Origin of the sequence: Pseudoxanthomonas sp. CCNWLY206-1 (assembly GCF_039710385.1) — a bacterium.
GTDB lineage: Bacteria > Pseudomonadota > Gammaproteobacteria > Xanthomonadales > Xanthomonadaceae > Pseudoxanthomonas_A.
The window spans coordinates 169,834-227,504 of record NZ_JBDKXI010000008.1 but is presented as its reverse complement, the minus strand read 5'-3'; the positions used below and the strand labels follow the sequence as shown (position 1 = coordinate 227,504).

The 57,671-nt window shown below is 62.5% G+C and carries 46 protein-coding genes and 2 pseudogenes; 30 read left to right on the top strand and 18 right to left on the bottom strand.

The genetic code is table 11. The features are described 5' to 3' along the window. Positions 1 to 195: 195 nt before the first annotated feature. The 5 genes from AADW18_RS17680 to AADW18_RS17660 all read right to left on the bottom strand — a co-directional run bounded on the left by AADW18_RS17680 (position 196) and on the right by AADW18_RS17660 (position 11,198). Positions 196 to 2,844, bottom strand: coding sequence for an EAL domain-containing protein (locus AADW18_RS17680; protein ID WP_337344716.1), 2,649 nt, complete (start codon positions 2,842 to 2,844; stop codon positions 196 to 198). A 260-nt stretch (positions 2,845 to 3,104) separates the two neighbouring features. Beyond that, positions 3,105 to 5,318, bottom strand: a complete 2,214-nt coding sequence (locus AADW18_RS17675) for an EAL domain-containing protein (protein ID WP_337344715.1) — start codon at positions 5,316 to 5,318, stop codon at positions 3,105 to 3,107. A 641-nt stretch (positions 5,319 to 5,959) separates the two neighbouring features. After that, entirely contained in the window at positions 5,960 to 7,486 is a 1,527-nt protein-coding gene (locus AADW18_RS17670; RefSeq protein ID WP_337344714.1) for a CehA/McbA family metallohydrolase, read from the bottom strand. Between the two features lie 5 nt (positions 7,487 to 7,491). Continuing rightward, positions 7,492 to 8,652: a Ca2+-dependent phosphoinositide-specific phospholipase C gene (locus AADW18_RS17665; protein ID WP_337344713.1), complete on the bottom strand. Its 1,161-nt coding sequence runs from the start codon at positions 8,650 to 8,652 to the stop codon at positions 7,492 to 7,494. 17 nt (positions 8,653 to 8,669) lie between these two features. Next, positions 8,670 to 11,198 carry a TonB-dependent receptor gene (locus AADW18_RS17660; protein WP_337344712.1) on the bottom strand — a complete coding sequence of 843 codons (2,529 nt, stop codon included), beginning with the start codon at positions 11,196 to 11,198 and terminating at the stop codon, positions 8,670 to 8,672. Between the two features lie 345 nt (positions 11,199 to 11,543). Between AADW18_RS17660 and AADW18_RS17655 the strand changes: the two genes are divergently transcribed. From AADW18_RS17655 to hemC, 4 genes are all read left to right on the top strand, one after another. Further along, a complete protein-coding gene (locus AADW18_RS17655) occupies positions 11,544 to 12,515 on the top strand; it encodes a TonB family protein (RefSeq protein ID WP_337344711.1) in 972 nt (323 codons plus the stop codon). Positions 12,516 to 12,604: 89 nt separating this feature from the next. Next, on the top strand, positions 12,605 to 13,288 hold the full coding sequence (locus AADW18_RS17650; RefSeq protein WP_337344710.1) for a carboxylesterase: 684 nt from the start codon (positions 12,605 to 12,607) through the stop codon (positions 13,286 to 13,288). A 369-nt stretch (positions 13,289 to 13,657) separates the two neighbouring features. Continuing rightward, a complete protein-coding gene (locus AADW18_RS17645; protein ID WP_337344709.1) occupies positions 13,658 to 14,392 on the top strand; it encodes a LytTR family DNA-binding domain-containing protein in 735 nt (244 codons plus the stop codon). 209 nt (positions 14,393 to 14,601) lie between these two features. After that, positions 14,602 to 15,516, top strand: a complete 915-nt coding sequence (hemC, locus tag AADW18_RS17640) for a hydroxymethylbilane synthase (RefSeq protein ID WP_337344708.1) — start codon at positions 14,602 to 14,604, stop codon at positions 15,514 to 15,516. 220 nt (positions 15,517 to 15,736) lie between these two features. On the opposite strand, the gene AADW18_RS17635 is transcribed toward hemC, so the two are convergent. Next, complete coding sequence (locus AADW18_RS17635) at positions 15,737 to 16,627, bottom strand: DUF481 domain-containing protein (RefSeq protein WP_337344707.1); 891 nt, start codon at positions 16,625 to 16,627, stop codon at positions 15,737 to 15,739. A 287-nt stretch (positions 16,628 to 16,914) separates the two neighbouring features. Next, on the bottom strand, positions 16,915 to 17,574 hold the full coding sequence (locus AADW18_RS17630) for a hypothetical protein (RefSeq protein ID WP_337344706.1): 660 nt from the start codon (positions 17,572 to 17,574) through the stop codon (positions 16,915 to 16,917). Positions 17,575 to 17,942: 368 nt separating this feature from the next. On the opposite strand from AADW18_RS17630, the gene AADW18_RS17625 reads away from it, so the two are divergent. Further along, positions 17,943 to 18,911, top strand: a complete 969-nt coding sequence (locus tag AADW18_RS17625; protein ID WP_337344705.1) for a YafY family protein — start codon at positions 17,943 to 17,945, stop codon at positions 18,909 to 18,911. Positions 18,912 to 19,072: 161 nt separating this feature from the next. On the opposite strand, the gene AADW18_RS17620 is transcribed toward AADW18_RS17625, so the two are convergent. After that, positions 19,073 to 19,648, bottom strand: coding sequence for a lipocalin family protein (locus tag AADW18_RS17620; RefSeq protein WP_337344704.1), 576 nt, complete (start codon positions 19,646 to 19,648; stop codon positions 19,073 to 19,075). Positions 19,649 to 19,840: 192 nt separating this feature from the next. Between AADW18_RS17620 and AADW18_RS17615 the strand changes: the two genes are divergently transcribed. From AADW18_RS17615 to hslU, 10 genes are all read left to right on the top strand, one after another. Continuing rightward, positions 19,841 to 20,176, top strand: a complete 336-nt coding sequence (locus tag AADW18_RS17615; protein WP_337344703.1) for a hypothetical protein — start codon at positions 19,841 to 19,843, stop codon at positions 20,174 to 20,176. Positions 20,177 to 20,253: 77 nt separating this feature from the next. After that, positions 20,254 to 22,362, top strand: coding sequence for a prolyl oligopeptidase family serine peptidase (locus AADW18_RS17610; RefSeq protein ID WP_337344702.1), 2,109 nt, complete (start codon positions 20,254 to 20,256; stop codon positions 22,360 to 22,362). A 115-nt stretch (positions 22,363 to 22,477) separates the two neighbouring features. Beyond that, positions 22,478 to 24,628: a S9 family peptidase gene (locus AADW18_RS17605; protein ID WP_337344701.1), complete on the top strand. Its 2,151-nt coding sequence runs from the start codon at positions 22,478 to 22,480 to the stop codon at positions 24,626 to 24,628. Between the two features lie 277 nt (positions 24,629 to 24,905). Then, positions 24,906 to 25,379, top strand: coding sequence for a YbaN family protein (locus tag AADW18_RS17600; RefSeq protein ID WP_337344700.1), 474 nt, complete (start codon positions 24,906 to 24,908; stop codon positions 25,377 to 25,379). Positions 25,380 to 25,572: 193 nt separating this feature from the next. Beyond that, positions 25,573 to 25,818 (top strand): lipoprotein, encoded by a 246-nt coding sequence (locus AADW18_RS17595; protein ID WP_337344699.1) that lies wholly within the window; start codon positions 25,573 to 25,575, stop codon positions 25,816 to 25,818. A 27-nt stretch (positions 25,819 to 25,845) separates the two neighbouring features. Beyond that, entirely contained in the window at positions 25,846 to 26,676 is an 831-nt protein-coding gene (gene dapF, locus AADW18_RS17590) for a diaminopimelate epimerase (RefSeq protein ID WP_337344698.1), read from the top strand. After that, positions 26,664 to 27,362, top strand: a complete 699-nt coding sequence (locus AADW18_RS17585) for a DUF484 family protein (RefSeq protein WP_337344697.1) — start codon at positions 26,664 to 26,666, stop codon at positions 27,360 to 27,362. Before dapF ends, AADW18_RS17585 begins: the two co-directional genes overlap by 13 nt. An 89-nt stretch (positions 27,363 to 27,451) precedes the next feature. Beyond that, the gene (gene xerC, locus AADW18_RS17580; protein ID WP_337344696.1) at positions 27,452 to 28,360 is read left to right on the top strand and encodes a tyrosine recombinase XerC; all 909 of its coding nucleotides are present in this window, start codon (positions 27,452 to 27,454) and stop codon (positions 28,358 to 28,360) included. Positions 28,361 to 28,783: 423 nt separating this feature from the next. Then, positions 28,784 to 29,335, top strand: a complete 552-nt coding sequence (gene hslV / locus AADW18_RS17575; RefSeq protein ID WP_337344695.1) for an ATP-dependent protease subunit HslV — start codon at positions 28,784 to 28,786, stop codon at positions 29,333 to 29,335. Between the two features lie 114 nt (positions 29,336 to 29,449). Then, positions 29,450 to 30,820, top strand: coding sequence for an ATP-dependent protease ATPase subunit HslU (gene hslU / locus AADW18_RS17570; RefSeq protein ID WP_337344694.1), 1,371 nt, complete (start codon positions 29,450 to 29,452; stop codon positions 30,818 to 30,820). A 453-nt stretch (positions 30,821 to 31,273) separates the two neighbouring features. On the opposite strand, the gene AADW18_RS17565 is transcribed toward hslU, so the two are convergent. From AADW18_RS17565 to AADW18_RS17540, 6 genes are all read right to left on the bottom strand, one after another. After that, a complete protein-coding gene (locus tag AADW18_RS17565; protein ID WP_337344759.1) occupies positions 31,274 to 31,801 on the bottom strand; it encodes a mechanosensitive ion channel family protein in 528 nt (175 codons plus the stop codon). Positions 31,802 to 31,971: 170 nt separating this feature from the next. Continuing rightward, positions 31,972 to 32,706, bottom strand: coding sequence for a ferritin-like domain-containing protein (locus tag AADW18_RS17560; protein WP_337344693.1), 735 nt, complete (start codon positions 32,704 to 32,706; stop codon positions 31,972 to 31,974). Between the two features lie 88 nt (positions 32,707 to 32,794). After that, entirely contained in the window at positions 32,795 to 33,955 is a 1,161-nt protein-coding gene (locus tag AADW18_RS17555) for a hypothetical protein (protein WP_337344692.1), read from the bottom strand. Positions 33,956 to 34,285: 330 nt separating this feature from the next. After that, complete coding sequence (locus AADW18_RS17550; protein WP_337344691.1) at positions 34,286 to 35,338, bottom strand: hypothetical protein; 1,053 nt, start codon at positions 35,336 to 35,338, stop codon at positions 34,286 to 34,288. A gap of 41 nt (positions 35,339 to 35,379) precedes the next feature. Next, positions 35,380 to 36,090, bottom strand: coding sequence for an AraC family transcriptional regulator (locus tag AADW18_RS17545; protein ID WP_337344690.1), 711 nt, complete (start codon positions 36,088 to 36,090; stop codon positions 35,380 to 35,382). 61 nt (positions 36,091 to 36,151) lie between these two features. Further along, positions 36,152 to 36,607 (bottom strand): nucleoside deaminase, encoded by a 456-nt coding sequence (locus tag AADW18_RS17540; protein ID WP_337344689.1) that lies wholly within the window; start codon positions 36,605 to 36,607, stop codon positions 36,152 to 36,154. Positions 36,608 to 36,772: 165 nt separating this feature from the next. Here AADW18_RS17540 and ubiE point away from each other — a divergent pair, with 165 nt between their 5' ends. The 4 genes from ubiE (at position 36,773) to AADW18_RS17520 (ending at position 41,371) form a co-directional block, all read left to right on the top strand. After that, on the top strand, positions 36,773 to 37,534 hold the full coding sequence (gene ubiE, locus AADW18_RS17535) for a bifunctional demethylmenaquinone methyltransferase/2-methoxy-6-polyprenyl-1,4-benzoquinol methylase UbiE (protein WP_337344688.1): 762 nt from the start codon (positions 36,773 to 36,775) through the stop codon (positions 37,532 to 37,534). 190 nt (positions 37,535 to 37,724) lie between these two features. Continuing rightward, positions 37,725 to 39,647 (top strand): M1 family metallopeptidase, encoded by a 1,923-nt coding sequence (locus AADW18_RS17530; protein WP_337344687.1) that lies wholly within the window; start codon positions 37,725 to 37,727, stop codon positions 39,645 to 39,647. 3 nt (positions 39,648 to 39,650) lie between these two features. After that, positions 39,651 to 40,628 (top strand): alpha/beta hydrolase, encoded by a 978-nt coding sequence (locus AADW18_RS17525; RefSeq protein WP_342961449.1) that lies wholly within the window; start codon positions 39,651 to 39,653, stop codon positions 40,626 to 40,628. Continuing rightward, positions 40,625 to 41,371: a hypothetical protein gene (locus AADW18_RS17520; protein WP_337344685.1), complete on the top strand. Its 747-nt coding sequence runs from the start codon at positions 40,625 to 40,627 to the stop codon at positions 41,369 to 41,371. Before AADW18_RS17525 ends, AADW18_RS17520 begins: the two co-directional genes overlap by 4 nt. Positions 41,372 to 41,479: 108 nt before the next feature. Here the strand turns inward: AADW18_RS17520 and AADW18_RS17515 are convergent, their stop codons facing one another. Next, positions 41,480 to 41,776 carry a hypothetical protein gene (locus AADW18_RS17515; RefSeq protein ID WP_337344684.1) on the bottom strand — a complete coding sequence of 99 codons (297 nt, stop codon included), beginning with the start codon at positions 41,774 to 41,776 and terminating at the stop codon, positions 41,480 to 41,482. 321 nt (positions 41,777 to 42,097) lie between these two features. Between AADW18_RS17515 and AADW18_RS17510 the strand changes: the two genes are divergently transcribed. After that, entirely contained in the window at positions 42,098 to 42,565 is a 468-nt protein-coding gene (locus AADW18_RS17510; RefSeq protein WP_337344683.1) for a YbaK/EbsC family protein, read from the top strand. Between the two features lie 163 nt (positions 42,566 to 42,728). Here AADW18_RS17510 and AADW18_RS17505 read toward each other — a convergent pair whose 3' ends face one another. Further along, positions 42,729 to 43,661, bottom strand: coding sequence for a carbohydrate kinase family protein (locus AADW18_RS17505; protein WP_337344682.1), 933 nt, complete (start codon positions 43,659 to 43,661; stop codon positions 42,729 to 42,731). Positions 43,662 to 44,075: 414 nt separating this feature from the next. Between AADW18_RS17505 and AADW18_RS17500 the strand changes: the two genes are divergently transcribed. From AADW18_RS17500 to AADW18_RS17465, 8 genes and pseudogenes are all read left to right on the top strand, one after another. Continuing rightward, positions 44,076 to 45,122 (top strand): rod shape-determining protein, encoded by a 1,047-nt coding sequence (locus AADW18_RS17500; protein WP_337344681.1) that lies wholly within the window; start codon positions 44,076 to 44,078, stop codon positions 45,120 to 45,122. A gap of 166 nt (positions 45,123 to 45,288) precedes the next feature. Further along, a pseudogene (gene mreC / locus AADW18_RS17495) lies at positions 45,289 to 46,122 on the top strand (rod shape-determining protein MreC); the annotation flags it as partial. A gap of 224 nt (positions 46,123 to 46,346) precedes the next feature. Further along, positions 46,347 to 46,832: a rod shape-determining protein MreD gene (gene mreD, locus AADW18_RS17490; RefSeq protein WP_337344680.1), complete on the top strand. Its 486-nt coding sequence runs from the start codon at positions 46,347 to 46,349 to the stop codon at positions 46,830 to 46,832. 18 nt (positions 46,833 to 46,850) lie between these two features. After that, a pseudogene (mrdA, locus tag AADW18_RS17485) lies at positions 46,851 to 48,689 on the top strand (penicillin-binding protein 2); the annotation flags it as partial. 344 nt (positions 48,690 to 49,033) lie between these two features. Next, positions 49,034 to 50,152 (top strand): rod shape-determining protein RodA, encoded by a 1,119-nt coding sequence (gene rodA, locus AADW18_RS17480; RefSeq protein ID WP_337344679.1) that lies wholly within the window; start codon positions 49,034 to 49,036, stop codon positions 50,150 to 50,152. Between the two features lie 244 nt (positions 50,153 to 50,396). Then, positions 50,397 to 51,557 carry a lytic murein transglycosylase B gene (mltB, locus tag AADW18_RS17475; RefSeq protein ID WP_337344678.1) on the top strand — a complete coding sequence of 387 codons (1,161 nt, stop codon included), beginning with the start codon at positions 50,397 to 50,399 and terminating at the stop codon, positions 51,555 to 51,557. Continuing rightward, positions 51,554 to 52,819: a septal ring lytic transglycosylase RlpA family protein gene (locus AADW18_RS17470; RefSeq protein ID WP_337344677.1), complete on the top strand. Its 1,266-nt coding sequence runs from the start codon at positions 51,554 to 51,556 to the stop codon at positions 52,817 to 52,819. Before mltB ends, AADW18_RS17470 begins: the two co-directional genes overlap by 4 nt. Before the next feature lie 117 nt (positions 52,820 to 52,936). Then, on the top strand, positions 52,937 to 54,136 hold the full coding sequence (locus AADW18_RS17465; RefSeq protein WP_337344676.1) for a D-alanyl-D-alanine carboxypeptidase family protein: 1,200 nt from the start codon (positions 52,937 to 52,939) through the stop codon (positions 54,134 to 54,136). 139 nt (positions 54,137 to 54,275) lie between these two features. Here the strand turns inward: AADW18_RS17465 and AADW18_RS17460 are convergent, their stop codons facing one another. Both AADW18_RS17460 and AADW18_RS17455 read right to left on the bottom strand, forming a co-directional pair. Continuing rightward, positions 54,276 to 55,145: an EamA/RhaT family transporter gene (locus AADW18_RS17460; protein ID WP_337344675.1), complete on the bottom strand. Its 870-nt coding sequence runs from the start codon at positions 55,143 to 55,145 to the stop codon at positions 54,276 to 54,278. 415 nt (positions 55,146 to 55,560) lie between these two features. After that, complete coding sequence (locus AADW18_RS17455) at positions 55,561 to 56,481, bottom strand: CsgG/HfaB family protein (RefSeq protein WP_337344758.1); 921 nt, start codon at positions 56,479 to 56,481, stop codon at positions 55,561 to 55,563. Between the two features lie 150 nt (positions 56,482 to 56,631). On the opposite strand from AADW18_RS17455, the gene AADW18_RS17450 reads away from it, so the two are divergent. Together AADW18_RS17450 and lipB are read left to right on the top strand one after the other, a co-directional pair. Continuing rightward, positions 56,632 to 56,910 carry a DUF493 family protein gene (locus AADW18_RS17450; protein WP_337344674.1) on the top strand — a complete coding sequence of 93 codons (279 nt, stop codon included), beginning with the start codon at positions 56,632 to 56,634 and terminating at the stop codon, positions 56,908 to 56,910. After that, positions 56,907 to 57,563 (top strand): lipoyl(octanoyl) transferase LipB, encoded by a 657-nt coding sequence (gene lipB / locus AADW18_RS17445; RefSeq protein WP_337344757.1) that lies wholly within the window; start codon positions 56,907 to 56,909, stop codon positions 57,561 to 57,563. Before AADW18_RS17450 ends, lipB begins: the two co-directional genes overlap by 4 nt. Positions 57,564 to 57,671: the final 108 nt, after the last annotated feature.

Genomic DNA, 57,671 nt, shown 5'->3' with positions numbered 1-57,671 from the left:
GAAGGGGCGCGCTGCCCGGGGCGTGCTTGACCAGCCATTCGGCTGTTGAAGAGCACCTCTTTTGGTTACTTGTTCTTTGCACGAGCAAAGAAAAGTGACGCCCGCGGCAGCGCGCAGATCATAAGATCCGATAAGCGATCCGCGTCAGCGCTAAAAGAGACAAAGAAACCAAAAGAGAAGTAACAACGCAGGCCATCAACCCTCCCGCTGAAAACTCACCCGCTCCGGTCGATGCAACGCAAACCCCTGCCCAAAATCCACACCCAACGTCCCCAACGTCCGCGACAGCGCCTCACTGCTGACCCATTCCGCGACTACCTTCAGCCCACGCTGATGACCAATCTGCGCAATCGCGTTGACGATGGTGCGGCTCATCGAATCCGATTCCAGATCGCGGATAAAGCTGCCGTCGATCTTGATGATGTCCACCGGCAAGTTCTTCAAATAACCGAACGAGGACATGCCGGCACCGAAATCGTCCAGCGCGATAAGGCAGCCCGCGTTGCGCAGGCGTTCGATGACATTCACTACCTTGAGCAGATTGCGCACGGCCACCGTCTCGGTGATTTCGAAACAGAGCTTCTGCGGCGGCACCGCGTAACGGCTGATCAGCTCAAGGATGAAATCGGCCAGGCCATTGTCTTCGATGCTGGCGCCGGACAGATTGATGGCGCAGATGCCTAGCTGTTCGCCCGAGGGATGCAGATCGTTGAAGTGCGCCAGCGCGGTCTGGATTACCCAGCGGTCCACGGCGGGCATCAGGCTGTAGCGTTCGGCCGCGGGCAGGAACGTGCCCGGCAGTATCAGGCCGCCTTGTTCATCGCGAAGGCGCAGCAGCAACTCGATGCGCGAAGTGTCGCTCTCGCCCCCCAGCGGCACGATCTCCTGGTAATCCAGCAGCAGGCGGTCTTCTTCCACTTCCCAGCGCAGACGATTGGCCCATTCCATTTCGCTCTGCCGCCGGGTGGTCTCATTGTCCTGGCGATAGACATGGACGCGGTTGCGGCCGTTTTCCTTGGCCTGGTAGCACGCGGTGTCGGCCCAGGCCAGCAAGTCCTTGAGCGTGGGCTCGCCGTGGTCCACCACCACCACGCCGATGCTGGCGCTGATGGTGTAGGTGCGGCCTTCCCAAACGAACATCAGGCCTTCGATGCACTCGCGCAAGCGCTCAGCCAGCACGCGCGCGCCTTCGGCATCGACGCGGAAGGCGATCAGTCCGAACTCGTCGCCGCCCAAGCGGGCAAGTACGTCGCCGGTACGCAGTTGCTGGCGCATCGCGAGTGCCAATTGCGCCAGCAGCTGGTCACCCGCCATATGGCCAGAGATATCGTTGATCAGCTTGAACTGGTCCAGGTCGATGTAGAGCAGGGCGCACGACTCGCCGCCAACGCGGCGTTCGGCCAGGGCATTTTCCAACCGCCGTTCGAACTCGCGTCGGTTGACCAGTTCGGTCAGCGCGTCATGGCTGGCTTGATAGCTGAGCATCTCGGTCAGCTGGCGCTGTTCCGAAATGTCGGTAGCGACCATCAGCAGATGATCACGGCCTTCCATTTCCACCCGAGCGATCGAGGTGTTGGCCCAGAATTGTCCGCCGGCGGGTGTGATGAGCACCGCTTCGACATTGCTCCAATCGCTGCCTACCAAGTCCAGGCCGCTGGCGCGAAGACGCAGCGCCGGGTCGGCAAACAGTGACGACAGGGTGGCGCCTGGGCTGTCCGTTTCTCCCAATCGCAACCTTGCCGCCTGATTGGCGTAAAGAATGCGTCCCTCATTGGCGTCGGCCAGCAGCACCAATGCGGGCAACAGTTCGTTGAGTGTGCGGAACCGGTTTTCGACCTCCCGATAGCGCATGGTCAGTTTCTGTCCCAGCGCCACCGCGCGGTGGCGCGTGGTGGCCAACGACCACAACAACAGCGACAACAATGCGCTGATAACAGCGCCGGTGAAGACGATGACCGACAGGCGGCTGTTCTGCACGGGTATCAAGCGTGGGCGTAGCTCGATCGACCAGCGCCGGCCGCCGAAGTCCAACGTACGCGGGTATAGCGCGGCATTGTTCGGAACCGGCTTGCGTGAATCGAAGAACGGTGGGGCGGGTCCTTCGGTGATATCGCTTACGCGAATCTGAAACGTGTCCAGAACCGGTCCGTGCAGTGCTTGTTCCACCAGCGGCCGCAAGCGCAGGCTGGCTGCCAGGGAGCCGATTTCGCGTTGCCGGCGTTCCGGTACGGTGGTGGGAAGCGAGCCGTTGGAATACACCGGCAGGCGAACAACAATCCCCATCGAATCGGGTGAGCCAGCGGGGAACTGCCGCAGCGCGAAAGGGGACGAGATGACCGGCTTATCCGTGTCCCGGGCAAGGTACAACGCCTGCAAATTGCCCGGCTGGCTGGCGATATCCAAGCCCAGCAATACCTCGTTGCCGCGAAACGGCACGACGAACTCGTAGAGGTAGCTGTCGCGATCCGCAATGCGGGTGCCGCGGCGCGCGAATCCCGTGATCACCTGGCTAGATAGCTTGGCCGCGCGCAGGTTTTCGTTGTACTGGGCGAAGACGGCCTGATCGATGTTGTGGTTGGAAAGGAATACCGTCTGCAGCGCGCGCAGTTTCGTCGCGGCCTGCTCCAGCGGCTCCCGCAGACGGACCACGCTGGCGTCGGCCATGGCGTTGTGCAGTGCCTGCGTGCGTTCGCGCGCATCGTGCCATTCGCGATAGGCGGCAATGCCGGTGAACAGCAACCCGAGAATGAGTACCACGGAAGCCCAGGCGGCCGGCGGCAATCCGAGCAACATCTGCATGTCATCAGGCGGTGTCGCGGTTTCCGGTTGATGCGCTGCCGTCATCGGCTCCATCTGAAGGCCCTCCCGCCTGGAACCCGGCTTTGACAGGAAGAATGAATGGGCGGTTTGGGTCCGCTATTCAGTAGTCCTGTGTCGGTGGGCTTCTCGTGTTCGTCATGCAATGGGTATGCCAACCTGGTTGTGCCCGATCGAATGGCCCCGTCTTGGAACGCTATCGGCCGATAGCGCTCTATCTTGATCGTAGGGCGCCATGGCCGCGATGAAGGCGGCGAGAGGTTGCTGTCGGGGCCAGCCAGCGCCGGTCAGCGCTTTGGGCCTATGCCCGGCGTATCGATGATCCACCGCTCAAGCGCGGAGGCCGAAAGCGGACGGGAGAATAGAAAACCTTGCAGGACGGGGCAGTTCAGATCGGCCAACAGGTCCCGCTGCGCTTGGGTCTCCACCCCTTCGGCGACGACCGTCAACCGCAGGCTTTCGCCTATGCGCAGGATGGAGGTGGTCAGTGCGCGTGCGGATTCGCTGGTCTCCAGATCGCGCACGAAGCTCATGTCCAGTTTGATCTCGCTGATCGGCAGCCGATGGATGTGGCTGAGGCTGGAATAGCCCGTGCCGAAGTCGTCGATGGATAGTTGGATGCCCAGCTGGTGGATCGCGTCGATATTGGCCAGTACCGACGGTTTCTGCGCCAGCATGACGCTTTCGGTCACTTCCACCACCAAGTCGCCAGGTTGCAGCCCGCAGGTATCGACGATGGCGGAAATGTACTCCGGCAAATCCAGGCGCTCGAAGTTGATGGCCGACAGATTGATCGAAACGCGCGGCACCGGCACATTTCGCTTTCGCCAATCGGCCAATTGCTGGCAGGCGCGCTCCAGCGTCCAACGGCCCAGTTCGTCGATCAGCCCGCATTCCTCGGCCATCGGCACGAACGTGGAAGGGGAGATCTCGCCGATCTCCGGATGCTGCCAACGCAGCAGCGCTTCCACGCCGTGCAGGCGCAGGCCATCGGTGCTGTCGATCTGCGGCTGGTAGTGCAGCTGCAGCTCGCCGCTACGCAAGGCGTCGCGCAAGGCGGATTCCAGCGCCAACCGCTCCTGCATGGCGCGGTTCATCTCGCCGCTGTAGAACACGATGCGCCCGCCGCCTTCGGACTTGGCGCGATACATGGCGATGTCCGAATGGCGGAGCAACGTGTCCACGTCCCAACCATCATTCGGGAATATCGCGACGCCGATGCTGGCGCTGGGATTGATCGCCATGCGCCCGACGGTGGTCGGTTCGGATAGCCGGATCAGAATGCGATCAGCCAGGTCCGCTGCCTGGTCCGCGGAGCAATCGGGCACGACAATCGCGAATTCATCCCCGGCCAAACGCGCGACGATGTCGACGCTGCGCAACTCCACGGCCAGGCGCTGCGCAATGTCGCGCAACAAGGTGTCGCCGGCCGAATGGCCCTGGGTATCGTTGACGCGCTTGAAGCGGTCGATGTCGATGAACATGAAAGCGGCGGGCGATTCGGCATGCGCGGCCGCCAGCAATATCTGTTCGGCCTTGCCACTGAACAGCACGCGGTTGGGCAAGCCGGTCAGCGTGTCGTAATAAGCCAGTTTGTGCACGTGCGCCTTGGTCCGCTCGCGCTCCAACGCCAGCGCGCATAGGTGCAGGCACAGGTCCACCACGCGCACATGGAATGCATCCGGCTCACGACGCTCGCGGTAGTAGAGCGCGAACGTGCCCAGGACCCGGCCGTCGCTGGATTTAATCGGGCTGGACCAGCAGGCGCGCAAACCGAGTGCCAGGAAGGGTGCCTTGTAAGGTTCCCAGCGCGGATCGTTGGCAATATCCGGCGTCACCACCGGCTGGCCGCTCCAGGCAGCCGAGCCGCACGCACCGACCATCGGGCCGCACTCCAGCCCATCGATGAAAGCCGCGATGCTTTCGGGCAAGCCCGGTGCAGCCAGCGGCCGCAGCCGGCATTGCGCGTCCACGCCAATGACGCTGGCGGTAACGTCGGGCACGATTTTCTCCACTTCGCGGCAGACCACGTTCATCACTTCCTGGATCGGGCATTCGTTCACCATGGCATCCAGCACCTTGCGGTGCAGCACCTCATGGATCTTGCTCTGGGTGATGTCGGTATAGACGCCGAGAATATGGGTCAGGTTGCCGGCGGGATCGCTGATGGGATTGACCACGGCCGAGATCCACATCGGCATGCCGGCCTTGGTATAGACCAGGATTTCGGCGCGATAGCTTTCCTTCGAGGCGATCCGTGAGCGGATATATTCCAGCGTCTGCCGGTCGGTATGCGGCCCGGCCAGGATGTCGCTGGGACGGCGACCGGCCACTTCTTCCAGGGAGTACCCCAGCATGCCGGCAAAGCCGCTGTTGATATAGGTAATGCGGGCCTGTGGATCGCAGATGACCACCGCGTTGTCGCTGCAGCCTACGACCAGGGATACCTCTTCCGCAGACGAAAGGCCGGAATATCGGGCTGTGGCTGCGGTTGGTTTCACGGCTGGAATCCCTCGCGATTATCCGAATATGGCTGGGGGACCTCGGCTTTATAACAGCCGGCGCGCAAAAAGGGCGGGGCGCACGGAGCTTGATTGGGATATCGGCGGGAGAGATGTCGTCTTTAGCCGACCAGCGGTAGCAACGCGGCCTTGGCCGGCGGAGGCGTATTCATTTACCGAGAGCCGGCATGGCAGCAGGCAGCCAGGTAGGAGCGTTTGCTCTTGAAGGAGCGGCGTCCCGCCGCGAGCTTTCCCCCGACGATTCGACAAAGCAAGAGCTCGCGCCGAGACGGCGTTCCTACGGTCATGAGCGTTTGCGTTTGTAGGAGCGGCGTCCCGCCGCGAGCTTTTCCCTGGCGGTTCGACAAAGCAAGAGCTCGCGCCGGGACGGCGCTCCTACGGTCATGAGCGTTTGCGTTTGTAGGAGCGGCGTCCCGCCGCGAGCTTTTCCCTGGCGGTTCGACAAAGCAAGAGCTCGCGCCGAGACGGCGCTCCCACGGTCATGAGCGTTTGCGTTTGTAGGAGCGGCGTCCCGCCGCGAGCTTTTCCCCGGCGGTTCGACGAAGCAAGAGCTCGCGCCGGGACGGCGCTCCTGCGTGGAGATGTTGGACGTCCCGCACGCGTCGCTCGTCGCCGATCGCTCAGTCGGTGGATGCGTCGAAGTTCACGTAGATCGGGTTGCCCAGCAGTTGCAGGCGGCCGTCGGCGCCATAGACATTTGCGCTCAGCCAATGGCGGCCGCCATCACTGCGCCAATCGAAACGATACCGCTCCGTGGCCTGCCGTACTTGCGCGTCACTGAGCAGCGCTGCGGGCTTGCCATCCACCAGCACTTCGACGCGCCCGCCTGCGGCGTTGACGATATCAATAGTGAAACTTGCGCGCGCATCTTTGCTTAGCACCAGTGCGCCGCCCATCGGAGTCTCGCCGCTCTCGTGCCGTGCGTTGAAATCCAGCTTGCGGTCGCGGCTGCCTTGCACGTCGATGAACACCCGTCCGCTGCGAATGCCGGCCAGGATGGCGGACTGCGATAGATTTTCGGCGTACACCACGGTAGTAGGTATGCCAATGCGGCTCGCGCCGAACGAGGCATCCTGCAACGGCGCGTTGTGATTGTCGCTGCCGCCGATGGCGGTCAGCCGATATCCCGCCAAGAGTTGTTTATGCCAGAACGGAATGCCGGAAATCGGCGTGCCAGGATCGACACCGTTGACCGCTTCCACCGCGGCGAAGCGGTGCAGCGACACCGGTTTTTGTGGTGTCCAGCCGCACCCCATGCAGCGCTCGCCGCTGGGCACCAGCGGATGATTGATCGACACCGGCACGCCGCGCCGTCGCATCCGTTCCAACAACGCGTTCCAGTCCGGCACTTCGCCGCTGCCGAGGCGGAAATCCAGATCCGCCTGCAGCCCGAACGCGTTGACATGTCCTTGAAAGGTGGTGATCTCCATGCCGGGCATCATCAGCAGGCGATCGTAGTACGGTTGAAGACCGCGGATATCGTGCAGATGCGACACCGTGTTGTGGTCGGTAATGGCGACGAAATCCAGACGGCGTTCAACGGCCGCCTGTGCGGTGAGAAACAACGGGCATGGAACACGTGTACCGGATTGGTTGGCGCAGCTGGCGTCGCTATGCGCAGTGTGCATGTGCAGATCGCCGCGATACCAGCCGGGTTGCGGATTCAACACGGGCAATAGAGATGCAGGAATCTCTTCGGGTGTGCTTACGGGCGTGAAGCGGACACGCGCGGTGTACTCGGCTTTGCTGTCCGGACGGATATTGGGAATGCCGAGCAGCAGCTTCCAGGTGCCGGGCTTCAAGCGGCCGGGCAGGTAGGAAGGTGTGGCGTCATTGGCCGAAATAGTGAACAGCCGCTTGTTGCCGCCGCTCCAGCCCCGGAAACCATCCGGGTCCAGCAATCCCAGATCGATCGTGGTCTTGTCCTCGCGGCCGTTGTAGTCGAACTCCACCGTGATTCGCGCGGTGTCTGGCGCCACGGTGAAAGGTACGGTGCGATAGGTTTGATGATCGCGGCCGTCCAACTGGCCACGCAGCACTACTTCCTTCTCGTGATTTTCAGTGGCGGAGGCCGACTGCTGGGCGTTGCCGGCGTGCAGCGGAACAGCGCACAGCAGCAAGCAAAGCAGTCCGATCAATCCGCGCATTCCGCTCATTCCTCAATCGCCTGTCCGGCGCACTTGCCGGCCGCGCGGCGCGGATTGCATCGTGCGATAGCGCCGTCTTCCAGGCGCACCCGGTAATCGCTGAAACGTCGCTCCGGTTCGATGTAATCGGTCGATACGACCTGCGCGCCACTGGTGAAAGCCGCTTCACGCCGGCGTGTATCGTTGCGCCGCGCTTCCCACGTGTCGGCATCGGCACGCGTGCGGATCAGATGGCCGGCGTCGACAGCGGCAGCGATTCGCGCTGCCTCTTTCAACGGGTCATTGAGCGTCAGATAAGCCGCATCGTCATCGGTTTCGCTGGGAGAATTGACGAACATCGCGCTGTTGGCCCTGCGAGCGCTTTGGTAAAGCGCCACTTTGGTGGGAGATTCGTCCAGGACGAACAGCACACGTCCACGTGCATTTGCCAGGGTTGGCCAGCCGTCGGTGCGGATCGCTTCGCGAAGGGAGGGCCGATCGCCTTGTACCTGGCGCGGTTCGATCAGCGACCCCGCCGGAAATACGGAACGTATTTCCGCATCCAGTGCATCAAAGGCCGCGGCATCGAAGCGCAACGGCGGCACCGTGCCGGGAGCTGCCGCGCCGTCCTTGGCGTTGATCAGGATCACGATGGGAACGTGCCGCGGATGCGCCAGCGACCAAGTGCGTACGCTTCGCAAGCATTCGGCGAACGGCTGGCAGCTGCTGCGATAGTCGATATCGGAAAGATGCATCACCTTGAAGCCGGGCTCCCGCATTGCCCGGCGCCGCTCGGCGGGCAACGATGCATGCGTGTAGCGGCCACCGCGCGGGTCGTAGTAGATATCCAGTTCCAACCCGCGCACGCCGCTGTCCAACTGCTCGGCCAGCGGCCGATGGCCGTAGTCCAGGCTATCGGCCCCGGCGGGATCACGCAGGCGATGCGCCGCCAACAGCTCCGGCGCCATGGGCTGCTTGTAGCTGTTATGCGTGCCAATGACCTGGATGTCGTTGATGCGCAAATTGGCATCCATCCATGCTTGTTCGCAGCCAGGTCCCGCTTGCCGTACGTCGTTGGCCGCCAGATCGCATGGCGCCGCCGTGGCCCATGGCGAGATAGCCAGGGCGGCAAGCAGTGAGGCTCCGTGGAAAGGCATCCGCACGAATGGAACAGCCAGGCTCCGCATCTTCAGCTGCACGCGCCTCAGAACCGGTACATGACGGCCAGACGGTACGAGCGACCCAGCAGCGGACGCGCGATGAAGGTGTTGGCGCCGGCGTCGCCGCTGGCGAGTTCGCCCGAACGCGGATTGCCTTCGGTCAGGCCCAGCGAGTTGTCGATGTTATCGACGTAGGCCAACATCGACCATTGATCGTCGAACGCGTAGCGCCCACTGAAATTGAAGACATCGTAGGAAGGCAGGCGTACCGAGTTGGCGACATCGACATAGCGCTCGCCCTGGCGTTCGTAGGACAACTGCAGGCGCAGGCGATCGCCAAGCAGGTTGAGGCCCGGCACCACCCGCAGGCTGGTTTTCGGTACACGAATCAGTTGATTGCCATCGTAGTCGCGGATGACGTTGCCGCTGTCCCGATAGCGCAAGCCGCGATACTGCGGGTCCTGCACGGTGGCGGTGAACGAGATATCGAACCAATCGACTGGATAGAACGCGCCTTCCAGTTCCAGGCCAAGCGTCCGCGTGTCGGCATACAACTGCTCAGCAACCGACGAGTTTCCGCTCGGGTTGAACACGTAGTTGGTATAGCCGACGTTGTCGTACTTGGTGAAGAAAGCGGTGGCGAACAAATCGAACTTCTGGTGCGAGTACTTGTACCCGACTTCACCTAGATCCATGGTCTGGATGATGGGTTTGGCGGTGGCATTGGTGATAAACGCGCCCAGGTTCGGCAGCCGGAAGGTCGAGGTCCAGCGCGCGAACAGGCCGGAATAGTCGTCGAACTGCCAGTTGCCGCCGATTGACCAGCCCAACTTGTCGAAGCTCTGATCGTAGTACCGGTACTGATCGGTGCCGGTCCATACCTGCGAAGTCGGGACCGTGCCCAGGTTCACCTGCTGGCGTCCTTCAACCCAGCCTTCCATGTCGACTTTTTCCCAGCGCACGCCGCCATCGATGCGCAGCTTGTCGTTTACCTGCCACTCGTCGGATACATAAAACGCGTTCGTGGTGGAGCGGCCGCTAGCATTTTCCCATTCATAGCCGTAGCGCCAGATGCCGCCGTCGCTGATGGTGGCCACCGGGTTGCCGCTGGCATCCACCGCCACCAGGTCCAACAGGCGCGCGTTGTTTTGCACATCCAACAGCACGGTGGACGAATAGCGGTCGAAATCCTGATCGACCTGGGCATAGTAGTGACCGAAGCTGACGTCGTGGCTTTGCTCGCCGAACTCGAACCGGTGGGAGACCCGCGCGTCGTTCATCAGTTCGTTGACCGGCACCGTGATACCCCGCAGGCCACCGACCACCACTAATCCGTTGCCGTTCTGGTTGGCGGTGTCGTAGATCTGACCTGGAGAATTGACGTAGCGCAGTTGGAAACCGGTCGCGCCGGGATAGCGGGCCAGTAATGCAACCTGGTCACGATGCGCGAAGAACGATTGCGCGCTCTGCAGGGTATTCGGGAACATGCCGTTGCGCTGCGTTTCAGTGGTGTTGTAGCGCATGCTGTCGCGCAGTACCCAGCCGCCAAAGTCCTTTTCGAACTTCATCGTGTATTGATCGCGTTTGACGTGCGTGCCCTCGCTGTTATCGAAGTCATAGCCCGCGCCGTCGGCGGTGATCATGTGCACGCGCTGGGTTTCCGGACCCGCCAGCGTGCCGTGGCTTCCATCGAAACCGGGTACGGCGCGGATCTCGCCATCCGCGTAGGTACGCATCGGCACGCCCAGGTACAGCATGACCTTGTCATCCATGTGCTTGACGTCGAACGAGAGGCTGCCGCCTTCCAGTTCGCGCACCAGGTTCACACGTACCTGGCCGCCATCGTTGGCGGTGAAGCCGGGGTCGCGCACGCCGTTGTCCTGGCGGTAAAAGCCACCCACGGACAACTTCCAGTCCTGGCCGATCGGCGTGCCCAGCCAGAAATCGCCGCGGTACAGGCCGTAGTCGCCGAGGGTGTACTTGAAGATGCCTTCGGCCTTGTCGCCGGGCTGGCGCGGAATGAAGTTGACCGCACCGGCGGGCGCATTGGAGTAGAAGATCGATGACGGACCACCGCGCACTACTTCGATCCGCTCGGTGGTTTCGTCCAAGCGGAACGCCTGGTCGCCGTTGAGCCAGCCCAGCGCGGGGTCGTGCTGCACTGGAAGGCCGTCATCGAGCAACGTGACGGAGCCGAAGCCGTCAACCGGAATGCCGCGCGCACGCACGTTGCCGCTGGCTTCGCCGCCAGATGCTTCGACCCAGAAACCAGGCACGCTCTTCAACGATTCGGTGACGCTGGTGGGCGCCTGCATACGCAGGCGCTCTTCGTCGATGGCGGTCAACGAATAGCTGGTTTCGGCTTTGCTGCGCACACCGGTACCGGCGCGGGCAGTAACCACCACCGTGTCCAAGCGAGTCGCTTCGGTCTGATCGGAGCCAGCCGACATTTCGCTAGAACTATTGCTTTCTGGTTGTTGCGCCAAGACCGGTGAGCTCAGCAAGGCGGCGCAGGTACCAAAGAACAAAGCGCTGCGGACGGCGCCGCAAAGGCGGTGGGGCGTGATCGACATAAGTAGGGTTTCCGATGGCGGGAGAGGCTACGGTGCAACGCGCACGGCGCGAAGCCGGACATGCTGGCGGCCCAATTTGAAATGCGTGTTACCGCTATCTTTCGTTTACATGAATCGTGTGGCCTGCGTGCGCGATGTGCGGATGTCGTCGCAATCCAGACGGGCGCCGTGACGCCGCAGTGTCATCAATCCGGATTAGCCTGCCTGCCGCTTTACAAATGCGGCACTACTGCTCGCCATTTTTGATTGTTTGGCGTGTTGCGTTAGGCCAGACGGGCAAGGTGAGGAATTGATTCGGTCATCTCCGGCCGGCTTCATTTCGAATCAACTGGGGTAGCACATTTCATGAAGTTCGTTTCGCGTTGTGGATCGCTGGTGGTGACGCTGGCGTTGGCCGCGTGCCAACCATCATCACCATCATCACCTTCCGATTTTGACCTTGGCCAAACCGTGACGGATACACCTCAGGTCGAAGCGCCGCAAGTCGAAGCATCGCAGGTGAAGGGGACGGTGGAAGAACTGCGGCAACGTGCTGCGCAGGCCGTTCGCGAACAGCGCGTGTATGCACCCGCTGGCGACAACGCCGTGGAGTATTTCCTGGCGGCGCGCCGACAACAGCCAAGCGATGCCGATGTGCGGAGTGCATTGGTGGAACTGCAACCCTATCTGTTGATCGCTGCGGAACAGGCGCTGGAGCGGATGGATATCGCCGAGTCCGATCGTCTGCTCACTCTCATCGTGCAGGTTGAGCCCGATGCGCCGGCGCTACGGCGTCTGCGGCTGGCGCTGCGCGGAGCGCAGGAGCGCAAGGCACGTGAGGCCGAGCAGGCCGCAGGAGCGGCCGGGCAACTGGCCGAAGCTGGATCGACAACGCAGCCGGTATCTTCCGGCACATCGGCATCCGCCGCACAGCCGGCTTCCCCGCTTGTAGCGAGCGCCGAACCCGTTCCCTTACCGACAGCACCTGCCCCCGCCGTCACCATGCCGCCCACCACCGAAACCGAGCCCGCGAGCGTCGCCATCGCCAGCACGGTCTCCCCACCCGCGCGCGCAGCTGCTGTTCGCACACCGCGATTGCTGCAAGATGCGTCTCCACGTTATCCGCTGCCTGCTTTGCGCGGAAAAGTGGAAGGACAGGCAGAAGTCGCTTTCACCATCCAGCCTGACGGTAGCGTTCGCAACGTGCAGTTGTTGTCGTCCAGTCCTGCGGGCATGTTCGACAACTCCGCCATCGCGGTGGCATCGCGATGGCGCTTTGAAGCCACCGGCCAGGCACATGCTTCCCGGCGCACCGTATTGTTCCGGTTGCCGAACTGAGGCAGGCACAACGGCCAAATACGCAAAAGCCGGACGCAGGTTGGCGTCTTGGTTTGGTGTCTGCCGCCTTCTGCGGCGACAATGCCGGCATGAACGATATTTCTGCTGATGTGTTGGACGCGCTGGAAACCGAAACAGGGCCTTCGCCGGAGTGGTCGGTGCTGTGGCTGCATGGCCTGGGCGCCGATGGCCACGATTTCGCGCCTATCGTGCCGGAGCTGGTGCGGCCGGATTGGCCTGCCTTGCGCTTTGTATTCCCTCACGCGCCGGTGCGGGCGGTCACCATCAACAACGGCATGCGCATGCGCGCGTGGTACGACATCGTGGGCATGGATTTCCCTAACCGTGCCGATAGCGAAGGCGTGACGCAATCCATCGCCCAGGTAGACGCATTGATTGCCCGTGAGCAGGCGCGAGGCATCGCTCCCGAAAGGCTGTTATTGGCCGGTTTTTCGCAAGGCGGCGCGATTGCATTGGCGGCGGGCCTGCGGCGGAGCCAGCCGTTGGGTGGGCTGATTGCGCTTTCCACCTACTTGCCCGGCGCGGAACAGGCGGCGGGCGCTTTGGCCGAAACCGCGGTCCGCCAGCCCATCTTCATGGCCCATGGCGAAGGAGATCCGGTGATTCCGTTGGTTTATGCCGAGCGCAGCGTGCAAGTGCTGAAGGGGCTCGGTTTCGCCGTGGATTGGCACCGTTATCCCATGGCGCACCAGGTCTGCGCGGAAGAAATCCGTGATCTGGGTGACTGGATGGGGCGGCGTTTTGCGTTGTGACCGGTTGAGAGTCCCGGCCGGATGACGATAGCCGCCCTGGCGGCTACTATGCGCCAGGAACGTGGATCCGTTCATCTGGGGCTTGTTAACGCTATTGGGATGGGTCGCGCCGCAAGCCAGTGCGTGCGAGGCAAGGAAGAAGGAGGAAATGTATGTCGATACATGCCCGAGTGATGACGCTGTCCCGTGCGCACTGGCTTGTGGCCTTCCGGGTTGCTTCCCCGCCGCGCCAGGGGTCGCCTTTCCAAGAGCCCACGCGCTGGTTGAACAGGCGGCCGGCCAGTCGCTACGCCACGAACAAGCTCCTGGCGCGGCGGGGAAGCAACGTGGCCTATCCCAATAGCGTTAACAAGCCCTAGGTATGCCCACATGAAAGTGGTCATCGCAGACGACGAATCGCTGGCCCGCGAGCGATTGCGGTCGCTGCTAGCCGAGCATGCCGGGGTGGAAGTCGTGGCCGAGGCCGATAGCGGGCTGGAAGCGCTGCGGGCCTGCGCGGAGCATCGCCCTGACCTGGTGTTGCTGGATATCGCCATGCCGGGCGTCGACGGGTTGGAAACCGCACGCCATCTGTCGGCATTCGACCCGCGCCCAGCGGTGGTGTTCTGCACCGCCTATGACGAGCATGCGTTGTTGGCGTTCGAAGCGGCTGCGATTGACTACCTGATGAAACCAATCCGTCCCGAACGGCTGGCGGTGGCGCTCGAACGCGCACGCACTTTCGTCGCGGGGCGCGGCAACCAGGCACCGGTGGATACCAGCAACCGCCCGGCGCGCACGCATCTGTGCGCACGCCTGCGCGGGAGCCTGCGCCTGATTCCGATCGAAGAGGTGCACTACCTGCAGGCGGAAGAAAAATACGTGGTGGTGCACCACGTGCGCGGCGAAGACCTGATCGAAGAATCGTTGAAGTCGCTGGAAGAAGAGTTCACGGGCCGCTTCGTGCGCATCCACCGCAATTGCCTGGTCGCGCGGCATGAACTGGTCGAACTCAGGCGCGTCGGCGACGGCCACGTGCAGGCGATCCTGCGCCACGGCAAGGAGCCGCTGGAAGTCAGCCGCCGCTGCGTGGCGGGCTTGCGTGAAACGGTGAAGAACCTCTGAGTTCGGCATCCCCGTAGAGCGGAGCTTGCTCCGCTGCTTTTAAGCTTTTTGCACAGAATCGAAGAGCAGCGGAGCAAACTCCGCTCTACGAGGCGTCTTCAGGGCCATTCGCTACCGCTTGCCGTTGCGACGGCCTTGTTGCCATCGACTCGATGTTATCGCGGGGCGCGCTCCGCTCTACGAAGGGACTTATGCGGGATAATGGCCGCATGACACCTTTGCGCATCGCCACCCGTAAAAGTCCGCTGGCCCTTTGGCAAAGCGAGCACGTCGCCGATCGGCTGCGTGCCGCGCACCCTGGGTTGGAGGTGGTGCTGGTGCCGATGAGCACGCGCGGGGATGAGGTGCTGGACCGGTCGCTGGCCGCCATTGGCGGCAAGGGCTTGTTCCTGAAGGAGTTGGAAGTGGCGATGCTGCGCGGTGAAGCCGATTGTGCGGTGCATTCGCTCAAAGATGTGCCGATGGATCTGGAAGCGCCTTTCGCGCTCCCGGCCATCCTGTCGCGGGCCGACCCGGCCGATGCTTTCGTCTCTTCGACCCATTCCGATATCGATGCATTGCCGATGGGTGCCCGCGTGGGTACTTCGTCGCTGCGGCGGCAAGCGCAACTGCGCGCGCGGCGCCCGGACCTTCAGTTGCTGGATCTGCGCGGCAACGTCAATACACGATTGGCGCGGCTGGATGCCGGCGAGTACGACGCCATCGTGTTGGCCTGCGCGGGCCTGCAGCGACTGGGTTTCGAAGGACGTATCCGCACGCGGCTGGCGGCCCCTCAGTGGCTGCCGGCACCGGCACAAGGCGCCATCGCAGTGGAATGCCGTGCCGATGATCCCGCTACGGCCGCTCGGCTGACGGCGCTGGATCATGCACCCACCCGCTGCTGCGTGGAAGCGGAGCGCGCCATGAATCGCGCCTTGCACGGCAGCTGTCATGTGCCCGTGGCGGCGTACGCCGAGCTGCGGGAAACCCGTCTGCATTTGTCAGGGCTGGTGGGCTCCGCCGCCGATGGCAGATTGGTGCGGGCTGATAAAGAAGGTGCTGCCAATGCGCCGCAAGCCTTGGGAGAAGCGTTGGCGACGCGATTGCTGGCGCAAGGCGCGGGAGAGTTGTTGAGCGGTCTTTAGCGGCAAGCGGGAAAAAGCACTTTGCTTTTGCCCCTTTTTAAGCGCTTCTCAACAGCCGAATGGCTGGTCAGGGGGGCTCCGGGTTTGTTCTTTAAGAGCAACAGCAAATCCCCCTCAAATGCTTTACAACCGCCGAATGGCGGGTCATCCCCCGTTGCAAAAGGGGAAGGCGGGGCGAGAGCCTTTTTCGATTCCCGATTCCCGATTCCCGATTCCCGACTCACTTGAACTTATAAACCACGTTCATCGTGGTCAGCGTGTCGGTCTTCTTGAGATCGGGTGAGACATCGCTGTTGTGACGCGCCTGCCAGCCGGCCTTGAGCGCCAGGTGCGAATTCATCGTCACCGAAATCCCCAGGTCGTTCTGCGCGAAGGTGTTGTATTCGCCGGATTCAACCAGCAGTTTGTTGACGATGTCGGTATTGTCGGTCAGCGAATAACGCAGATCGACCAGCCCGCGGCCGATCACGCTGGCTTCGTTGCGATCCTCCAGAACGTCATGCGCGCGGCGGTAACCGGGGCCGAACTGCAGATCCAGCTGTGCACGTTCGTTGTCTATCACGCGGTTGCCGTAGCTGAGGCTGAGCGACTGCTGGCGGCTGTAGGTGCCGAAATCGTCCTCTTCCAAGCGCAGCGAGGTGTTGATGGTGCCGCGTTCGTCCATCTTGTAGCCGCTGTTGGCGCCAAAGGTGTAGCGGTTGGCGGTGGTGCGGGTCTTGCGCTGGACGCCGCCGTTATCGTCATCCATGTATTCGGACCGGGAGCGCAGGCCGAACAGGTTGGCGCTGTGCCTCCAGACGCCGTCGGAATAGGTCACATCCAGCCGGCCATTGAGGCTTTCGGTGTTGCTGTTGCCGTTGGTGGCGGCATAGCCCAATTCGCCGCCTCCCGATAATTTGGGTGCTGGCGCGGCGACCGTGGTGTTTGGTACCGGTGTCTCGGTGACCAGCGGCGCAGTGCGCTTGGGCGTGGCGGCGATCGTCTTGGCGAAAGTCTTCTCCGCCACCGGCGCGGTCTGTTTCGTATTCGGGCTTTCGTCCTGCGCACGGGCGGCAGGAGTCAGCGTTGCCAGGGCGGTGGTGAGGGCGATTAGGGGGAGGAAGCGGGGCATGCGGGGGCCTCGGATTGCGCGACAGCATCCGTTCTATTAGAGCTGGAAACGATTACAGGGTATCGGCAAAGTCACATACCTTCAACCCAAGTGACTGTTTGGATTCAGGATGCTGTGCTGGATTCTGCCAAAGACAGATGACAGATACGATCGCTAGATGTGATCACGACACAGCCGGAACGGACGGTGGGTTTTAGCAACGCGCGAATAAGGCGCCGTCGTATATGCAGCGAAGCGCCCGCTTTGTGCGGCGACGGGCACCGGAAATCAGCGCGTTTCGCTAGGCCCTACGGAGCTTCAATGACGATCGCCGGATCGTCATAGCGCGAATAAACCTGGGTGATGGTGTAGGGATTGCCGTCACGGGAAACGCCGGAATGGCGAAGCTGTAGCGGCCTGCCGTCGCGGCCGATCCAGTACGTGAACTCCAACGGCTCGGGCTGGGTGTGCCGGACGCGATAACGCGTCGCCGGCGAGCCGCCGATAAGGTCGCGGCCTTCCCGTTCCGCCGAAAGACCTTCCTGATGTTTCTGGATATTCAGCGGGTCCCGCCATTGGGTCAGCGTGCCGGCGGGCAACGGTACCCGGCTGCGCCGGCCGCCAGCGTCCATGAACAAGGTATCCCCGACCACGATCTGGGTGCCGGTGGCGATCCGGATGCGGTAACGGTCCGGCGCCACGAAATCCATCTCGGTCGCGATGGGTTGTGGCCCACCCTTCATGGTCATGGTGGCGTGGAAGCTACGGGCCGCCATGAACTTGTCCATGGAATCCTTCACCTCCTGCGCCGCATTGGCCGTGGGGATCGCCGAACCGGCCGCGGCAGGCGTCGCGGATGTCGGCGCCGTGCCTGGGGTTTCCTGCGGCCCCTGAGGTTTGCAGGAGATCAAGGCCGGGAAAATAAGCGCCGGGAAAAGACAGGTCAGCACGAGCCATCTGGGCAACATGAGGCGCTCCTGGCGGGAAGCAGCAACGGTCTGCGCAGGGCCGGCAGCACAGGCGGCCGGGGTCCGCGCGTTGAGGGCAGGGAACGGCGAAGACGCCGCGCCGACCGCCAGGCACCGCACGGGCCCCGGCCGCCTGGCGCGGCGGGGCGTTCACCGATACCAACGTCAATCCGGCGATGAAAACGGCCACGCCTCGGCCCCAGGACGTGTCAATCATTGAGTAGCCGTCCGCGCCGCGCGGCCGAACGCCCGACGCAGCGTCATCGCTCAGGCGTGTATCGGCATACACTTCCTCGCTCTTCCTTGCGTTGAACGCGCGGCGGCACGGCGCGGACGACTACCCAATTGACGACAGACCCAATCCGCCCATGGACAAGATCGAACGCATCACCGCACTGCACCGCATCCTGAAAGCCGCACGCTACCCGGTGACGGTAAAGCGATTGCAGGAAGAACTGGGCTGCTCGCGCGCCACGGTCTACCGCGATCTGGCTTACCTGCGCGATGCCTTGATGGCGCCGCTGGAAGGCGATGGCGAAGCAGGTTTCCGCTATCACGCTGGCGAAAGCGAGCGGTTCGAATTGCCCGGGCTGTGGTTGAGTTCGGAAGAGTTGTACGCGTTGCTGGCTGCGCAGCAGCTGCTGGTGCGTACCGGCGGCGGCGTGCTCTCAGGCGCGCTCGCCCCGTTGCAGAAACGCATCGAAGGCCTGTTGGCCGACCATGCGGGTGTGGCGCAATGGCCGGTGGAGCGCGTGCGGGTCATTCCCCACCGTGGCCGCAAGCTGGACGAAGCCAGCTTCCGCATGGTCGCTTCCGGCGTCCTGGAGCGCAAACAGCTGCAATTCGAATACCGGGCGCGTTCGACCGACGAACGCACCCGCCGCACCGTATCTCCGCAGCGCATCACGCACTACCGCGACAACTGGTATCTCGACGCCTGGGATCACGAGCGCAAGGCGCTGCGCAGCTTTGCCGTCGACCGCATCGGCAATGCGCGCTTGTCCGACGAGCCCGCCCAGGATGTACCCGATACCGAATTGAATCAGCATCTGACCTCCAGCTACGGTATTTTTTCGGGCGAACCGAAGGGCTGGGCCACCATCATGTTCAGTCCCAAGGCCGCGCGCTGGGTGGCGGACGAGCAGTGGCATTCCAAACAGCAAGGCCGGCACCTGCCGGACGGCCGTTATGAGCTGAAGATCCCCTACAGCGTCTCCCGCGAGTTGCTGATGGACATCCTGCATTACGGCGCCGACGCGGAGATCGTCGACCCGCCGGTGCTGCGCGAACAAGCCAAATCGCTACTGGAGCTGGCACTGTCCAATTACGCGCGGTAAGTCGGGCCACGCGCCCGACGCGAAGGGTTCGTTGTCGACGCCGTATCGGCAGGAAGCTACAACACATTCTCCGTCATCCCGGCGCACGCCGGGACCCAGCGACGTTCAAAGAAGCGCCGCACAATGGGACCTGTGCGTCGCGTCGGTCACTTAGGGCCAACCTACGGCTCCTTGGGTTCCGCGAATCCCGGCTTGCCCAACTGCTCCGGCAGTTGCGGCACGCGTTCCAGCTGGCGCGCATTGACGCCGTAGTCGCGCATCTTCTTGACCAGCGTGTCGTACAGCTGATCGTCCATGACCGGGGTGCGGCCGAAGATCCACGCCAGGTCGCGCTCGGGAAAGTCGATCAGTGCCCAGGAGTAGTCGGGCGCCACTTCCAGGATGCGGAACCGGGTAGGCACCACACCGAAGAACCAGACCGTCCAGCGGCGGTTACCTGTGCCGGCCTTCACCGACGCTCGCGACTCCACGCTATCGACAGGTTGGCCGAAGCCTTCCTGATAGACGTAGCGCACCCCGATCTTGCCGTCCTCGCGCAACGTGTATTCGTTGCGGCTGGCCACATGGCCGCGTTCGGCGAAGTAGGGGATGTGAGCGATCACATGCCAGGCGCCCATGAAGCGCGGCAGGTTGACGGCGTCCGCTTCGGTTCTGTCGACAGAACCGGTGGCGCACGCCGTTGTGATGGCGATCAATGTTCCGATCAGCACGACACGAAGGCGGCGCGTCAAGGTCATTCGGGGCTCCAGGCAAAGTGGGACTCTACCTCCACGATGTTGCGTCGACCATGGTATTACCGCCGTGACGACGGTTTGAAGGCACTGTTCCGCAGTTCCGCGTGACGGCACGGACCGCACGATGTCCGCGGCGTCGCAGTGCCTGAGATGGCCAGCGGTCAGTCTCTGGGCTCGCCAACCGGAGCCGCCAGCATGCCGAATTTCATCTCTCGCCAACCGCCTCAGTCGCTTTCGCCCGTGCAGGCCTATCCCGCCCTGGAGCGTGCTTTGCGACAGGCGACAGTGATCGGACTGGCCCTGGTGGTGCTGTTGCCCGCCGCGCGCGGCCATAGCGATTGGCTCGGCTGGATGCCGATGTGGCTGGTCGGCATGCCATTGTCGGCGTGGTGGGCGATGCATCGATTTCGCTTGCCTGTTTGGCCGGCGTCGCGGGATTCCGTGCTGCGGCCATCCCGGCGCCGCCGTTTCCGCAGCCAGGCGCGGCGTTGCGCGCGGCCCGCATGGAGGCAGCGTACGCAGGCTGCCTGACCTTCGGCAGGGGAGTGTGCTTCGGGGCTTGTGCTAGCGTTGAGGGATCACACTGCACGCTTTGGAGTCGCTACTCAATGCCCAAACTCGCCCACGCCTGCCTGATGGCGGGCCTTGCTGTCGCCGGCATTACTGCGACTGGAACCGCCATCACCAAGGAGATCCCTGTGGCCAATGATCCTTATGCCTGGTTGGAAGACGTCGAGGGCAAGAAGCAGCTGGATTGGGTGAAGGCGCAGAACGCCAAGGCCGAAGCGGAGATAGCCGCCACGCCCGAGTTCAAGCAGTTGGAGAGCGACATTCGCTCCATTTTGGATTCCGACGCCAAGATCCCCGGCGTGGAGAAGATCGGCGAGTACTACTACAACTTCTGGAAAGACAAGAATCACGAGCGCGGACTCTGGCGCCGCACCACGCTGGAGGAATACCGCAAGCCGCAGCCGCAGTGGGAAACCGTGCTGGACCTGGACGCGCTGAATGCGGCCGAAGGCAAGAACTGGGTCTGGCACGGCGCGGATTGCCGCAAGCCTGACTACACGCGTTGCCTGATCGCGCTGTCGCGCGGCGGCGCCGATGCCGACGAAACCCGCGAGTTCGACCTGACCACCAAGACTTTCCTGAAGGATGGTTTCTACCGCCCTGAAGCCAAGGGCGCGCTGGGCTGGAAGGACGCCGATACCGTTTATGTCTTCACCGATTTTGGCGAAGGCACCATGACCAGCTCCGGGTATCCGCGCATCGTCAAGGAATGGAAGCGCGGAACGCCGCTGTCCACTGCGACCACGGTGTACGAAGGTACGGCGGAGGATATGTATATCGCCGCGTATCACGACGATACGCCGGGTTTCGAGCGCGATTTTGTCAGCCGTACGCTGGCTTTCTACAACGATGAGTTGTATCTGCGGACCGGCGATAAGCTGGTCAAGATCGACGCCCCCAATTCCGCCAACAAAGGCGTTCACCGCGAGTGGCTGACGTTGGAACTGCGCGACTCCTGGACGGTCGGCGGCAAGACGTATCCCGCCGGCTCGCTGTTGGCGGCGAAGTTCGACGATTACCTGGCGGGCAAGCGCGAATTCCAAGTGCTGTTCGCGCCTACCGAAAGCACATCGCTGTCCGGCTTCGCCTGGACGCGCCATCATTTGATTCTGAACGTGCTGGATGACGTCAAGAACCGCTTGAGCGTGCTGACGCCTACGGACAAAGGCTGGAAGAGCAGCGCGTTCGTGGGTGCTCCCAGCTTTGGCACCATCGGCGTGGGCGCAGTGGATGCCGACGAAAGCGATGCGGTGTGGCTGACGGTGACCGACTACCTGACACCGACCACGTTGTCGCTCGCCGAGGTCGGCAAGCAGCCGGAACAACTCAAGGCCATGCCGGCATTCTTCGACGCATCCGGCAAGGTGATCGAACAGCACTTCGCCGCCAGCAAGGACGGCACCAAGGTTCCTTACTTCCTGGTCCGCCCCAAGGAGTTGAAGTACGACGGCAGCACGCCGACGCTGCTGTACGGCTACGGCGGTTTCGAAATCTCGCTGACACCCGGTTATTCCGGCGGCGTCGGCAAAGGCTGGCTGGAGAAGGGCGGCGTATATGCGGTCGCCAACATCCGCGGTGGCGGCGAATACGGTCCCCGCTGGCACCAGGCTGCGTTGAAGGCCAATCGCCACAAGGCGTACGAAGACTTCGCCGCGGTCGCGCAGGACCTGGTGGCGCGCAAGATCACCTCGCCCAAGCACCTGGGTATCCAGGGCGGCAGCAACGGTGGTTTGCTGACCGGCAACATGCTGGTCCAGTACCCGGAATTGTTCGGCGCGGTCGTGGTGCAGGTGCCGCTGCTGGACATGAAGCGGTACAGCCACCTGCTGGCCGGTGCTTCGTGGATGGCCGAATACGGCAATCCCGACAAGCCGGAAGAGTGGGCGTTCATCCAGAAATTCTCGCCCTACCACCTCTTCGACGACAGCAAGACCTATCCGCCCACCTTGTTCATGACCTCGACGCGCGACGACCGCGTGCATCCCGGCCATGCCCGCAAGATGGCGGCCAAGATGCTGGAAGCCGGCAAGGACGTGCGCTACTACGAAAACATCGAAGGTGGCCACGGCGGCGCGGCCAACAACGCCCAGGCCGCGCACATGAGCGCGCTGGCATATACCTTCCTGTGGCAACAGTTGGCCGAATAAGAAAGCGGACGTAGGGCGGGCCTTGGCCCGCCATTGCCGTGCGGTCGCTCGCGATAGCAATGACCCGGGCCACCTGCTCCACCCACCATTGCATCCCGTCTGCGCGGACCCAATCATGAAACCCACCACCTTCCTGTTTGCAGCGACCCTCCTGATGACCGTTTCATACAACTCCGCACTCGCCGCCGACATCGCTCCCCCGGACGTGGCCAAGAAACCACACGTGGTCAAGGCGCCCTTCGGTGCCGAGCGCACCGATGACTACTACTGGCTGCGCGATGACGCCCGCGAAAACCCGGAGATGCTTGCGTACTTGAACGCGGAGAACGCATACGTCGACGCGGTGATGGCGCCGACCAAGCCCTTGCAGGAACAGCTGTATGCCGAGATCGTCGGCCGCATCAAGCAGGACGACGCGAGCGTGCCTTTCCGTGAGCGTGGCTGGTGGTATTACACCCGCTTTGAAACCGGCCAGGACTATCCGATCCACGCCCGCCGCGAAGGCAGCATGGAAGCGCCCGAGCAGATTCTGCTCAACGTCAACACGCTGGCCAAGGACAAGGGCTACTACAACATCGGCGATTGGGAAGTTACCCAGGACAACAAAATCCTGGCCTATGCCGAGGATGCGGTGGGCCGCCGCCAGTACGTGGTCCGCTTCAAGAACCTGCAGACCGGCGAGCTCTACCCGGACGAGATCAAGGGCGTCTCGGCCAATCTGGTCTGGGCCGATGACAACAAGACCTTGTTCTATGTCGAGAACGACCCGGAAACCTTGCTCACCGTGCGAGTCAAATCGCACGTGCTGGGCACGCCCTCTTCGCAAGACAAATTGGTCTACGAAGAAAAGGACGACAGCTTCTACATGGGTATCGGCCGCACCCGCGACGACAAGTTCATCTGCATCAGCGTGGAAAGTACGGTCTCGTCCGAGCAGCGCTGCTCGCCGGCCGCGAATCCCGGCGTGTTCACCGTGCTGGCGCCGCGCCAGCGCGATGTGGAATACAGCGCCGATCACCTTGACGGCCGTTGGGTCATCCGCACCAATTGGGGCGGTACTGGTCAAAAGCTGGCAAAGAACTTCAAGTTGATGACGGCGCCTTCCGACGCCACTTCGCGCGAGCAATGGACCGATTGGCTGGCGCACGACGACAAGGTCTTCATCGAAGGCTTCGAACTGTTCAACGATTTCACCGCTGTCAGCGAACGCTCCAATGGCTTGGAGCGTATCCGGCTGATCCGCGTCGATGGCAAGGAGGAGTACGTCAAGGCCGACGAGCCAGCGTATTCGATGGGGCTGGCCGTCAATTCGGAACCGGACTCCGCATTGCTGCGCTACAGCTACACGTCGATGACCACGCCGGGCACCCAGTACGAACTGAACACCCAGACCGGTGAGCGCAAGCTGCTCAAGCGCGATCCCGTGATCGGCTACGACCCATCGCTATACACCACCGAACGCGTCTGGGTTGCAGCACGCGACGGTACCCAGGTGCCGGTCTCGCTGGTGTACAAGAACGGTTACAAGAAGGACGGCAAGGGCGCGCTGCTGCAATACGGCTATGGCAGCTATGGCGCGTCGATGGATCCCGGCTTCAGCGGCACCGTGGTCAGTCTGCTGGATCGCGGCATGGTCTACGCCATCGCGCACATTCGCGGTGGACAGGAGATGGGCCGCGACTGGTACGAGAACGGCAAACTGCTGCACAAGAAGAACACCTTCAACGATTTCATCGATGTCACTGACGCGCTAGTGAAACAGGGTTACGCCGCACCGGACCGCGTGGCGGCAATGGGTGGCAGCGCCGGTGGATTGCTGATGGGCGCCATCGCCAATCTGGCGCCGGACAAATATCGCGTGCTGGTGTCGCAGGTGCCGTTCGTCGACGTGGTCACCACCATGCTGGATCCCAGCATTCCGCTGACCACCAATGAATACGACGAGTGGGGCAACCCGGAAAAGAAAGCGTTCTACGATTACATCGTTACCTATTCGCCTTACGACAACTTGAAGCCGCAGGCCTACCCGGCGATCTTTGTCGGCACCGGCCTGTGGGATTCGCAGGTGCAGTATTGGGAGCCGGCCAAGTACGTCGCCAAGCTGCGTGACGTGAATACCGGCAAGTTGCCAGTACTGTTCCGCACCAACATGGAAGCCGGCCACGGCGGCAAATCCGGCCGTTTCCGCCGCTACCGCGAAATGTCCGAGTACTACGCTTTTGTGCTGGACCAGTTGGGTGTGACGGAGCAGCCTGCAAAGCGCTGAATTGCTGAGCGGGGCTTGTGGCTCCGTTTCTCGTAGAGCGGAGCTTGCTCCGCTGCTCTTCCTGACGCCTGGGTGATTCATGACCTGTGGCGAAAAGCAGCGGAGCAAGCTCCGCTCTACTACAAGCGGCCCTTCGTTATGGCCTGCCGTTGCGACGGCCTCATCGCCACTGGCTCGGTGCTATCGCGGGGCGCAGCTCGGCTCTACAAGAGCGATGTAATGCTCCATCTCATACCCGCGACTTACGCCGCTCTAGCGAATGCGGTAAAACGTCCGGGTGAAAAACAGACCCGGCTCCCCACCTTCGCCCGAGACCCGGGAAAGCGTTCCTTCCCGGTACCGCTGGGCCTGGCTGGTGTTGGCGTACTGCAGTCTCGCGGCGGGTATCGTCGGTATCTTCCTGCCCGTCATGCCCACGACGGTATTCATCCTGATCGCTGCCTTCGCCGCATCTCGCGGCTCTGAGCGCCTGCACCGGTATCTGCTGGCACACAAGCGCTTCGGCCCGATGATCCGTGATTGGCAGGCGCATGGTGCGGTGTCGCGGCGAGCCAAATGGGCGGCGACGTTGACCATGTTGTTCTCCGCTATGGTGCTGCTGGTGATCATGTTGTCGGTCGGTTCGCACCGTTGGTGGATGGCAGCGTTGCCGATCGCCTGCATGGCGGTAGTGGCAGCCTGGTTGTGGCGGCGCCCGGAGCTGCCTAGGCGACCTGGGGAACAGGGGCGGGGAATAGGGAATAGGGAATAGGGAATAGGGAATAGGGAATAGGGAATAGGGAATGGGGGAATGGGGGAATGACACTTTCCTGGCGCATATTCCTTCTGCGCCCGCCCACTTCCATTGCCCATTCCCACTTTTTTGCTTTACCGATGACAGGCACCTGACAAGCACCCGCAGGGTGCCGCTGCTCATTCATCGCTATCTGGCTATACTCCGCCGCATGAGCAAAATTGCACGCTTCGTATCGACCGCCGCCGCTGTGGCGCTGCTTTCCGCTTGCGGCGCCAAAGGCCCGCTTTTCATGCCGGAGAAACCTGCACCGGACCAGCAGGAAACGCCTGAGGAAATGACGCCCGCGGACCCAGTGGAAACGCCGCCGGCCGACGACGCTACGCTCCCGGCAGAAACCCCGATCGAAACCCCAGTCGAAACGCCGGTGCCGCCAGCGACCGACGGCGGCCGCTGAGTTCCGGTCGAACACGGGTAGATCACGATGCGCTTCACCAAGATGCATGGCGCCGGTAACGACTTCATCGTGCTGGACCTGCGCGGCGGAATGGCGCCGCCCGATGCCACCTTGGCGGCGCAACTGGCCGATCGTCATTTCGGCGTCGGCTGCGATCAGATCCTGACCATCGAGGCGCCGCGCAGCGAAGGTGCCGTAGCGTCTTATCGCATCTGGAATTCGGATGGCTCGCCTTCGCAGCAATGCGGCAACGGGGCGCGCTGCATCGCCGCCTGGCTGGTGCACGACGGTACGGCCCAGGGCACCCGGTTCCAGATGGATAGTCCGTTGGCGACCCATGACGTGGAGCGCCTGGACGGCGACCGTTACGCGATCGCGATGGGCGTGCCGGATTTCGAGCCAGCACGCATTCCCATGCATGGGTTCGGTCGCGTGCAGGACGAGTACGAAGCGATTGCGGGCGTGGGCCTTCGGCTGCGGTTTGGCGCGGTGTCGATGGGCAATCCGCATGCGGTGATCGAAGTACCGTCCGTGGCGCAAACGCCGGTCGCCGAATACGGCGCGGCGTTGCAGCAATCAGCGCATTTTCCCGAATCGGCCAACGTGGGTTTCGCGGAAGTGGTCGCGCGCGATCGCATCCGCCTGCGGGTTTACGAGCGAGGTGTCGGCGAGACCCTGGCCTGCGGCAGCGGCGCGTGTGCCGCCGCCGCGGTGCTGATGAGGCGCGGCCGCATCGATCGCACCGTCACCATCATGCTGCCCGGAGGTGAGTTGTGCATTCGCTGGCCGGACGACAGCGCACAGGTCATCATGTCGGGGCCCGCAGCATTCGTATTCGAAGGGGAATGGACACAGTGAGCGATCATCGCGAGAAGAATGGCCAGGAAAAACTCGGCGCGCATGAAGTTGCCGCCTGGCTGCGGCGCCACCCCACTATTCTCAAGCAGTTCCCCGATCTGGCCTTGAGCCTGGTGGTACCGCGCGACGAAGGCCCCACCGCGTCGCTGGCCAGTTACCAGTTGGAGGTCCTGCGCGACAAGAACCGCGAACTCTCCAAGCGGCTCAGCGATCTGTTCGCCAATGCGCAGGAAAACGAGCGCCTGGCGGTACGCACGCACCAGCTGACGTTGTCGCTGCTGAAGCAGCGCACCGCCGCCGATACGGTGCGCGCCATGGCGGCGTCGCTGGCCGAAGACTTCAATGGCGACCGCATCAGTATCGTATTGCTGAAACGCATCGAAGGACTTGAGGATGCGGATTGGCTGCAGACCATTCCTCAGGACAGCCCGCATCTTGCGCCGTTCCGTGATTGCCTGCGCGAAGGCGAACCGATCTGCGGCCGCCTGCAGCCGGAAAAGAACGCACTGCTGTACGGTTCGCGAGCCGAGGACGTCACCTCGTCCGCATTGCTTCCCTTGCCTGAAGTCGGTCTGGTGGCCGTGGGCAGCCATGACGCCAACCGCTTTTATCCCGGCATGGGGACATTGTTCCTGCGCATGATGGGCGAGGCGCTGGTGGTGGCGCTGAAGCGGTTCGATGATTGAAGTACGGCGCAAGCCCTGCTCATCCATCCTGATGTGCTGCCGCCGTGAACTCCTCCCGTAAAACAAAGCCAGCGAAAACGGGGAAAAGCGTGCCGGAGCTCACACCGGTGCCTGAAACGCCACGGCTGATCGAGGATTTTCTCTCTCATCTGCAGGTCGAGCGCCGCATGTCCGCTCACACGCTCGATGCATACCGCCGCGACCTTGCCGCATTGGCGGAATGGACGGCGCGGTTGGATAACCCGGACCTGCTCGCACTGCACACCGAGCAACTCCGCGCTTTTGTAGCGGCCGAACATCGTCGCGGACTGTCGCCAAAGAGCTTGCAGCGCCGCTTATCCGCTTGCCGCAGTTTCTACACCTGGCTGCTGCGTCACGGCCGCATCGCCGCCACGCCTGCCGCCGGGCTGCGGGCTCCCAAGGCGCCTCGCAAGCTGCCGCAGGTGCTGGATGCGGATGAAGCGGTGCGTTTGGTCGAAGTGCCTACCGACGTGCCGCTTGGCTTGCGCGATCGCGCATTGCTGGAGCTTTTCTATTCCTCCGGGTTACGCCTGAGCGAACTATGCGGCCTGCGCTGGCGCGACTTGGATCTGGTGACTGGTTTTGTCACCGTGATGGGCAAGGGCAACAAAGAGCGCAAAGTGCCGGTGGGCTCGCATGCCCGCAACGCGCTGGACGCATGGCGAACCGATCAGAAAGCAACCAGCGACTCTCCCGTTTTCCCCGGCCGCGCTGGCGGTCCCATCTCGCAGCGTGCCGTGCAGATACGGTTGAAGCAGTTGGCGCAGCGGCAGGGCCTGTTCAAACACGTGCATCCGCATATGCTGCGCCACAGTTTCGCCAGTCATATCCTGGAGTCCTCCGGCGATCTTCGTGGTGTGCAGGAATTGCTGGGCCATGCCGACATTGCCACCACGCAGATCTACACCCACCTGGATTTCCAGCATCTGGCCAAGGTCTACGACGCCGCCCATCCGCGCGCCAAGCGGAAGACGTGATCCCGAGACCGACTGTAGGAGCGGCGTCCCGCCGCGAGCTCTTCCTGTCAGGTTGCGATAGAAGCGGAAAGCTTGTTCGCCGTCTGGGCGCGCTGCGGCGCGTTCGTGATCGCGCGCATTGGGGAACTATCGGGGCGCGAAGCGGCGTCCCGCCGCGAGCTCTTCCCATCAGATCACGATAAAAGCGAAAAGCTTGTTCGCCATCCGGACGCGCTGCGGCGCGTTTGTGGTCGCGCGCATTGGGGAACTACCGGGGCGCGGAGCGGCGTCCCCGCCGCGAGCTCTTTCTGTCAGATCATGGCGAAGCAAAGAGCTCGCGCCGAGACGGCGCTCCTACGTGTACGGCGTTGGTCGGGGTTCCCAAAGTCATGCTTGAACCATCCGTGGCCGTCCCCACTTCATTGGGAACACCCCGGAGGCCGCATGGACCCCAGCCAGAATCCCAACGTTTTCCACGCCACCACCATTATTTCCGTTCGTCGCAATGGCCACGTTGCCGTAGCTGGCGATGGACAAGTCACGCTGGGCAATACCGTGATGAAAGGCAACGCCCGCAAGGTGCGCCGCCTGGGCCGCGACAGCCAGGTGCTGGCGGGCTTCGCCGGTGCCGCCGCGGACGCCTTCACGTTGTTCGAACTATTCGAAGCCAAGCTTGAAAAACATGGCCAGCTGCAACGCGCAGCAGTGGAACTGGCCAAGGACTGGCGTACCGAACGCCGTCTGGGCAAGCTGGAGGCGCTGCTGGCTGTCGCCGACAAGGAAACTTCGCTGGTCATCAGCGGTACCGGCGATGTGATTGAACCGGAGGACGGCATCATCGCCATTGGTTCCGGTGGTTCGTTCGCACTATCCGCCGCCCGCGCGCTGTTGGCGCATACCGAGATGGATGCCAAATCGATAGCCGTCGAAGCGCTCAAGATCGCCGGCGATATCTGCATCTATACCAATCGCAATGTGGTGGTGGAGGAACTGTGAATCGGGAATGGGGAATGGAGGATCGTCAAAGCGATTCCTGTCCTTCTCTACCCGCTCCTCGGTCCGTCCGCCTTCCCTCTCGATTCCCCATTCTCGATTCTCCATTCCCGCCCCATGACCGACCATAAAAACACCAACAGCACCATGACCCCGCGCGAGATCGTGCAGGAACTCGACCGCCATATCGTTGGCCAGCACGCCGCCAAGCGCGCGGTCGCCATTGCGCTGCGCAACCGTTGGCGCCGCATGCAGTTGCCGGAAGACCTGCGCAACGAAGTGATGCCCAAGAACATCCTGCTGATCGGTCCCACCGGCGTCGGCAAGACCGAGATCGCACGCCGCCTGGCGACCTTGGCCAATGCGCCGTTCGTGAAGGTGGAAGCCACGCGCTTCACCGAAGTCGGCTATGTGGGCAAGGATGTCGAGCAGATCGTTCGCGATCTGGCCGATACCGCCGTCAAGATGTATCGCGAACAAGCCAAGGCGCGCGTGCGCACCCAGGCCGAGGAACGCGCTGAAGAACGCATCCTGGATGCGCTGCTGCCGCGCCGCAGTACCGGTATTGGTTTCGATCCCGAAGTTGCGCGCAACGAGCCTTCCGCGCAAGACAACGAAACCCGCATCAAGTTCCGCAAGATGCTGCGTGCCGGCGAGCTGGACGAACGCGAGATCGAACTGGAACTTGCCGTCAACGTCGGCGTGGACATCATGACGCCGCCAGGCATGGAGGAGATGGGGCAGCAGCTACGGCAGATGTTCTCCAATCTGGGTGGCGCCAAGTCGCACAAGCGCACGGTGACGATCAAAGCCGCGCGCCCGCAGCTGATCGAAGAAGAAGCCGGAAAGCTGGTCAATGAAGATGATATCCGTAGCGCAGCTATCGACGCCTGCGAGCAGAACGGCATCGTCTTCATCGATGAGATCGACAAGGTCGCCAAGCGCGGCGATAACATCGGTGGTGGCGATGTCAGTAGCGAAGGCGTGCAACGCGATCTGCTACCACTCGTGGAAGGCAGCAACGTCAGCACCAAGTACGGCACGGTCAAGACGGACCACATCCTGTTCATCGCTTCCGGTGCGTTCCACCTGGCCAAGCCCAGCGATCTGATCCCGGAATTGCAGGGCCGTTTCCCCATTCGTGTCGAACTGGGTGCCCTGTCGAAGGACGATTTCATCCGCATCCTGACCGAGCCCAAGGCCGCGCTGACCAAGCAATATGTCGAACTGATGAAGACCGAAGGCGTCGAGCTGGAATTCTCGACCGACGCCGTCGACCGCCTGGCTGAGATCGCCGCGCAAGTCAACGAGCGCCAGGAAAATATCGGCGCCCGTCGACTGCATACGGTGCTCGAACGATTGCTGGATACGCTGAGCTATGAAGCTCCCGACCGCGATGGTCAAGCGGTCAGCATCGATCGCGACTATGTCGATTCGCATCTGGGCGAGCTGGTGAAAGATCCGGATTTGAGTCGCTATATCCTGTAAGGCACGCCCCAAAAGAGCCCGCCGTCAGGCGGGTTTTTTTTGCGCCTTTGTAGGAGCGTTCGCTTTTTGTAGGAGCGGCGCCCCGCCGCGAGCTCTTTCCGTCAGATCAAGCAAAAGCCGAAAATCGAAGCCCGCCGTTCGCCAATTGGACGCGCTGCGGCGCGCTCAGGGTTGCGCGCCCTGATGGGCTATCGAGGCGCGGAGCGGCGTCCCGCCGCGAGCTCTTCCTGTCAGATCAAGCAAAAGCCGAAAATCGAAGCCCGCCGTTCGCCAATTGGACGTGCTGCGGCGCGCTCTGGGTTGCGCGCGCTGAGCGGCTATCGAGGCGCGGAGCAGCGTCTCGCCGCGAGCTCTCTCGTCACATCGCGGTGGAAGCGAAGAGCTCGCGCCGGGACGGCGCTCCTACAAGATCACCTGGGAGATCATGATCGAAGTAGGACGCTTTCCGAGCCATCACGCGGTCGGTCCCGGATCACTGCGCCAGCGTCTTGTGCTGCGTTGGAAGAACTGGCTGTTGGGAATCTGCAATACCGTGTCTTCACCGTTGCCATTGGTTTCCTGCAAGGTGGTGTAGATGAGATTGATGTCGACCACGCGTCCCTTCAATCCGGGTTTGTCGCCGTTATCCACGAGTTCAATGTGATCGTGGAGCCGGAATGGCCGCGTGGTCAGGATGAGTAGCGTGCAGAAAATGTTGGAGAGCACGCTCCACGCAGCGAAGAATGCTACCGCTGCCACGGCGGTGAAGCCGGTCAGTGCGGTCCAAAGGACCGAACCGGACACTCCCCATCGTTCCAGTATGAGTAGTATCGCGGCACCGTACGCGACGAAGCCGAGGATTCGCCGTGCGCCGATGGCCATCTCCGGCGGCAGGGCGTAGCGATCGCACAGGCGCGAGAACAACCGACGCAGCAGTTGATTCAGCAGCCATGCCAGCACCAGGATGATGGCCGCTTCAGTCAGCGGTATCGCAATGCCCATCCAATCCTGCAGCCACGGTGGCACATCGCGCAGACCAGAAGACGATGCCTTCGGTATGCCGATCACAGTCGTGGCGCAGAACGTTCCGGTAGGACCGCCGCCCCCAGTTCCTGATAAGGCGGCGATCTCTTCTATTCTTTCTGTTTCATGGCGATCTGTTGTTGCCATCATCAATGCGTGGAGGAAACGGAGGCCTCCATTTCCACCGCTCCACGCAGCCACGTTCGTACCCGCTCCAAGTGCTTTTCTTCAGCCGCCAGAGCGGCCTGGAAGCGATCGCGCAATTCGTCCTGCCTGAATTCTTCAGCCAATTCGATCAGTAACTCCCACGACGCGTTGTCGATCAGCTCCGCCGCCAACAAGGTCTGCAGGGCCTGAGCCAGCGTGATGCGCGGATCGGACATGGCCTGCATCAATCCCATTCCCTGCACAGCGGAGACGTCGGCGCATGGCGTCTGGGTGGTGGGATCGCCGCCCAGTTGCTCGATCGCTTCGCTGACCAGCAAGAAATGCTGCGCTTCTTCGTCGCGGATTTCCTGCAGGCGGCTCAGCGTCATGCCTTCGGGCAGATCGAACTCCACCGCTCGCCGCAGCATCTGGTCGTAGAGCCGGGTTCCCGAGCGCTCATAGGCGGCCCGTTCCCCCAACTTGTCCAGGAAGATATGCAGGCGCTTTCCTGTCAGTGTCTGCGCCACCGAACCGACGACGCCCTTCGCCGTGGTGGGCGCGGGCATCGAGCCCACGGCTTCCGCCTCATGCAGATAAGCGGTGCGGATGGTGTCGGCGCTGGTTTCCGGAGAGGGAGTGGTTTCCTGAAGCGAGAGCGCTTCGAGCAGTTCGTCCGAATCGATGGGGGAAGCTTTCAAGCCGGTGCGGTTACTGCCAAGGGTGATTTGCGGTTGCATGGTCGCTCCTGTCTAGGTGGCGCGCTTTGAGGCATGCTCAAGAAAGTATGTTCAAGGGAGATGCTTTCAAAGAGCGTGAAGGAAGTGTTCAAGCGGCGCGACTGAGCTCGGTGCCCGGGTGCCAACGGTAGCCCTCGGCGACTGCTTCGCTGGGGGAGCCTTCGGAATTCATGCGCTCACGATACTGTCGCGAGGCTTCGCCTTCCGATTCGACATCCACGTATTCTTCGCCTCGCGCCCGCAGATCTACTTCCCGCAGCAAGGTTTCGCGGACGAAGTCGCGCTGGCTGGCAAAAGGAATAGGATCCGGGAGACGTTCTGGCAGGATTTCCATCGGGTCGCGCCGCTCGTGTTCCTTGAACAGCTCCATCACGAACTTCAACTGGCCAAGTTCGTAGTCCAGGAAACGCTCCCACAACGCCTTGATGCGCAGCTGCGATTCCTGCTGCACGCAGCCGTAGTAGTTGTAGACCTCCATCAGTTCGTGCATCAACCATTGCTCCAGCCAGGTTTGGTTGGGGTCGATGATGGATTCGTACTGGGTGACGTGCTGCTCTTCGATGGATGCAATCTCGGCGTACAGCAATCGCGCCAGCGGTTCGGTGAACAGCGGTCCGATATTCATGTAGTAATTGTGGGTCTGCTGCTCGCCGGCCATGATGGTCAAAGCATGCAGCTTGGACAGCGGCGCGGCTGTCTTGGCGTCGAAAGGCGTGCGCAGGTCGTCTTCTGGCGCGCGATGCTCCACCACCGTCGGTCTCCCGGGCAGGATGTCGGTGTAGCACTGCAGGATGTTGTTAGCGTCCTTGCCTTCCAGCCGGTCCAGCATGGCGGCATATCGATACAGGTGATCGAAGTCTTCCAGCAGGCCGAAGCGATACGTCTGCGCCAGATAGGGGTCGGGCTCGCGCTGGGCAACGGCGGCGGTCACTTCGATGGCGACTTGCTCGTAGGCGACCGTCGTTTCCAAAGGCGAATGATCCGCGCCGATCAGCCAGTTCACGGCCGTTGCCTGGTGGTGCTCTATCCGGCGCACTTTCGCCAACGGTACACGCAGGGCTTCGTTCATCCGCGCGGCCGAGTGCTGGAAGCGCAACGCCTCGGCTTCCAGGCCATTCATCAGGATGATGCGCACGCGTGTAAAGGCGTCATCATCCAGTTTGCTGATGGGTTGCTGCACCAGTTCGCGCCAGGTGAATTTCTGTTTGTCGACAGGACATCCAGCGATATCGTTTAGCGTCAAAGGCATGATCAGACTCCTGGCTTGCAGTGGCAAAGGTCGGATCACCAACGCAGGAGTTGTGCCAATTGAAGTGACGCCGGCATCTTCGGTAAATCGCCGCGCGGACGCTACGGAGCACCTGGCCGAAGGGTGCAATTATTTCAGGCCAAGCAAGAGTTTCCAGCGATGGATATGAAGACGGTGTGCGGCTGGCCGCCACGTCAGGACGTGGCGGCCATCAACTCCTTCTGGTGCTCGATGCTTCACTGAACTATCTTGCGTGCGAAATCGGTCGGATGAAGATCGCGACATGGCGATAGGCACATTCGCTTGTCCGACGTCGCATTATTCAGCGTGCTATTGGCCCGTGCGTCGAGCCGTGTCGGCTATCAGCTGCTCGCGCGCCGCTTGCTGCAGTTCGGGAATGGATGCCAGTTCCGGCGATTTGCCGAGCCGCTTGCTCAGATCTGCTACGACCCGTTTGTTGGCATAGGTGTGTGGAGAATCCATGTCGTCGCTTTGGGCTTCCATGAAACCAAGCAATCGCTTGCGGCTGACTTCCACCGCTTGCGCCAGTTCGACGAGCTTGGCTCGGTACTCCAGTTCCCACGACGGCATATCCGGAAACCGGTTCTGGTCGGCGAAATGCTGCGCTTCATGGCCAAGGAACACCACCCGGAACGATTCGCTGTCCAAGCCATCGCGATAGGAGGGCACGACCGCGTACAAGGCTTCATTGGTCGCCCAGCCACCCGCCGAACCGCGCTGGCAACGTGCGTACGAACTCCAGCCGCGGCTGACGAAGTCATCCAGCAGTTCCACCCGTACTTGATGGCTGCCTTCCGGCAGTTCGACTTGGTATTGCTTGCTTTCCTGGCGCCGCCACAGCATCAGCTCGCGCAACGGAGGCGTCCGGCCCAGTATCGCGTGGTAGCCGCGCTGCTCCAGCTGGCCTTTCAGCAGCGGCTCTACCGCATCGAAGTCATGTGTGTCGTCCGCCGCCGGTCCCAGCAATCGGCGCAGTTGCATCAGTAGTTCCTGCGCACGTGATTCGCGCTGCGCGGGTGCGGCCAACGCGTGCCACCAGTAGCGTTGATAGTGGTTGAGAACCTCGCGGACGAATGGATCCTCGATGTCCCACACCAACCATGGTGGCTGCGCGCGTTCGAACCGGCCGAACATGCAGGCGCGATAGTCGGCATCGCGGCCTTTGAACTGCACCGCCGGCACCTGCCGCAACGCGGCCAGCGCACGGGCCGAATCGCCCTGCAGCAATGCGCTCGTCGATTCGCCGATGGCACGTTCGGCCGTGGCGCTGGAAGCCGGTGTGGCGGCGATGGCGGCTGGGTAGAGGGTCACGGTTAGGGCAGTCGCCAGCAATCCGCTGAGGAAGTAAGTGCGGCAGCGCATATGGGGTGGTCTCGTCTCGTCGACAATGTCGTTGAGCGATATCAGGCCACGTCGGCGCTGCTCCAGTCTTGAACGGATTTGACCTGCCGCCTCAGGCGCGCCGGAGGCAGTCCGGTGCAGGCTCGCACCACGCGGCTGAGATGGCTTTGATCGGCGAAGCCGCAGATGGCGGCGATGTCGGCAAGCGGCTGATCCTGGCCCAGCAATATCAGCGCGCGCCGCAGCCGCAATTCGCGCCGCAACAGCTGCGGCGACAAGCCATGCGAGTGGCGCAGCGAACGACTGGCGTAAGCGTCGGACACGCCGGCTTGACGGGCTATCCGCGCAATGGACAGGTCCGAATGCTGCAGTTGCTGCATGAAATCCACCTGCCAGCCGGAGTGTTCCGTTCGTTCACTGGCCGCTGGCTGCGCACGCGCAAGCACATCAGGCAATGCATCCGGTTCGCTCGCGAATACCTTGATCGCCTCCTTCAGGCAATCCACCTGCCAGATGGAGCGCTGCTCCGGTACCAACCGGTCGGGCAGCGGCAGGTTGATCACACGGGCGCCGTGTCGGCCGAAGCGGTTGCCGTGGGCATGAAAATGCGGATGCAGCAGCAAGGTCCCGGGAACACACTGCACCGGCCCTTCGAGGCTGCTTTCCCAATAGCTGCCGTCGACCACCAACGCCGCATATGCCTGCTCATGGCGATGGGTCGCCAGGCTATCACCAGCGCGGTGAAGGGTTTCGGGATTTGGACAGGGCCGCATGCGCTGATCGTGCCGCAACGTGGCGTGCACGTCACGGGACGAAAGTCAGGGCTGGCATGTCCTAATCCTCGCCGATGTCCTCGTTCCATACCTCCGGATTGGACGCGATGTAGTCGCCCAGCATCTCGATGCATTCCTCGTTGTGCAGGTCGATCACGTTGACGCCATTCTCACGCAGCCAGTGGACGCCGCCTTGGAAGTTGACCGATTCACCCACCACTACGGTGCCGATGTTGAACTGGCGCACCAGGCCGCTGCAGTACCAGCAGGGGGCCAGCGTGGTGACCATGATGGTGTCCTGGTAGCGGCGTTGCCGGCCGGCCTTGCGGAAGGCGTCCGTTTCACCATGCACGGAAGGGTCGTTTTCCTGGATGCGGCGGTTGTGACCGCAGCCCAGCAAGGTCCCGTCGTTGCGGTAGAGCGCGGCGCCGATCGGGATGCCGCCTTCGGCCAGTCCTTGGCGGGCTTCGGCAATTGCGGTTTCCAGCAGGGCGGGGTAGTCGGGCGTGGCGATCATGGGGTGTCCTTTTTTTGGCAGTTTGCCACGTAGAGCGGAGCTTGCTCCGCTGCTTTGTCTGTGCCTCCTTGCCCACCAAGAGCAGCGGAGCAAGCTCCGCTCTAAGAGAGCCGGGCCACCAGGCTGTCAAACGTCTCCAGGTCCAGTTCTGCGATAATCCCCCGCATGAGCGAATCCCCCTACAAGACCGGCACCACCCACTTCGGTTTCCGCGACGTTCCGGCCAAGGAAAAGCAGAAGCTGGTCGGCGAGGTCTTCTCGTCCGTGGCCGGCAACTACGACCTGATGAACGACCTGATGAGCATGGGCGTTCATCGGATATGGAAGCGCTATTTCGTCGGCACCGCGCAGGTCAAGCGCGGCGATCGCGTGCTTGACCTGGCGGGTGGCACCGGCGATATCGCCGCATTGCTGAAGGATCGAGTGGGCGATGAGGGCGAGATCGTCCTGGGCGACATCAATGCCGGCATGTTGTCGGTAGGCCGCGACCGCATGACCAATCGTGGTCTGGTGTCAGGGCTGGACTATGTGCAGTGCAACGCCGAGGCGCTGCCGTTCCCGGACGCCAGCTTCGATCTGGTCACCATCGCCTTCGGTCTGCGCAACGTGACGGACAAGGACGCCGCACTGCGCGAAATGCTGCGCGTACTGAAGGTCGGCGGACAAGCTCGTGTGCTGGAGTTCTCGGAAGTGAAGCCTGAGTGGTTCAAGCCGCTTTACGACTTCCATTCCTTCAAGGTGCTACCCAAGTTGGGCCAACTGTTCGCCAAGGACAGCGGTAGCTACCAGTACCTGGCCGAAAGCATCCGCAAGCATCCGCCGCAGGAAGCGTTGAAGGCGATGATGCAGGAGGCCGGCTTCGCCCGCGCCAGCTACAAGAACCTGTCGGCTGGGATTGTGGCGATTCATACGGGTTACAAGGTCTAGCTACCTTCTCCCGCTGGGAGAAGGGTGCCCGCAGGGCGGATGAGGGAGTGACAATGACTTGCCATCTGCCTTTATTGCAAGCGGACGTTCCATGCCCTCATCCGTCGCTTCGCGCCACCTTCTCCCGGAGGGAGAAGGGCAGCAAAGAGCGGTAAACTTCCGCAATCCCCCGATTGCCGGATATCCCCGAATGCGTTCCCTAGCGTTGATGCTGTCTTGCGCCGCCATGGTCGCGGCTGGTTGTTCCCGTGAATCCGCCCCCGCCCCTGAGGCACCTACCGCTCCCAAAGCGGCCCCCGCCAAGCAGACGCGCAGCCACGACGAAAATTCCTATGCCGAACCCGGCAAGGTCGTCATCAAGGACCTGGCGCTGGATCTGGCAGTCGATTTCGACAACAAGCAGCTCAGCGGCACCGCGCTCTACACGCTGGAGTGGAAGGACAAGGCAGCCAAGCAGCTGGTGCTGGATACTCGCGACATCACCATCGAGAAGGTCGAAGGCCAGGACAAGGTCGGCACCTGGGTGCCGCTGCAGTACGTGCTGGCGCCGGCCGACAAGATCTTCGGCAGCAAGCTGACGATTGAAACGCCTGATCAGAACGCGCACGTGCGCGTCGCCTACAAGACTTCGCCGCAGGCTTCTGGTTTGCAGTGGCTGGAACCGACGATGACGGAAGGCAAGCAGTTGCCTTTCATGTTCAGCCAGTCGCAGGCGATCCACGCACGCAGTTGGGTGCCGTTGCAGGACACGCCCAGCGTACGCTTCACCTATAGCGCGCACGTCACCTCGCGTCCGGACGTGATGGTGCTGATGAGCGCCGACAACGACCCGGCCGCGCCCCGCGACGGCGACTACACGTTCAAGATGCCGCAGCCGATTCCTTCGTATCTGCTGGCTATCGCCGCGGGCGACCTGGTGTTCAAGCCGATTTCCGCGCGCAGTGGCGTATGGGCGGAACCGACCATGGTGGACAAGGCAGCCAAGGAGTTCGAAGACACCGAGCAGATGATCGTCGCCACCGAAAAGCTGTACGGTCCCTACCGATGGGAGCGCTACGACATGCTGGTGCTGCCGCCGTCATTCCCGTTCGGCGGCATGGAGAATCCGCGTCTGAGCTTCATCACGCCTACAGTGATCGTCGGCGACAAGTCGCTGGTGTCGCTGATCGCGCATGAACTGGCACACAGCTGGTCCGGCAATCTGGTGACCAACGCCAGTTGGAAGGACATCTGGTTGAACGAAGGATTCACCACCTACGTGCAGGACCGGATTACCGAGTCCTTGTACGGCACGGAAATGGCGGAGATGGAACGCCAGATCGACCAGGCGGACCTGCTGAACGAAGTGAAGGACATGTCGCCGGCGGATCAGGCATTGGCGCTGCCGGCGCTGACCAACCGCGATCCAGACGAATCCTTGAGCAGCGTCGCCTACGTCAAGGGCGCATGGTTCCTGAAGTTCCTGGAAGAGCGTTTCGGCCGTGAGGTGTTCGATCCTTTCCTGCGTGGCTGGTTCAACGATCACGCGTTCCAAAGCGTTAACACCGACCAGTTCGTCGAATACCTGCGAAAAAACCTGCTGCCTAAGAATCCGAACGCGGTCACCGAGGCGGAACTGACGGCGTGGCTCAATGAGCCGGGCATACCCGCGTTCGCCGCCAAGGCGCAGTCGCGCGGCTTCTCACTGACCGACACTGCCCGCATCGCCTGGCTGGGCAGCGGCAAGTTGCCCAACCCGCAACTCACCTCCGATTGGACGACCCAGCAATGGGTCAACTTCCTGAAAGGCATGGGTGAAAAGTTGACCGTGGAGCAGCTGGCGCAGCTGGATGCGGCGTATCACTTCACCGGCACCCAGAACGGCGAGATCGCAATGCGCTGGTATCCGTTGACGGTTCGCAGCGGCTATCTGGAAGCGCGTCCGGCGATCGCTGAATTCATCGAGCGGGTCGGCCGGCGCAAATTGATCATGCCGATCTACGAAGAGCTGGTGAAAACGCCGGATGGACTGGCGTTCGCCAAGGAATCGTTCGCGCGCGCCAAGCCAGGCTATCACCCGATCACTACGGCATCGGTGGAAGCGTTGTTGGCCAAGGCTTCGGAAACCAAGTAAGCCATGCCGTCCAGGCAAGTAAACAGGAAAACGGTCGCCATCGTGGCGGCCGTTTTCTTTCTGATCGCGATCGTATGGCTGTGGCGCGATCCGATGCTGATGGTGCGCGGTGCGTTCGCTGCACAGCGCTGGTGGATCGGTTTGTCCTCCCAGCAAGTGGAAGCGGGTGGGCATCGCTGGGCCTATGCCGAGCGCGAAGCGGTCAAACCGGACGCGCCGACGTTGGTCATGGTGCACGGTTTCACCGGCAGCAAGGAAAACTGGTACCCGATGGCCGAGCGCCTGGGCGGGCACTATCGCTTGATCGTCCCGGACTTGCCGGGCTGGGGTGCGAGCGAACGCAAGGACGGAGAGGATTACGGTTTCAACGCGCAAAGTGCACGGCTGGCCGAGTTCGTCGAAAAAATCCGCAAGCCCGGCAGCGACGTGGTGCTGCTGGGGCATTCGATGGGGGGCGGCATCGTCGCCGTGACGGCCGCGGACCATCCTGGAGAAATCGCGCGCGTCGGTTTGTTCGATGCCGCGGGCGTGCGATTCAAGGACAATCGTTTCGGCAAGCAAGTGCTGGCCGGCGAAAACCCTTTCGCGGTACATGATGACGCCTCGTTGAAGCGCTATTTCGATACGGTGTTCCACGATGCCGAGGCCAAACCTTCTCTGCCGTGGCCGATATCGCGGGCGCTGGTCGGTTGGCGCACACGGCAGGCGCCGTTCGAGCAATCCGTGCTGGACCGGATCGGCCGTAGCGATGAAAGTTTCCTGCCAGGCAAGGCGGCGTCCGCTATTGGTCAGCCGGCCTTGTTGCTGTGGTGCCGGCAGGATGCGGTGATCGATCCCAGCGCCATGGCGCTGTATGCCGAACGCATGCCTCACGCCCTGCAGGTGATGTTGGATGGCTGCGGACATATGTCGATCATGGAGAAGCCGGATGACGCGGCGGCCGCGGTCGAGCTGTTGATCAAACGAGGAGCTCCGAGATGAACAAGATTTCCCTGTTATCGATTGGCTTGCGGGTCTGCCTGATAGTGCTGACTGGATTCGGGCTGGCCGCGTGCGGCGACCGTGAAGCCGAGCAACGCGCCGCAGCCGCCGCTGAAGCGGCGGCGCAAGAGAAGAAGGCCGACGAGTTGGAGCGCCAGTACGAACAGGCGCGGACCGCCAACGACTGGGAAATGGCGCGTATCCACGGTTCCGCGCTGCTGTCGCAATACCCGCAGACACAAGCTGCCGAACGAATCAAAGCGGGCCTGGAAGAAGTGAAAGCCAAGGCCGAAGACGCACGTGAACGCCGGCGGCTGGAAGCCTTGTGGGATTACGCCCAAGTGGCGGCCGATGGCGGCATCCAGCGCTCCGCCACGATCTACAGCAAGGAGCCGGTGGATGTGGATGGCAGCGGTGCCAAGCCGGTGCAACTGGTGTTTCGCGATCATCCCAAGTGGGAGCGCAGCGGCTATCTGGTGTTGCAGGCAGGCGATTTCCGCTGCGCCGGTGGTTGCAAGGTCAAGGTGACGGCCGACGGCACCGCACCGAAATCGATGGACGCATGGCGGCCGGATACGGACGAGGCCATCGCCATGTTCATCACCGATCAGAAAGCACTATGGAAGCTGCTGCGCAAAACGCAGTCAGTGGAAATCGAGTTTCCAGTAAAGGCCGGCGGCACCCGCAAAGCGGTGTTTGAGACGGGCGGCTTGGACGGTAAGCAGATGCCGGGTTGGGATTGAGAGCCCGCGCTGTCGTAGAGCCGAGCTTGCTCGGCTGCTCTTGATCTCCAGAGAAAAGCAGCGGAGCAAGCTCCGCTCTACGTGGGAAGACGAACGTGCGTCTTCGAATCAAGCCGTCTTGTTTGCCGATGCCTTGATGAAGCCGACGATGGCGGTCAGTATCGCGCCGGCTACGCCGCCGCCCACCGCTTGTCCTGCCAAGGTGGCGACATCAAAACCAGACGATTCCGCGGTGGTGACGAGGAAGCCGAGTTTCTGTATCAGCGCGCCGCCAGCCACGCCGCCCACCAATCCGGCGATGACGTTGCCTGCGGTACCCAATCCTTTTTCCTTCAGCGCCGCGCCGCTTGCGCCGCCGCCGACCGCGCCAGCAATGGCATTGACTGCCAGTCCAACGATATCCATGAGCCTTCCTTAAGTCAGTGGATGTGGTTGCCGTGGTGTCCAGGGGGTTGCCGGACACGCCGACCGCCGGATAGTGCTCCCATTTGGACCGGCTTGCACATGCGGTTATGTTGCAGCGCAACCATCACCCGGTGAAGCCGTACGCCTTCAAGCCGTTACCGGAACATAACGCTACGTTTTCTCTACAGCGGTAAGCTCGGTTTTGCGGCGGCGTGTCTTTTCGTGACCCCGCGGGAATGGCGCGTTGCAGGATGCCCGCGCCTGCTACATCCGTTACGCGCCGCCTCATGGACGGCAGGCAAGCGTCTTGTGGAGGTCACCATGCTTTCGCCACGACTGCACCACTTTCTAGATGAGCGTCACGGCCACTACACCGCGCTCACCCACCACCACACCATCACCGCGCAGGAAACCGCGGCTGCGGCGAACATCGGCCACCAGCATTTTGCCAAGACGGTAATGCTCAAGATCGATGGCGCGCTTGCGATGATGGTGATGCCAGCGTCCTACCGCGTCGATCTTCTTCGCCTGTCGCGAGCGCTTGGCGGCAGCATGGTGGAGCTTGCGCAAGAGGATGAGTTTCGCGACGCCTTTCCAGATTGCGAACTCGGCGCGATGCCACCGTTCGGCAATCTCTACGGCATGAAGGTCTATGTCGATTCGCGCCTGACCGGACGGGCAGAGATCGCGTTCAACGCAGGTTCCCACACCGATGTGGTGCGCATGCCGTACGACGAATTCGAACGATTGGGGCAGCCGGAAGTGCTGTGGCTGACGCACGTGATGTGAAGACGGCCGTGAGGATGCGGCGCTCAATGTACTAAAACGATTAGGTAGGAGCGGCGTCTCGCCGCGAGCTCTTCGTTTCAGATACCGATAGAAGCGAAGAGCTCGCGGCGAGACGCCGCTCCTACATACAACCAGCAAGCGCTACACGGTGCGAAAAACCGAGTTACAAGGCGTAACCGAACTGCTGTTTGAATTGTTCGGCGAATTCGTTGTAGTCGAAGCGTTGATTCTGGGTGCCGGGGTGCTCGACTTTCAGCGCGCCCATCAGATTGCCCATGCGGCCAATCGTCAGCCAGTCGTAGCCTTTCTCAATGCCGTAGATCAGCCCCGCGCGGAAGGCATCGCCGCAGCCGGTCGGATCGGTGACGCGGCGTTCGTGCGCCGGCGGGATGTCGTAGGTCTTTTCCGGCGTATGGATCTGCGAACCGTGCGGGCCGCGCGTGGTGATATAGGCCTTCACCCGCTTCACGATGTCGCCCTCGCTCCAGCCGGTGCGTTCTTGCAGCAGGTTGGATTCGTAGTCGTTGACGGTCACGTAGTCCGCCAGTTCGATGAACTGGCGCAGTTCCTCGCCATTGAACAGCGGCATGGCCTGGCCGGGATCGAAGATGAACGGAATGCCGGCCTCGGCGAACTCCGCGGCGTTCTGCAGCATGCCTTCGCGTCCATCCGGGCTGACGATCCCGAAAGTGACGCCGGTGACATCCCGCACATGGTTCTCGTACGAGCGCATCATCGCGCCAGGATGGAAGGCGGTGATCTGGTTGTTGTCGTGGTCGGTGGTGATGAAAGCCTGCGGTGTGAACAGCTCGTCGATCACCTTCACCTGGTCCAGCCGGATGTTCTGCTCGGCGAACCATTCGCGGTAAGGACCGAAGTCCTGCCCCACCGTGGCCATCGGGATGGGATCGCCGCCCAGCAGCTTCAGGTTGTAGGCGATATTGCCGGCGCAGCCGCCGAACTCGCGGCGCATGCGCGGGACCAGGAACGACACATTCAGGATGTGCACCTTGTCCGGCAGGATGTGGTTCTTGAACTGGTCCGGGAACACCATGATGGTGTCGTAGGCAAGGGAACCACAGATCAGTGCGGACATCGGCGAAGCTCACGGGAGGCGGCCCGTTGCCGCAGCGCAATAGGTTAGCGGGTGCGGGCGGTGCGGCAAAGGGGCACGGCGATGTTGCCGTCGCGGCGGCGGTGGAAAACGCAGTTGAAGGGCGCTTGCCAGCCGATTTCTTCCTTCCGGATAAAGGCGCACACTGTTGCTGATCTACGGACGCTCGTGCCCCACGCCCGGTGTTCCAGTAAAGGGTCTCTAATACGCTTGGTGATTGTGGGCGGCGGCTGACTTCCCTCGGGTTGGCGCTGCAGCAACTCCCCATTTTTAAAGCGTTTCACGAGATTTCTCCTTGCCCGCTCACGGGTGGGTTGTTAGGCTAACCGACCCCTTTTTCTGTCCAAAAAATCGCCATTCCTCCGGCGATCCGCCACCAGCAGGATTATTCCCCCGATGTTCAAAAAGCTCCGCGGCATGTTCTCCAATGACCTGTCCATCGATCTGGGCACGGCCAACACTCTTATCTATGTGCGCGGGCAAGGCATTGTGCTGAACGAACCCTCGGTCGTGGCGGTACGCCAGGATCGCGCCATTGGCGGCTCCCGCTCGGTGGCGGCGGTCGGCGCCGAGGCCAAGCAGATGCTGGGCCGCATTCCCGGCCATATCACCACCATCCGCCCCATGAAAGACGGCGTGATCGCCGATTTCACCTACACCGAGGCGATGCTGAAGCACTTCATCAAGAAGGTGCACAAGTCGCGCTTCCTGCGCCCCAGCCCGCGTGTGCTGGTCTGCGTGCCGGCTGGCTCAACCCAGGTGGAGCGCCGCGCCATCAAGGAATCGGCTGAAGAGGCAGGCGCCCGCGACGTCTATCTGATCGAGGAACCCATGGCGGCGGCCATCGGCGCCGGCATGCCGGTCACCGAGGCGCGCGGCTCGATGGTGATCGACATCGGCGGCGGCACCACCGAAGTGGCCGTGATCTCGTTGAATGGCATTGTCTACTCGCAATCCGTCCGCATTGGCGGCGACCGTTTCGACGAATCCATCACCAATTACGTGCGCCGCAACCACGGCATGCTGATCGGCGAAGCCACCGCCGAGCGCATCAAGCTGGAGATCGGCTGCGCCTACCCGCAACCGGAAGTGCAGGAGATGGAAATCTCCGGCCGCAACCTGGCCGAGGGCGTGCCGAAGGTCATCAAGATCAATTCCAACGAAGTGCTGGAAGCGCTGCACGAGCCGCTGTCGGGCATCGTCAGCGCGGTCAAGCTGGCGTTGGAGCAGACCCCGCCGGAACTATGCGCTGACGTGGCCGAGCGCGGCATAGTGCTGACCGGCGGCGGCGCTCTGTTGCGTGACCTGGATCGGCTGATCTCCGATGAAACCGGCCTGCACGTGCAGGTCGCGGACGATCCGCTGACCTGCGTGGCCCGCGGCGGTGGCCGCGCGCTGGAACTCGTCGACATGCACGGCAACGAGTTTTTTGCACCGGAGTAAACCGTAAAGCCGCCCGTGTCGCGGGCCGTGAACGGGGAAGTCGCGCACGTTGTGCGCTGTCAGTCGAGACACCGCGATTGGCGCGATTCCCGCCAGGTTTCAGTGGCTGTACCCTTTACTCTTCGCAGGCGGCATAGCCGCCGAATTCACTCCTGACGGCTTCCCAGTGCCCTCCTACGCAGGTCCTCCCGTCGCCACCCGTCCGGGCGAAGTCGCCAGCACCTTGCGGTTGCTGGCGTATTTGGCGTTGACCATCACGCTGATCTTCCTGGATCACCGTGGGGGTTGGCTGTCGCAAGTACGGGCGCACGCCGATGTCGTGACCCAGCCGCTGTGGTGGGTGGCGGGGCTGCCGGGGCGCCTTGGTACGCGCATGCAGGACGACGCCATTACCCGCAGCCGCCTGGTGGAAGAGAATCGCCAGTTGCGCAATGAGCTGCTGGTCGCCAATGCACGGCTGACCCGGCTGCAGACCGCCACCATCGACAATGCGCAGCTGCGGGCTCTGCTGGGGGTGAAGACCAGCCGCGGCCTGGATGTGCAGCTGGCGCCGATCCTGAACATCGATCTCGATCCCACTCGGCAGCGCTTGGTACTGGATGCGGGCAGTCGTGATGGCGTGCGCCTGGGCCAGGCCGTCATCGATGCAGGCGGATTGATGGGCCAGATCATCCAGACCACGCCTTCGCACTCCATCGCGCTGCTGCTTACCGACCCGGACCATGCCGTGCCGGTCGTGGTGGCGCGCAATGGGGTGCGCCTGATCGCCTATGGCCGGGGCCGCAGCGATCAGCTGGAATTGAGCGACGTGCCATTGAATAGCGGGGTGAAAGTGGGCGACACCATCGTCACTTCCGGGCTTGGCGGGCATTTTCCTGCCGGTTTCCCTGTTGGCACCATCGTCGCCCTGCGGCCGGATGAGAGCCACGCCTTCCTGATCGGCGATTTGAGACCCGCGGCGCAGCTGGACCGTGGCCGCGACGTGCTGCTGTTGCGTTCGGCACCCGCGGTGCCGCTTGTCGTGCCGACAGGAGTGCCCTCAGGCGCGGCTACGGGCGACGCGGCGGCCAATGACAGTTCGTCCAACGCTGCCGCGCCGAGCGACGCGCCGGCTGGCTCGGCTGGTAACGGCACTGGCACGGGCGCCCAGGCGGCTCCGTCTTCCACCGCCCAACCGGCAACCAATCCGCCAACCACCACGCCGCCGCCGCAGGAGCCTGGCCGATGAGTCGGATGCGCGTGGGCTGGATCCTGCCCCTGAGCCTGCTGGTGGCTTTACTGCTGGGATTGCTGCCGCTTCCCGACATGCTGCAGCCGCTGCGGCCTTACTGGCTGGCGCTGGTGCTGGCGTATTGGGTGATCGAAGCACCGGATCACGTCGGCCTGGGCTTTGCCGTGGTTCTCGGACTCATCGCCGACCTGATGTTCGGCATGTTGCTGGGCGAACAGGCGCTAAGACTGTTGATCATGGCCTTCATCCTGCAGCGCTTTCGTGCGCGGCTGCGGTTTTTCCCGCTGTCGCAGCAGGCGCTGGCGATCGGTGGATTGTTGTTGAACGATCGCATCGTCGCCGCTGCCGTGCACCTGGCGCTGGGCGAACCGACGCTGCCATGGAAGTATTGGTGGGCGCCGCTGCTCGGCATGGCGTTGTGGCCGCCGCTGTTCCTGCTGCTGGATGCGTTGCGGATGGGACGTGGCAGACGTGGTTGAAGACGTGGGCGAAGCGGGATGACGGCGCGCCGTCCTTCCAAGAATCCGCACGCGGAGGCGGAGCAGTTCCGCCGGCGCGCAGCGCTGGGCTTCGTCGTGGTCGCGTTGGCGCTGGTCGGTTTGGCGGCTTGGTACTTCAAGTTGCAGGTGGTCGACCACACGCAGTACGCCACGTTATCGGAAGCCAACCGCATCAAGCTATGGCCGGTGGTGCCCGGCCGCGGCGCCATCTACGACCGCAACGGCAAGTTGCTGGCGGAAAACGTGCCGGCGTTCCGCCTGGAGGTGACGCCTGACAAGGCGGGCGATTCCAAGCGGCTGATCAACGAACTGAGCGAGCTCATCGCACTGACGCCTGAAGACATCGCGCGCTACGAGGCCGATCGCAAAACCTCGCGCGGTTTTCGCCCGGTCAGTCTGAAGCTGCGCCTCACGGAAGACGAGATGGCTCGTTTCGCCGTGAATCGTTGGCGTTTTCCCGGCGTGGAGCTGGTGCCTTATCTGACCCGTCGTTACCCCTATGGCGATCTGTTCGCTCACGTCATCGGCTATGTCGGCCGCATCGACGAAAAGGACCTGGAAACGATGGGCGAGGGCAACGCGGCGCTCACCCATATCGGCAAGACCGGTCTGGAGCGCTATTACGAAACGGCATTGCGCGGCAGAGTGGGCTACAAGCAGGTTGAGACGAATGTGCAGGGACGCGCCCTGCGAGTAGTGGGCAGCGTGCCGGCGGTGCCCGGCACCGATCTCAAGCTCAGTATCGACGCGGACCTGCAGAAGGCCATCGTGATGGCATTCGGCGAATTCGAAGGTTCCGCCATCGCCGTCGATCCTCGCACCGGTGAAGTGCTGGCGATGGTCAGCCTGCCGAGCTACGACCCCAATCTGTTCGTCAACGGCATCTCCAACAAGGATTTCAAAGCGCTTAACGACAATCCCTCGCGTCCGCAGTTCAATCGGCTGGTGCTGGGTGGCGTGGCGCCTGGATCGACGATAAAGCCGTTGCTGGCGTTGGCAGGCCTGGATAGCGGCCTGCGTACGCCGGAGGACAAGGTGTTGTCCACCGGCATGTTTTATCTGCCCGGCACCCGTCGCGGCTGGGGCGATGCCTCGCGTGGCGGACACGGCTGGACCGACTTGCGCAAGTCGATTGCGCAATCGGTGAACACTTATTACTACCGGCTTGCGCTCGACATGGGCATCGAACGTTTCGACGAGTACATGGAGCGCTATGGCTTCGGCAAGCCGACTGGCATCGACCTGGTGGGCGAAATCAGCGGCATCCTGCCGTCGCCGGCGGCCAAGATGAAAGCCACCCAGGTGCGTTGGTACCCCGGCGACACCGTTAACGCCAGCATCGGCCAGGGCGATTGGAAAGTGACGCCGCTGCAGTTGGTACGCGCCACATCCGCGCTGGCCGATGGTGGCAATCTGCGCCGACCGCACCTGGTGCGGGAACAGCGCACGGGTTTCGACGCCGATTGGCAGCCGATGCCGCAGCCGGACCCCGTACGCATGAGTCCCAACCCTGCCAATGTCGCGGTGGTACGCGAAGGCATGCTGGCCACCATGCTGCCTGGCGGCACGGGCGCGTCGACAGCGCGAGGCGCGCCGTACCTGATGGCGGGCAAGACCGGCACTGCCCAGGTCGTAAGCCGGCGCGGCACCGCATCGGTCCATCCGCGCAGCCTGCCGATGCATCTGCGCCATCGCGCGCTCTTCGTAGGTTTTGCGCCGGCCGACAATCCGACTATCGCGTTGGCGATCGCGGTAGAAGGCGGCGGCTACGGAGGCACCACCGCCGGGCCGATCGCACGCAAGATTTTCGATGCGTATCTGCTGGGTAAGTTGCCTGAGAGCGAAGACGAGAATGGGGAATCGGGAACCGGGAATGGGGAAGCGCCGCCTGCTGCGCCCGTTCCGGATCCTGCGGTTACACCGCCTGCCGGAGCCGCGATTCAAAGCCCATCTCCCTCCGGGAGAGGGGTTGGGGTGAGGGTCGGGACAAGCACGAACGCGGGTATTCACGGAAAAGTTGGTGCGGGCGCAAGTTCCGTGCGAGCACGGGCATCCACCTCACACCGTACCCTCACCCCAACCCCTCTCCCAAAGGGAGAGGGGCTTAAACCTCGCCGCGCTGACATTCCGGTCGCGGCCAACTTCTATTCCCCACTCCCCACTCCCCACTCCCGGCTCTCATGACCGAAATCCTGCGCTGGCTGGTCGATCTGCTGCGCTATTTTCTGCGCACACTGGATTGGCCATTGCTGATCGCATTGTCCGCGTTGATGGGCATCGGCCTGGCCGTGCTCTACAGCGCCGGTGGCGACGCGCAGGGCAGCCGCCTGATGGTGCAGCAGGGCGCGCGCTTCGCGGTAGGGTTGGCGGCGATGTGGGGATTGTCGCGGGTTCCGTCCACGCGGCTGCGATCATGGACGCCGGGCGTGTTCGCCATTTCGCTTTTGCCGCTGGTGCTGGTGTTGTTCATCGGCACCGGCAAGCACGGCCATCACTGGATCGATCTGAAACTGTTCTATTTCCAGCCATCCGAGCTGATGAAGATCAGTCTGCCGATGATGATGGCCTGGTATCTGCATCGAGAACCGCTACCGCCGCGCTTTCGCACGGTGGTGGTTTCCGCGGTATTGATCGGCCTGCCCACGTTGTTGATTCTGCAACAGCCGGATTTCGGCACTGGCATGCTGGTCGCCGCCAGCGGCGTGTTCGCGTTGCTTTTGGCAGGCCTGCCGTGGTGGTGGGTGGGCGTGGCAGTCGGTGGCGTGGCGGCTGCAGCGCCAGTGGCATGGTTCTGGTTGCTGCGCACCTACCAGAAAGACCGCATCCTGACGTTCCTGAACCCTGAGAACGACCCGCTGGGCACGGGCTGGAACATCATCCAATCCAAGATCGCCATCGGCGGTGGTGGCCTGACCGGCAAAGGCTGGGGCCAGGGATCGCAGTCGCATCTGGACTATCTGCCCGAACACACTACCGATTTCATCTTCGCCGTTTTGTCCGAGGAATTCGGCTGGATAGGCGTGGCGGTCGTACTGGCGCTCTATCTGTTCGTGATCGGCCGTTGCCTGTGGATCGCCATCGACGCGCGCGATACCTATTCCCGATTGTTGGCGGGGTCCTTGGGCTTGGCCTTCTTCGTCTATGTCGTCGTCAACGGCGGCATGATTTCCGGATTGTTGCCCGTGGTGGGTGTGCCCATGCCATTGCTGAGTTACGGCGGCACTTCCGCGGTGTCGCTGCTGGCCGGGTTGGGACTGGTGATGGCCGTGCGCGCGCATCGACCGGTGCATGGGTATTGATTGAGAGCCGGGAATGGGGAATCGGGAACAGGGAATGGTGGATTTCGTGACCGGTAGGATCTCTAGTCTTCGGTGACATCAGAGCTGTTGTCGTTTTACTTCTTTCGTGTGTGTCGCCGTACACGACAAGAAAGTCAGTGATCAATGCGCACACGTAAAAATCCATTCCCGGTTCCCCGTTCCCGGTCCCCCGGCTCCCCAACAGTTCACGCTTCCCCTCACACAGCATGCTACCCTCGCGCCGATGATCCGGCCCGCACTTGTTTGCTTTTTTACGTTCGGCCTCGTCGCTTGTGCGACGCCGCCGCAGTCTTCGACTTCCGCACCGCAAGCCGTCAATGGCAGCAAGCCGCCGGTGCCGCCTGTTCGTCCAGTTACTCCGGCGGAAACGTCGGTGGAAAAGGTAGCGGAAGTGGCGCCGGAGAATTTGGCGCCGGTCGATTTCGCTACGGCGCGCGCAAACTTCATCCGCGATACCGCGGCACGCTATTCCGTGGATCCGGCCTACATCGAATCCACGCTGGCCAAAGCGCAGTTCCTCGATAGCGTCGTGGCTGCCATGTCGCGTCCTGCCGAGCGGGTGAAACCGTGGAGCGAGTACCGCACAGGCTTTCTCACGACCGCACGCATCGATGGCGGACGAAAGTTCCTGGAGCAGCATCGCGTTGCATTGACGCGGGTCGAACAGCAGTACGGCGTGCCTGCCGAGATGATCGTTTCCATCATCGGCGTGGAGACCAGCTATGGCGGCTTCACTGGCCGCCATAAAGTGCTGGATGCGCTGTACACGCTGGCCTTCCGCTATCCACGCAGCGGCAATCCCGAACGTGCGGCCTATGAACACCGGCGCGAACGGTTCTTCCGCGACGAACTGGCGCAGCTGTTCGCGTTGGGCCGCGAAGAGAATCTGGACATCGCCAACTTGACCGGCAGCTATGCCGGCGCCATGGGGTTGGGCCAGTTCATGCCTTCCAGCTATCGCGAGTTCGCCATTGACGGCGATGGCGACGGGCGGCGCGATCTGTTCGGCAGCCTAGATGACGTTTTCGCCTCCATCGCCAACTACTTCCGCAAGAAAGGCGGTGAGCGCGGTGGTTGGGTGCCAGGCGGACCGGTGGTAGCGCGCGCCGAACTGCAATCCGGCTTCCAGGAATTCAATCCGGACACGTGGACGCCGGATTACACCCTGGCGGACTTGGCGCAGCGCGGTTATCGCCCGCTGGAACCGGTCGCTCCCGACGCGACCGCTACGCTGATATCGCTGGAAGGCAGCACCGGCAAGCAGTACTGGCTGGGTTTCCAGAACTATTACGCCATTACGCGCTACAACAACTCCAAGATGTACGCGATGGCGGTCTATCAGTTGTCGCAAGCCATCGCCGGCAAAGAGGTCCCGCCGACATGAGGTGGCTGGCGCTGTCTTTGCTGGTGGCCGGATTGGCGGCTTGCGGCACGGCACCCAAGAAAACATCGCCGTCACCGGGCCAGGGCAGCAAGACGATACCCGCGCCATCACCGGGATCAACCGGATCGATCGCAAAGAAATGCGCCCGCGTCTATGCTCCAGCGCAGGAAGACCCCAGCAAGCGCGGAGACTATAAAGCCGGCGGACTGTACGCTCCCGGTGTCTCGGACACCACGCCGGACTATGTGCCGGACGTGGATTGCATCGCCGAACCCGCGATTACCGACGAGCCGCGTTCGCCCATCGGCAATCGTTCGCCCTATACGGTGCTGGGTAAGCAATACCGGGTGCTGGATCGCGTCGATGGTTACGTGGAAAAGGGCACCGCCTCTTACTACGGCGCGAAATTCCACGGTCGGCGCACCTCCAATCAGGAGGTGTACGACATGTACGCGTTCACCGCCGCACACAAGTCGTTGCCGCTGCCCAGCTTCGCTCGCGTGACCAATCTCGACAACGGCCAGTCGGTGGTCGTGCGCGTCAACGATCGGGGGCCCTTTCACGAGGGCCGCGTCATCGACTTGAGCTACGCTGCCGCGGTCAAGCTGGGCATCACCCAACGCGGCACCGGCCGGGTCGAAGTGCGCGCGTTGAAGCCAGGCGATACGGGCACATTGGCCGGATCGCGATCACCGCCCGCGGTGCAGAAGGCGGCCGGAAACAGCGCCATGGATCAGCTGGTGAATGCCTTGCCGGCTTCCGCTTCTCCGAAAGCAACGCTTCCAGCCCAGGTTGCTTCGGCAGCCACTTCGCAGCGCTACCACGTCATTCCCGACGCCAAGGGTTCGCCCAGTGCGGATAACTTCGACGCATGGATGAAAGCCCGTGGCGTACGCGTGGCGACCGGCAAACCCGGCGTACCTGCGACGGCTGTCGCTACGACGGGGCCATCAGCGGCCAAGGGGACATCCAGGCGGGTGTTGGCACCTGCTACTGCCACGGCTAAAGGGTCGATGCCAGCACCTTCGCCAACGGCAGTCCAGTTGCAGGTCGCGAGTTTCGCCAGCCGTGAGAACGCCGACCGTGCATTGGCGCAATTGACCGCGGCCGGTATTGGCAGCGCCAGCGTTAGCGGCGTGGACAGCAACGGCCGCAAACTTTGGCGGCTGCGGGTAGGCGCTCCGGACCTCACCGCCGCCACGGAACTCGCCGGCCGTATCGCGGGTCTGGGTTTCGGGCGCCCGCAGGTGGTGCGGGAATAAACCGCCGCCGCATGGTTTTTGGCGCTTTTCGCGGATGGCGACCTATTCGCGCCCCGCGTCCCTACAATTGGCCCCTTATTCGATCAGGCCTCGGCCTTGCCCAGGAGTTCGCATCCGATGAAGTTCCGTTTCGCCCTTGCCGCACTGGCCACTACCGCAGTGGGCCTCGTCTTCGCACAGACGCCGGCGCCGCAACCCGCTCCACCGAACGCCGAAGCGCCCGTGGCTATTCCACCTCCGCCGAAGCCGGTGGGCAACGCCTGGGTGCTGATGGATTACATCACCGGCCAGGTGCTCGCCGGCGAGAACTACAACCAGCGGGTCGAGCCCGCCAGCATCACCAAGGTGCTGACTTCCTACACCATCGCGGCCGAGCTGAAGAACGGCAAGATCAGGCCCGATGACCAGGTGATGATGAGCGAGCGCGCCTGGCGTGAAGGCGGCGCCGGTACCGACGGCAGCTACAGCGGCTTCGAGGTCAACAAGACCGCGCCGCTGGTGGAAATGGAAAAAGGCATGGCGGTGCAGTCCGGCAACGACGCTGCCATCGCATTGGCCGAGCACACCGCCGGCAGCCAGGAAGCCTTCGCTGCGTTGATGAACAACTACGCTGCCAAGATCGGCATGAAGGGTTCGCACTTCGTCAACGCGCACGGCCTGTCGGCGCCCGAGCACTACACCACCGCCTACGATCTGGCGCTGCTGGGCCGCGCGTTGATCCGTGACTATCCGGAGGCGTACGCGTACAACAAGATCAAGGAATTCAAGGTGGGCGGGATGAACCCGCAGCCCAATCGCAATCTCTTGCTGTGGCGCGATGGCAGCGTTGACGGCATCAAGACCGGTCACCATTCCGGCGCCGGTTACTGCCTGATGAGTTCCGCACAGCGCGGCGACCAACGCTTGATCGCCGTGGTGATGGGTTCCACATCCGAAAAGCAGCGCGCCGAAGACAGTTTGGCGTTGTTGAACTGGGGATTCCGTTTCTATGAAACCCATCGGTTGTACGACGTGGGCAAGGCCATTGCCTCGCAACGTGTGTGGAAAGGCAAGAGCAAGGAAGTGCAGCTGGGCGTGGCGCAACCGTTGCTGGTCAGCGTGCCGCGAGGCAAGTACGAGCAGCTGAAGCCGACCATGGACGTACCCAAGACACTGGTCGCTCCTATCACCGCCGGTCAAGCCATCGGCACCGTCACCGTGAGGCTGGATGGCAAGGTCGTGTCGCAAGCGCCGCTGGTGGCGGTGGCTGCGGTTGAAGAAGCTGGCTTCTTCAAGCGCCTGTGGGACAGCTTCTGGATGTGGTGGGAATCGGAGTGATCTGATCCGAATCGAAAAAGCCGGCGCAAGCCGGCTTTTTTTTGCACGATCTTCTCCTTGTAGGAGCGACGTGAGTCGCGATGAAGCTTTTACGGGAAAACTTCATCGCAACTTACATCGCTCCTACAAGGAAAGGCTTCTACCCACGCAAACTCATCGCGATCAACAGAATCGCCATGACAGCCAGTGGAACCGCCAGTTTGTTGAGCCGGCTCAGACGCTCGCCGAATCCCACCACCCCTACCAACGTGCCCAGGACCACCACGCCGATGTTCATCATCGAAAACACCACCGCCGGATTGTCAGGTAGCGCTTGATGGGCACGGATGTAGAACAGGATGTTGCCGAAGTTGGTAACACCCAGTACCAGTCCTGCCACCAACCCCATCAGCGTGGTGCGATGGCCGTGACGTGCACGTCGCCATACCAGCAAGGCCATCATCAACACGAACGCCGTCGCGAACGCGATCAGCAGCGAAACGGCAAACGGAGTGCCCGAGATGGCGATGCGCTTGAGCAAGATATCGACGCTGGCGTAGCCCACCAGGACCGCGAGTGGCAGCAGCCAGCGCGAAGGGGAATGGGCAGCATCAGGCAGTGGTTCGCTACGCGCTATCAGGCAGATGATCGCCGCAAGGCCCAGCACCAGGCCGGTTATCTTCAATGCATCGGCCTTTTCGCCGAACAGCAAAAAGGCCGCCAACAGCGACAACACCAGCGACAGCCGCTGTGCGATGTCCGTGCGCACGATTCCGGCCACTTTCACCGACGCCGCCATCACCAGGAATATTCCTGGCAGCAATAGCGCCAGCGCGACCAGCGATATCACCGGCGCTTGATTCAAAGCCAGACCGCCCAGCGGGGGATCCAGCAGAAACCAGCACAAGCCCGCCGCCACCAGATAATTCCAGGCGATCGCCTCGGTGGTGGCGATGCCTTTGCGCTGTGCGAGTTTCAGCTGCACTGAAACCAGTACGCTGCAGAGGATGCTGAAGATGAGAAAGAGCATGGTGCGCGGGACGAAAGCGGAACGCGATTATCGCTTAGGCGTTCATTGCGGGAGCTGTTTGTCCGTCATCCGGGCGCGCTGCGGCGCGTTCTTGATCGCGCGGCTGAGCGGTTACCAGGGCGCGGACCGGCGCCTCGCCGGTAGGAGCGGCGTCCCGCCGCGAGCTCTCCCTGCCAGATCGCGAACGGAGCAAAGAGCTCGCGCCGAGACGGCGCTCCTACGGAAGCCGAAAAGCAAAAACCGGCGCGCTCCTACGGAAGCCGAAAAGCAAAGACCGGCGCGCTCCTACAGGAATGGAGGTCACGTAGGAGCGGCGTCCCCGCCGCGAGCTCTTCCTGCCAGATCGCGAAAGAAGCGAAGAGCTCGCGCCGAGACGGCGCTCCTACAGAAGCCGAGAAGCAAAGACCGGCGGCTCCTACCGGCTGAGCCCGAACAGCAGCGACGATACCCAGCCTTTATTGCCCAGTTCGTCTTCCACTTCCCACATCTGGCCCTGCTTGTTGCCCGTGGGGTAGAGCATGGCGCCGGCATCCAGCGGCCGTGTCGCGGTCTTGCCGTCGGGCGCGGTGAACAGGCGACCAGGCTTGTTCATCGTCACGGCCTGCTGCACGTTGGCGGCCGATGCATTAGCTGGCATTCCGCCCAGTTGCCCGACCAGGTCGGTATATGCCTGCAGATAGGCGAGCGTGATGACTTGGCCGACTTCAGTGTTGGAGTAGCCGCTGGCGCCGCCCGCCAACAGGCCGCCGGACCAGACACCGCCGCCGCCGCTCCAGCCCAGATCGGTCTTGGTGGCGTGGCCTTCGCTCATCGCTACTTGCTCGGACGAACGCATGTCGGTGACCGTCAGCACCACGTCCGCGGTTTTCTTCTTGAGGTTCACGCCGCCAATTACCGCGCCGGCGCGGCCACCGACCAGCCCGCCCAGCAGGCCGCCGAAATTGTTGCCGCTGGCGTTGGCGTTCTGCGAGATCAGGTCGGGTACCAGCGCGTAATCGGCTGCCTTGATCTGGCCCTTGCCCAGGTTGGAACCGCCACGCAGGTCGCCGTCGGACGCCAATGCGCGTTCGGACTGCATGGCGGCCATGCCCTTGCCGCGGTCCACCAACGTGAAGCAACGCGACTTGCTGACGAAGACCTTGATCAGCGCGGCCGGCGAGGACAGCTGATAGGAACTCCACCAGTTGGTTTCCGGCTCCAGGACGGCCAAGGTGCCCAGGCTGCGGGCGCAGGTAGGGATTTCGGCGGTTTTCTGGGCGCGCTGGGCCTGTGCTGACTGGGCCTGCGCCGGATGGGACACAAGGCTGGCGCCGGCGCACAGCGTAAAGGCCAGCATGGCAAGGGACTGCGGTTTCATGGGTTCGTTCCATCTTCATCGGGATGTAGCCCTCAATAACGCCGGCAGGGCACCGATCAGGCCAGCGACATTCGCGGTACTGGCCGGCTTCCGCTTGGATTTGCGCCGTTTCATCCCAATAATCGGCCCATGGAAATCAAATCCGACAACCCCGACCACGGCTTCCAGTTTCCCGGCACCTTCGAGCTGAGCGCCATGGGCACGGCCAATACGGGCTTGGAAGCGGAGCTGCCCCGGCTTTTGAACGCGGCCGGCATAGAGGTGCTGCACGAGAGTATTTTGTGGAAGCATTCCTCCAGCGGCAAATTTGTATCGATACGCATCGCGTTCCGTGCCGAGAGCCGCGAGCAATACGATGCGGCGCACGCGGCCATGCGTGGCCACCCGGAAGTGAAATGGACGATATGAGTCCCTGCGTCGTCCGCGAGCTGGGCCGGCAATCTTATGAGCCGGTGTGGCGGGCCATGCAGCGCTTCACCGATACGCGTGACGAAGCGACGACCGACGAGTTGTGGCTGGTGGAACACGATCCTGTCTTCACCCTGGGCCAGGCCGGCAAACCAGAACATGTCCTGGCGGCCGGGGATATCCCGGTGGTGCACGTCGACCGCGGCGGGCAGGTGACCTATCACGGGCCAGGCCAGATTGTCGCGTATCCGCTATTCGATCTGAAACGGCTGAAGACCGGCGTGCGCGAGTACGTGTGCAAGATCGAACAGGCCATGATCGACACGCTGGCCGAATGGAACATCGAAGCCTTGCGCAAAGAGGGAGCGCCGGGTGTCTATGTAGCCGGTGCCAAGATCGGCGCGCTGGGCATTCGCGTGCGCCGCGGCTGCACCTTCCACGGTCTGGCTTTCAATATCGCGATGGACCTGGAGCCTTTCCACCGCATTAATCCTTGCGGTTATCAGGGTTTGCAGGTCACATCGCTTTCCGATCTCGGCGGCCCGTCCGGCATGGACGCCGTGAAGCCGGTGCTGCTGGAAAACCTCGCCAAGCAGTTCGGTTTACAGCTGCACCGTGAAGGCGCACTGCCGGACCTGTCGCTAGCCGCGTAGCGGTGGTTGAGTGTTTTTGCCCTTGTAGGAGCGGCGTCCCGCCGCGAGCTCTTCCTGCCAGATCGCGCAAAGCCAAAAGCTATAACAGCCCAAGCGTTCGCCACCCGG

Excerpts from the sequence above, each read along its gene's own strand:
- AADW18_RS17680 (WP_337344716.1), bottom strand. The coding sequence starts at position 2,844 with ATGACGGCAGCGCATCAACCGGAAACCGCGACACCGCCTGATGACATG.
- AADW18_RS17670 (WP_337344714.1), bottom strand. The coding sequence starts at position 7,486 with ATGCGCGGATTGATCGGACTGCTTTGCTTGCTGCTGTGCGCTGTTCCG.
- AADW18_RS17665 (WP_337344713.1), bottom strand. The coding sequence starts at position 8,652 with ATGCGGAGCCTGGCTGTTCCATTCGTGCGGATGCCTTTCCACGGAGCC.
- AADW18_RS17660 (WP_337344712.1), bottom strand. The coding sequence starts at position 11,198 with ATGTCGATCACGCCCCACCGCCTTTGCGGCGCCGTCCGCAGCGCTTTG.
- AADW18_RS17655 (WP_337344711.1), top strand. The coding sequence starts at position 11,544 with ATGAAGTTCGTTTCGCGTTGTGGATCGCTGGTGGTGACGCTGGCGTTG.
- AADW18_RS17650 (WP_337344710.1), top strand. The coding sequence starts at position 12,605 with ATGAACGATATTTCTGCTGATGTGTTGGACGCGCTGGAAACCGAAACA.
- AADW18_RS17645 (WP_337344709.1), top strand. The coding sequence starts at position 13,658 with ATGAAAGTGGTCATCGCAGACGACGAATCGCTGGCCCGCGAGCGATTG.
- hemC (WP_337344708.1), top strand. The coding sequence starts at position 14,602 with ATGACACCTTTGCGCATCGCCACCCGTAAAAGTCCGCTGGCCCTTTGG.
- AADW18_RS17635 (WP_337344707.1), bottom strand. The coding sequence starts at position 16,627 with ATGCCCCGCTTCCTCCCCCTAATCGCCCTCACCACCGCCCTGGCAACG.
- AADW18_RS17630 (WP_337344706.1), bottom strand. The coding sequence starts at position 17,574 with ATGTTGCCCAGATGGCTCGTGCTGACCTGTCTTTTCCCGGCGCTTATT.
- AADW18_RS17625 (WP_337344705.1), top strand. The coding sequence starts at position 17,943 with ATGGACAAGATCGAACGCATCACCGCACTGCACCGCATCCTGAAAGCC.
- AADW18_RS17620 (WP_337344704.1), bottom strand. The coding sequence starts at position 19,648 with ATGACCTTGACGCGCCGCCTTCGTGTCGTGCTGATCGGAACATTGATC.
- AADW18_RS17615 (WP_337344703.1), top strand. The coding sequence starts at position 19,841 with ATGCCGAATTTCATCTCTCGCCAACCGCCTCAGTCGCTTTCGCCCGTG.
- AADW18_RS17610 (WP_337344702.1), top strand. The coding sequence starts at position 20,254 with ATGCCCAAACTCGCCCACGCCTGCCTGATGGCGGGCCTTGCTGTCGCC.
- AADW18_RS17605 (WP_337344701.1), top strand. The coding sequence starts at position 22,478 with ATGAAACCCACCACCTTCCTGTTTGCAGCGACCCTCCTGATGACCGTT.
- AADW18_RS17595 (WP_337344699.1), top strand. The coding sequence starts at position 25,573 with ATGAGCAAAATTGCACGCTTCGTATCGACCGCCGCCGCTGTGGCGCTG.
- dapF (WP_337344698.1), top strand. The coding sequence starts at position 25,846 with ATGCGCTTCACCAAGATGCATGGCGCCGGTAACGACTTCATCGTGCTG.
- AADW18_RS17585 (WP_337344697.1), top strand. The coding sequence starts at position 26,664 with ATGGACACAGTGAGCGATCATCGCGAGAAGAATGGCCAGGAAAAACTC.
- hslV (WP_337344695.1), top strand. The coding sequence starts at position 28,784 with ATGGACCCCAGCCAGAATCCCAACGTTTTCCACGCCACCACCATTATT.
- hslU (WP_337344694.1), top strand. The coding sequence starts at position 29,450 with ATGACCGACCATAAAAACACCAACAGCACCATGACCCCGCGCGAGATC.
- AADW18_RS17565 (WP_337344759.1), bottom strand. The coding sequence starts at position 31,801 with ATGGGCATTGCGATACCGCTGACTGAAGCGGCCATCATCCTGGTGCTG.
- AADW18_RS17560 (WP_337344693.1), bottom strand. The coding sequence starts at position 32,706 with ATGCAACCGCAAATCACCCTTGGCAGTAACCGCACCGGCTTGAAAGCT.
- AADW18_RS17555 (WP_337344692.1), bottom strand. The coding sequence starts at position 33,955 with ATGCCTTTGACGCTAAACGATATCGCTGGATGTCCTGTCGACAAACAG.
- AADW18_RS17550 (WP_337344691.1), bottom strand. The coding sequence starts at position 35,338 with ATGCGCTGCCGCACTTACTTCCTCAGCGGATTGCTGGCGACTGCCCTA.
- AADW18_RS17545 (WP_337344690.1), bottom strand. The coding sequence starts at position 36,090 with ATGCGGCCCTGTCCAAATCCCGAAACCCTTCACCGCGCTGGTGATAGC.
- AADW18_RS17540 (WP_337344689.1), bottom strand. The coding sequence starts at position 36,607 with ATGATCGCCACGCCCGACTACCCCGCCCTGCTGGAAACCGCAATTGCC.
- ubiE (WP_337344688.1), top strand. The coding sequence starts at position 36,773 with ATGAGCGAATCCCCCTACAAGACCGGCACCACCCACTTCGGTTTCCGC.
- AADW18_RS17530 (WP_337344687.1), top strand. The coding sequence starts at position 37,725 with ATGCGTTCCCTAGCGTTGATGCTGTCTTGCGCCGCCATGGTCGCGGCT.
- AADW18_RS17525 (WP_342961449.1), top strand. The coding sequence starts at position 39,651 with ATGCCGTCCAGGCAAGTAAACAGGAAAACGGTCGCCATCGTGGCGGCC.
- AADW18_RS17520 (WP_337344685.1), top strand. The coding sequence starts at position 40,625 with ATGAACAAGATTTCCCTGTTATCGATTGGCTTGCGGGTCTGCCTGATA.
- AADW18_RS17515 (WP_337344684.1), bottom strand. The coding sequence starts at position 41,776 with ATGGATATCGTTGGACTGGCAGTCAATGCCATTGCTGGCGCGGTCGGC.
- AADW18_RS17510 (WP_337344683.1), top strand. The coding sequence starts at position 42,098 with ATGCTTTCGCCACGACTGCACCACTTTCTAGATGAGCGTCACGGCCAC.
- AADW18_RS17505 (WP_337344682.1), bottom strand. The coding sequence starts at position 43,661 with ATGTCCGCACTGATCTGTGGTTCCCTTGCCTACGACACCATCATGGTG.
- AADW18_RS17500 (WP_337344681.1), top strand. The coding sequence starts at position 44,076 with ATGTTCAAAAAGCTCCGCGGCATGTTCTCCAATGACCTGTCCATCGAT.
- mreD (WP_337344680.1), top strand. The coding sequence starts at position 46,347 with ATGAGTCGGATGCGCGTGGGCTGGATCCTGCCCCTGAGCCTGCTGGTG.
- rodA (WP_337344679.1), top strand. The coding sequence starts at position 49,034 with ATGACCGAAATCCTGCGCTGGCTGGTCGATCTGCTGCGCTATTTTCTG.
- mltB (WP_337344678.1), top strand. The coding sequence starts at position 50,397 with ATGATCCGGCCCGCACTTGTTTGCTTTTTTACGTTCGGCCTCGTCGCT.
- AADW18_RS17470 (WP_337344677.1), top strand. The coding sequence starts at position 51,554 with ATGAGGTGGCTGGCGCTGTCTTTGCTGGTGGCCGGATTGGCGGCTTGC.
- AADW18_RS17465 (WP_337344676.1), top strand. The coding sequence starts at position 52,937 with ATGAAGTTCCGTTTCGCCCTTGCCGCACTGGCCACTACCGCAGTGGGC.
- AADW18_RS17460 (WP_337344675.1), bottom strand. The coding sequence starts at position 55,145 with ATGCTCTTTCTCATCTTCAGCATCCTCTGCAGCGTACTGGTTTCAGTG.
- AADW18_RS17455 (WP_337344758.1), bottom strand. The coding sequence starts at position 56,481 with ATGCTGGCCTTTACGCTGTGCGCCGGCGCCAGCCTTGTGTCCCATCCG.
- AADW18_RS17450 (WP_337344674.1), top strand. The coding sequence starts at position 56,632 with ATGGAAATCAAATCCGACAACCCCGACCACGGCTTCCAGTTTCCCGGC.
- lipB (WP_337344757.1), top strand. The coding sequence starts at position 56,907 with ATGAGTCCCTGCGTCGTCCGCGAGCTGGGCCGGCAATCTTATGAGCCG.